The 55,420-nt window shown below is 63.8% G+C and carries 57 protein-coding genes and 3 tRNA genes (1 of these 60 cut by a window edge); 42 read left to right on the top strand and 18 right to left on the bottom strand.

Translation table 11 applies throughout. The features are described 5' to 3' along the window. Positions 1–494, bottom strand: the 5' portion of a protein-coding gene (locus AB0O52_RS19745) for a DMT family transporter (RefSeq protein ID WP_364541218.1). 415 nt of this gene lie to the left of the window's left edge; the window shows 494 of its 909 coding nt (coding positions 1–494); it begins with the start codon at positions 492–494; the stop codon falls past the left edge of the window. 252 nt (positions 495–746) lie between these two features. Between AB0O52_RS19745 and AB0O52_RS19740 the strand changes: the two genes are divergently transcribed. From AB0O52_RS19740 to AB0O52_RS19705, 8 genes are all read left to right on the top strand, one after another. Then, a tRNA-Glu gene (locus AB0O52_RS19740) sits at positions 747–819 on the top strand. A gap of 100 nt (positions 820–919) precedes the next feature. After that, positions 920–993: transfer RNA gene (locus AB0O52_RS19735), tRNA-Asp, on the top strand. Positions 994–1,043: 50 nt separating this feature from the next. Continuing rightward, positions 1,044–1,119: transfer RNA gene (locus AB0O52_RS19730), tRNA-Phe, on the top strand. A gap of 302 nt (positions 1,120–1,421) precedes the next feature. Further along, on the top strand, positions 1,422–1,895 hold the full coding sequence (locus AB0O52_RS19725; protein ID WP_364541216.1) for an Asp23/Gls24 family envelope stress response protein: 474 nt from the start codon (positions 1,422–1,424) through the stop codon (positions 1,893–1,895). After that, positions 1,892–2,083, top strand: coding sequence for a DUF2273 domain-containing protein (locus tag AB0O52_RS19720; RefSeq protein WP_059388473.1), 192 nt, complete (start codon positions 1,892–1,894; stop codon positions 2,081–2,083). The genes AB0O52_RS19725 and AB0O52_RS19720 overlap by 4 nt, the downstream gene beginning before the upstream one ends. Next, positions 2,080–2,463 carry a hypothetical protein gene (locus tag AB0O52_RS19715; protein ID WP_364541213.1) on the top strand — a complete coding sequence of 128 codons (384 nt, stop codon included), beginning with the start codon at positions 2,080–2,082 and terminating at the stop codon, positions 2,461–2,463. Before AB0O52_RS19720 ends, AB0O52_RS19715 begins: the two co-directional genes overlap by 4 nt. After that, a complete protein-coding gene (locus AB0O52_RS19710; RefSeq protein ID WP_364541210.1) occupies positions 2,460–3,179 on the top strand; it encodes a hypothetical protein in 720 nt (239 codons plus the stop codon). The genes AB0O52_RS19715 and AB0O52_RS19710 overlap by 4 nt, the downstream gene beginning before the upstream one ends. After that, on the top strand, positions 3,176–3,787 hold the full coding sequence (locus AB0O52_RS19705) for a hypothetical protein (RefSeq protein ID WP_364541207.1): 612 nt from the start codon (positions 3,176–3,178) through the stop codon (positions 3,785–3,787). The genes AB0O52_RS19710 and AB0O52_RS19705 overlap by 4 nt, the downstream gene beginning before the upstream one ends. Positions 3,788–3,842: 55 nt before the next feature. Here the strand turns inward: AB0O52_RS19705 and AB0O52_RS19700 are convergent, their stop codons facing one another. Further along, positions 3,843–5,597 carry a glycoside hydrolase family 13 protein gene (locus tag AB0O52_RS19700; RefSeq protein WP_364541258.1) on the bottom strand — a complete coding sequence of 585 codons (1,755 nt, stop codon included), beginning with the start codon at positions 5,595–5,597 and terminating at the stop codon, positions 3,843–3,845. A gap of 239 nt (positions 5,598–5,836) precedes the next feature. Here AB0O52_RS19700 and AB0O52_RS19695 point away from each other — a divergent pair, with 239 nt between their 5' ends. From AB0O52_RS19695 to AB0O52_RS19675, 5 genes are all read left to right on the top strand, one after another. After that, entirely contained in the window at positions 5,837–7,117 is a 1,281-nt protein-coding gene (locus AB0O52_RS19695; RefSeq protein ID WP_364541204.1) for an ABC transporter substrate-binding protein, read from the top strand. A gap of 87 nt (positions 7,118–7,204) precedes the next feature. Continuing rightward, positions 7,205–8,227: a sugar ABC transporter permease gene (locus AB0O52_RS19690; RefSeq protein WP_364541201.1), complete on the top strand. Its 1,023-nt coding sequence runs from the start codon at positions 7,205–7,207 to the stop codon at positions 8,225–8,227. Positions 8,228–8,232: 5 nt separating this feature from the next. Beyond that, positions 8,233–9,099 carry a carbohydrate ABC transporter permease gene (locus AB0O52_RS19685; protein ID WP_364541199.1) on the top strand — a complete coding sequence of 289 codons (867 nt, stop codon included), beginning with the start codon at positions 8,233–8,235 and terminating at the stop codon, positions 9,097–9,099. Then, positions 9,096–9,368 (top strand): hypothetical protein, encoded by a 273-nt coding sequence (locus AB0O52_RS19680; protein WP_364541197.1) that lies wholly within the window; start codon positions 9,096–9,098, stop codon positions 9,366–9,368. The genes AB0O52_RS19685 and AB0O52_RS19680 overlap by 4 nt, the downstream gene beginning before the upstream one ends. Before the next feature lie 119 nt (positions 9,369–9,487). Continuing rightward, positions 9,488–10,546: a LacI family DNA-binding transcriptional regulator gene (locus AB0O52_RS19675; protein WP_364541194.1), complete on the top strand. Its 1,059-nt coding sequence runs from the start codon at positions 9,488–9,490 to the stop codon at positions 10,544–10,546. A 56-nt stretch (positions 10,547–10,602) separates the two neighbouring features. On the opposite strand, the gene AB0O52_RS19670 is transcribed toward AB0O52_RS19675, so the two are convergent. The 6 genes from AB0O52_RS19670 to AB0O52_RS19645 all read right to left on the bottom strand — a co-directional run bounded on the left by AB0O52_RS19670 (position 10,603) and on the right by AB0O52_RS19645 (position 16,095). Then, positions 10,603–11,472 carry a hypothetical protein gene (locus tag AB0O52_RS19670; protein ID WP_364541191.1) on the bottom strand — a complete coding sequence of 290 codons (870 nt, stop codon included), beginning with the start codon at positions 11,470–11,472 and terminating at the stop codon, positions 10,603–10,605. Positions 11,473–11,504: 32 nt separating this feature from the next. Next, positions 11,505–12,311, bottom strand: a complete 807-nt coding sequence (locus AB0O52_RS19665) for an exodeoxyribonuclease III (RefSeq protein WP_364541188.1) — start codon at positions 12,309–12,311, stop codon at positions 11,505–11,507. Positions 12,312–12,333: 22 nt separating this feature from the next. After that, positions 12,334–12,900 carry a DUF308 domain-containing protein gene (locus AB0O52_RS19660; RefSeq protein WP_364541185.1) on the bottom strand — a complete coding sequence of 189 codons (567 nt, stop codon included), beginning with the start codon at positions 12,898–12,900 and terminating at the stop codon, positions 12,334–12,336. A 545-nt stretch (positions 12,901–13,445) separates the two neighbouring features. Further along, positions 13,446–14,666, bottom strand: coding sequence for an acetyl-CoA acetyltransferase (locus AB0O52_RS19655; RefSeq protein ID WP_364541182.1), 1,221 nt, complete (start codon positions 14,664–14,666; stop codon positions 13,446–13,448). Continuing rightward, entirely contained in the window at positions 14,663–15,352 is a 690-nt protein-coding gene (locus AB0O52_RS19650) for a CoA transferase subunit B (RefSeq protein WP_364541180.1), read from the bottom strand. The genes AB0O52_RS19655 and AB0O52_RS19650 overlap by 4 nt, the downstream gene beginning before the upstream one ends. A gap of 26 nt (positions 15,353–15,378) precedes the next feature. Continuing rightward, positions 15,379–16,095, bottom strand: coding sequence for a CoA transferase subunit A (locus tag AB0O52_RS19645; RefSeq protein WP_364541256.1), 717 nt, complete (start codon positions 16,093–16,095; stop codon positions 15,379–15,381). Between the two features lie 207 nt (positions 16,096–16,302). Between AB0O52_RS19645 and AB0O52_RS19640 the strand changes: the two genes are divergently transcribed. From AB0O52_RS19640 to AB0O52_RS19610, 7 genes are all read left to right on the top strand, one after another. Then, positions 16,303–17,094, top strand: coding sequence for an IclR family transcriptional regulator (locus tag AB0O52_RS19640; protein WP_364541177.1), 792 nt, complete (start codon positions 16,303–16,305; stop codon positions 17,092–17,094). Positions 17,095–17,286: 192 nt separating this feature from the next. Then, positions 17,287–17,955 (top strand): fasciclin domain-containing protein, encoded by a 669-nt coding sequence (locus AB0O52_RS19635; RefSeq protein WP_364541174.1) that lies wholly within the window; start codon positions 17,287–17,289, stop codon positions 17,953–17,955. An 85-nt stretch (positions 17,956–18,040) separates the two neighbouring features. Further along, entirely contained in the window at positions 18,041–19,471 is a 1,431-nt protein-coding gene (locus AB0O52_RS19630) for a deoxyribodipyrimidine photo-lyase (RefSeq protein ID WP_364541172.1), read from the top strand. A 239-nt stretch (positions 19,472–19,710) separates the two neighbouring features. After that, positions 19,711–21,210 (top strand): CoA-acylating methylmalonate-semialdehyde dehydrogenase, encoded by a 1,500-nt coding sequence (locus AB0O52_RS19625; protein ID WP_364541170.1) that lies wholly within the window; start codon positions 19,711–19,713, stop codon positions 21,208–21,210. Continuing rightward, on the top strand, positions 21,210–22,256 hold the full coding sequence (locus AB0O52_RS19620) for an enoyl-CoA hydratase/isomerase family protein (protein WP_364541168.1): 1,047 nt from the start codon (positions 21,210–21,212) through the stop codon (positions 22,254–22,256). Before AB0O52_RS19625 ends, AB0O52_RS19620 begins: the two co-directional genes overlap by 1 nt. Continuing rightward, positions 22,249–23,169 (top strand): 3-hydroxyisobutyrate dehydrogenase, encoded by a 921-nt coding sequence (gene mmsB / locus AB0O52_RS19615; protein WP_364541166.1) that lies wholly within the window; start codon positions 22,249–22,251, stop codon positions 23,167–23,169. The genes AB0O52_RS19620 and mmsB overlap by 8 nt, the downstream gene beginning before the upstream one ends. A gap of 39 nt (positions 23,170–23,208) precedes the next feature. After that, positions 23,209–23,988 carry an enoyl-CoA hydratase gene (locus AB0O52_RS19610; protein WP_364541163.1) on the top strand — a complete coding sequence of 260 codons (780 nt, stop codon included), beginning with the start codon at positions 23,209–23,211 and terminating at the stop codon, positions 23,986–23,988. Between the two features lie 12 nt (positions 23,989–24,000). On the opposite strand, the gene AB0O52_RS19605 is transcribed toward AB0O52_RS19610, so the two are convergent. From AB0O52_RS19605 to AB0O52_RS19585, 5 genes are all read right to left on the bottom strand, one after another. Further along, positions 24,001–24,828, bottom strand: coding sequence for a sulfurtransferase (locus AB0O52_RS19605; protein WP_364541161.1), 828 nt, complete (start codon positions 24,826–24,828; stop codon positions 24,001–24,003). A gap of 65 nt (positions 24,829–24,893) precedes the next feature. Beyond that, a complete protein-coding gene (locus AB0O52_RS19600) occupies positions 24,894–25,400 on the bottom strand; it encodes a MarR family transcriptional regulator (RefSeq protein ID WP_284981964.1) in 507 nt (168 codons plus the stop codon). Positions 25,401–25,426: 26 nt separating this feature from the next. Next, a complete protein-coding gene (locus AB0O52_RS19595) occupies positions 25,427–27,175 on the bottom strand; it encodes an AMP-binding protein (protein ID WP_364541159.1) in 1,749 nt (582 codons plus the stop codon). 254 nt (positions 27,176–27,429) lie between these two features. After that, positions 27,430–28,251, bottom strand: coding sequence for an ammonia-dependent NAD(+) synthetase (nadE, locus tag AB0O52_RS19590; RefSeq protein ID WP_364541156.1), 822 nt, complete (start codon positions 28,249–28,251; stop codon positions 27,430–27,432). Between the two features lie 160 nt (positions 28,252–28,411). Continuing rightward, positions 28,412–29,434, bottom strand: coding sequence for a LacI family DNA-binding transcriptional regulator (locus AB0O52_RS19585; RefSeq protein ID WP_364541153.1), 1,023 nt, complete (start codon positions 29,432–29,434; stop codon positions 28,412–28,414). A 186-nt stretch (positions 29,435–29,620) separates the two neighbouring features. Here AB0O52_RS19585 and AB0O52_RS19580 point away from each other — a divergent pair, with 186 nt between their 5' ends. Genes AB0O52_RS19580 through AB0O52_RS19555 form a run of 6 tightly spaced genes read left to right on the top strand, consistent with a single transcriptional unit; the run spans position 29,621 to position 35,886 of the window. After that, positions 29,621–30,976 (top strand): extracellular solute-binding protein, encoded by a 1,356-nt coding sequence (locus AB0O52_RS19580; protein ID WP_364541151.1) that lies wholly within the window; start codon positions 29,621–29,623, stop codon positions 30,974–30,976. Positions 30,977–30,988: 12 nt separating this feature from the next. Beyond that, the gene (locus AB0O52_RS19575) at positions 30,989–31,984 is read left to right on the top strand and encodes a sugar ABC transporter permease (protein ID WP_364541148.1); all 996 of its coding nucleotides are present in this window, start codon (positions 30,989–30,991) and stop codon (positions 31,982–31,984) included. Continuing rightward, positions 31,981–32,901, top strand: coding sequence for a carbohydrate ABC transporter permease (locus AB0O52_RS19570; protein WP_364541145.1), 921 nt, complete (start codon positions 31,981–31,983; stop codon positions 32,899–32,901). The genes AB0O52_RS19575 and AB0O52_RS19570 overlap by 4 nt, the downstream gene beginning before the upstream one ends. A 2-nt stretch (positions 32,902–32,903) precedes the next feature. Continuing rightward, on the top strand, positions 32,904–33,749 hold the full coding sequence (locus tag AB0O52_RS19565; RefSeq protein WP_364541142.1) for a sugar phosphate isomerase/epimerase family protein: 846 nt from the start codon (positions 32,904–32,906) through the stop codon (positions 33,747–33,749). Further along, positions 33,746–34,978: a Gfo/Idh/MocA family oxidoreductase gene (locus tag AB0O52_RS19560; RefSeq protein ID WP_364541139.1), complete on the top strand. Its 1,233-nt coding sequence runs from the start codon at positions 33,746–33,748 to the stop codon at positions 34,976–34,978. Before AB0O52_RS19565 ends, AB0O52_RS19560 begins: the two co-directional genes overlap by 4 nt. Then, on the top strand, positions 34,975–35,886 hold the full coding sequence (locus AB0O52_RS19555; protein ID WP_364541137.1) for a sugar phosphate isomerase/epimerase family protein: 912 nt from the start codon (positions 34,975–34,977) through the stop codon (positions 35,884–35,886). Before AB0O52_RS19560 ends, AB0O52_RS19555 begins: the two co-directional genes overlap by 4 nt. 81 nt (positions 35,887–35,967) lie before the next feature. Here AB0O52_RS19555 and AB0O52_RS19550 read toward each other — a convergent pair whose 3' ends face one another. Further along, the gene (locus AB0O52_RS19550; RefSeq protein ID WP_364541135.1) at positions 35,968–36,609 is read right to left on the bottom strand and encodes an NAD(P)-binding domain-containing protein; all 642 of its coding nucleotides are present in this window, start codon (positions 36,607–36,609) and stop codon (positions 35,968–35,970) included. 127 nt (positions 36,610–36,736) lie between these two features. On the opposite strand from AB0O52_RS19550, the gene pyrE reads away from it, so the two are divergent. Then, positions 36,737–37,321 (top strand): orotate phosphoribosyltransferase, encoded by a 585-nt coding sequence (gene pyrE / locus AB0O52_RS19545; protein WP_364541132.1) that lies wholly within the window; start codon positions 36,737–36,739, stop codon positions 37,319–37,321. Positions 37,322–37,388: 67 nt separating this feature from the next. Then, complete coding sequence (locus AB0O52_RS19540; RefSeq protein ID WP_364541129.1) at positions 37,389–38,441, top strand: thioesterase domain-containing protein; 1,053 nt, start codon at positions 37,389–37,391, stop codon at positions 38,439–38,441. A gap of 24 nt (positions 38,442–38,465) precedes the next feature. On the opposite strand, the gene AB0O52_RS19535 is transcribed toward AB0O52_RS19540, so the two are convergent. Together AB0O52_RS19535 and AB0O52_RS19530 are read right to left on the bottom strand one after the other, a co-directional pair. Next, positions 38,466–39,158: a tyrosine-protein phosphatase gene (locus AB0O52_RS19535; RefSeq protein WP_364541126.1), complete on the bottom strand. Its 693-nt coding sequence runs from the start codon at positions 39,156–39,158 to the stop codon at positions 38,466–38,468. Positions 39,159–39,176: 18 nt separating this feature from the next. After that, the gene (locus tag AB0O52_RS19530) at positions 39,177–40,007 is read right to left on the bottom strand and encodes an HAD-IIA family hydrolase (RefSeq protein ID WP_364541123.1); all 831 of its coding nucleotides are present in this window, start codon (positions 40,005–40,007) and stop codon (positions 39,177–39,179) included. 106 nt (positions 40,008–40,113) lie between these two features. Between AB0O52_RS19530 and AB0O52_RS19525 the strand changes: the two genes are divergently transcribed. The 4 genes from AB0O52_RS19525 (at position 40,114) to AB0O52_RS19510 (ending at position 43,088) form a co-directional block, all read left to right on the top strand. Continuing rightward, entirely contained in the window at positions 40,114–40,815 is a 702-nt protein-coding gene (locus AB0O52_RS19525) for a TrmH family RNA methyltransferase (RefSeq protein WP_364541120.1), read from the top strand. Positions 40,816–40,955: 140 nt separating this feature from the next. Continuing rightward, positions 40,956–41,465, top strand: coding sequence for a TspO/MBR family protein (locus AB0O52_RS19520; protein ID WP_364541118.1), 510 nt, complete (start codon positions 40,956–40,958; stop codon positions 41,463–41,465). 184 nt (positions 41,466–41,649) lie between these two features. Beyond that, positions 41,650–42,669 (top strand): class II fructose-bisphosphate aldolase, encoded by a 1,020-nt coding sequence (gene fbaA / locus AB0O52_RS19515; RefSeq protein ID WP_364541115.1) that lies wholly within the window; start codon positions 41,650–41,652, stop codon positions 42,667–42,669. After that, on the top strand, positions 42,669–43,088 hold the full coding sequence (locus tag AB0O52_RS19510) for a DUF3151 domain-containing protein (RefSeq protein ID WP_364541113.1): 420 nt from the start codon (positions 42,669–42,671) through the stop codon (positions 43,086–43,088). Before fbaA ends, AB0O52_RS19510 begins: the two co-directional genes overlap by 1 nt. A 144-nt stretch (positions 43,089–43,232) precedes the next feature. On the opposite strand, the gene AB0O52_RS19505 is transcribed toward AB0O52_RS19510, so the two are convergent. Together AB0O52_RS19505 and AB0O52_RS19500 are read right to left on the bottom strand one after the other, a co-directional pair. After that, complete coding sequence (locus AB0O52_RS19505; protein ID WP_364541110.1) at positions 43,233–43,865, bottom strand: uracil-DNA glycosylase; 633 nt, start codon at positions 43,863–43,865, stop codon at positions 43,233–43,235. 182 nt (positions 43,866–44,047) lie between these two features. After that, entirely contained in the window at positions 44,048–45,739 is a 1,692-nt protein-coding gene (locus AB0O52_RS19500) for an alkaline phosphatase family protein (protein WP_364541107.1), read from the bottom strand. 369 nt (positions 45,740–46,108) lie between these two features. Here AB0O52_RS19500 and AB0O52_RS19495 point away from each other — a divergent pair, with 369 nt between their 5' ends. From AB0O52_RS19495 to AB0O52_RS19450, 10 genes are all read left to right on the top strand, one after another. Continuing rightward, the gene (locus tag AB0O52_RS19495; protein ID WP_364541104.1) at positions 46,109–47,398 is read left to right on the top strand and encodes an adenylosuccinate synthase; all 1,290 of its coding nucleotides are present in this window, start codon (positions 46,109–46,111) and stop codon (positions 47,396–47,398) included. A gap of 440 nt (positions 47,399–47,838) precedes the next feature. Continuing rightward, the gene (locus AB0O52_RS19490) at positions 47,839–48,393 is read left to right on the top strand and encodes a sigma-70 family RNA polymerase sigma factor (protein WP_364541101.1); all 555 of its coding nucleotides are present in this window, start codon (positions 47,839–47,841) and stop codon (positions 48,391–48,393) included. Further along, complete coding sequence (locus AB0O52_RS19485) at positions 48,390–49,193, top strand: hypothetical protein (protein WP_364541098.1); 804 nt, start codon at positions 48,390–48,392, stop codon at positions 49,191–49,193. Before AB0O52_RS19490 ends, AB0O52_RS19485 begins: the two co-directional genes overlap by 4 nt. Positions 49,194–49,205: 12 nt before the next feature. Further along, entirely contained in the window at positions 49,206–49,631 is a 426-nt protein-coding gene (locus AB0O52_RS19480; RefSeq protein ID WP_364541096.1) for a CoA-binding protein, read from the top strand. A 70-nt stretch (positions 49,632–49,701) separates the two neighbouring features. Continuing rightward, the gene (locus tag AB0O52_RS19475) at positions 49,702–50,544 is read left to right on the top strand and encodes a polysaccharide deacetylase family protein (RefSeq protein ID WP_364541094.1); all 843 of its coding nucleotides are present in this window, start codon (positions 49,702–49,704) and stop codon (positions 50,542–50,544) included. Positions 50,545–50,587: 43 nt separating this feature from the next. Continuing rightward, positions 50,588–50,989: an MmcQ/YjbR family DNA-binding protein gene (locus tag AB0O52_RS19470; RefSeq protein WP_364541091.1), complete on the top strand. Its 402-nt coding sequence runs from the start codon at positions 50,588–50,590 to the stop codon at positions 50,987–50,989. Positions 50,990–51,070: 81 nt separating this feature from the next. After that, a complete protein-coding gene (locus tag AB0O52_RS19465) occupies positions 51,071–51,700 on the top strand; it encodes a hypothetical protein (RefSeq protein WP_364541088.1) in 630 nt (209 codons plus the stop codon). A gap of 212 nt (positions 51,701–51,912) precedes the next feature. Beyond that, positions 51,913–53,322, top strand: a complete 1,410-nt coding sequence (gene ngcE / locus AB0O52_RS19460) for an N-acetylglucosamine/diacetylchitobiose ABC transporter substrate-binding protein (RefSeq protein ID WP_364541085.1) — start codon at positions 51,913–51,915, stop codon at positions 53,320–53,322. Continuing rightward, complete coding sequence (locus tag AB0O52_RS19455; RefSeq protein WP_364541083.1) at positions 53,319–54,344, top strand: sugar ABC transporter permease; 1,026 nt, start codon at positions 53,319–53,321, stop codon at positions 54,342–54,344. Before ngcE ends, AB0O52_RS19455 begins: the two co-directional genes overlap by 4 nt. Beyond that, positions 54,344–55,237, top strand: coding sequence for a carbohydrate ABC transporter permease (locus tag AB0O52_RS19450; RefSeq protein WP_364541080.1), 894 nt, complete (start codon positions 54,344–54,346; stop codon positions 55,235–55,237). Before AB0O52_RS19455 ends, AB0O52_RS19450 begins: the two co-directional genes overlap by 1 nt. The last annotated feature ends 183 nt before the right edge of the window (positions 55,238–55,420 follow it).

Raw genomic sequence — 55,420 nt, 5'->3', positions numbered from 1 at the left:
CCGGCGACGTCCGCCGTCGAGCGCTGTCCCGAACCGAGCGCGATCAGCGCAACGCCGCCGAATGCCACGAGGCTGCCGATGATCAGCCAGCGCGGAAAGCCTTCTTTCAGGATGACGCCGGCGAGGACGGCGATCAGGATCGGCGAAACGTTGATGAGCATGGCGCTGGTTCCGGCATCGAGCATGTGTTCGGCGGCGTTCAGGGCCAGGTTGTAACCTGCGAACCACATGACCCCGTAGGCCAGGACGGGCAGCCATTCGCGGCCTTTGGGCCACCGCTTGAGCCTGGGCAGGGCGACAATGCCGAGCGCGACGGCGGCAACCACCAGCCGTCCGAGCGTCAGGGAGCCGGGGGAGAAGCTGGGTCCCACGGCCCGGATGCCCACGAAGGCGGATGCCCAGAGGACAACGGTGACGATGACGGCGGCGATGCCGAGCTTACTGATGGTCCGGGAGGTTGTGGTCGCCGGAGATGTTGGAGTGCTTGTGGCCATGATGCCAATCTAGCCCGCAGCGGGCTGGACCGACTGGCGGAATTCGGACGTCTTTCAACAAGAAACCGCCAACTCCGGCGTGGCGGATTTGAACGGCCGTTTGGGTTCCTGGTTTGAGCCTCGTTTGCGTTCCGCAGCCCGCGATTTGGGAATATCCCCGACTATGCTCTAAAGTTTTAGAGTCCAGTTCGGACGAGCGAGAAGCGGGAAACGCATAGCGTTGTTGACTGTCGCGAATTCGGATTGTTCCAGGCCCCCATCGTCTAGCGGCCTAGGACACCGCCCTTTCACGGCGGCGGCACGGGTTCGAATCCCGTTGGGGGTACGCAAGGAACTGGTCAAGCGGGACTGAAAAGTCTGGTAGGCTGGAAGCCTTGAAAAAAGCGGTAGAGATACCGCAATCGTAGTAGAGATACTGCAAGCAAGGCCCTGTAGCGCAGTTGGTTAGCGCGCCGCCCTGTCACGGCGGAGGTCGCGGGTTCAAGTCCCGTCAGGGTCGCTCTGATTGCCGGAAGAAATTCCGGCAATCATGGTGACATTGTCACCTAAGGCTCTGTAGCTCAGTTGGTAGAGCGTTCGACTGAAAATCGAAAGGTCACCGGATCGACGCCGGTCGGAGCCACCACTGGGAAGCGTCAGTTCTTCGGAACTGGCGCTTTTCTTCTTTTAACGTTCACGGGAAAAGCCCGGGGTTATTCGGTTTCTGCCTAAAAGGCGGACATTTCCGTGCACGCGTGCCATTTTCCTGCGCACGCGATCGATTCTGCTCAATCACTCGAATGGACAAACCCGGGCCCCTTGGAATCACGCGGCCGGCAAGCTAAGCGACCCCGAATGATCCAGCAGAATCCGACGGCGTCGGCCGGCTTGTCTCCGCCTTGTCTTGGCCAAGCGCTAGGGTGGTACTCAAGAGAAGGGGAGGGCTCAATGGACCAGCAGGAAAGCTACACCGCGCCTGAACCGGAAGCCGTTGGGGCTCCGGTACCAGAAGACCGGCAAACGGTGGCAGGAAGTGGCCGCACAGTGATCTCTGATTCCGCTGTCGCCAAGGTTGCAGGCATTGCCGCCAGGGCTGTCCCTGGTGTCTATTCCCTCGGATCGGCCCCCTCGCGCGCCCTCGGAGCCATTCGCGATGCCGTCGGCAGCCAGGACCACGCTGCGGGTGTCCGCGCCGAGGTCGGAGAAACCCAAGTGGCCGTGGACCTCACTCTTGTGGCTGTCTATGGATACCCTTTGCATGATGTCGCCAACCAGGTCCGCGCGGCCGTCTATCAGGCGGTCGAATCGTTGGTAGGGCTGGAAGTCATCGAGGTCAACGTTGAGATCAACGACGTCTACGTTGCTCCGCCCATCAAAGCCGGATCAAGAGTCGCATTATCGGAAAGGGAGCCACTCCAGTGAACTTGACCGTTGTCGGTATCGGGATCGGCGCCTTCGTGGCGTTCATGGCCTTCCAGTTCGGGCTGTGGGGTTTCATCATCGCCCTTCTCTTCATGGGCATCGGTGCACTTCTGGGCCGCGCCGCGGACGGAAAGCTTGACCTGCGCAGCGTGCTGGATGCCCTCACCGGCCGCCGTTCATCGTCATGAGTTCCGCGGCTGAGGCTGTGCAGCCGGCCGGTTCCCTGGCTGGCCACAACCGCATCAGCACCCAGGCCCTCACCACATTGGCCCAGGCGGCCGCCGCGGAAGCGCTCGGGGTCTCGGCGCAGGATGTTCGTGCCGAATGGTCGGACGACGACGGTCTCCTGGCACTTTCGATTGTGGCCCCGATCCGTGTGCCCTCACTTATCGAAGTCCTCAGGGATCCGTTGCTGGTAGAGCGATACGGCGGTACGGTCTGGGACCGGACCGTCGCCGCCAAGACGGCCATCCTTGAGCGTGTCAGCCACCTCAGCGGTTCCATCCTGAGCCGCGTGGATATCCGGATCAGCGGCGCGCGCATCAGCGAAGGAGCACGCGTTCAATGAGCCACGCCCAGACCCCGCACGCCCGGCGCAGCCACCCGGACATTGCGCATCCGCAGTCGACCGAAGGGGAGACACCTGGCGTCCAGGCAGACGACACCCACGGCGTCGGAACACCAGGGACCTCCGGCGCCGGCGACCGTATCGACGTCGGACTCCAGCGCATCCTCAGGCGCGAAACCCGTTCCTCGCGTGCGGCAATGGCCGGGCTCGCCGCTGCCCTTGTGATCGCGGCCTGTGTCTACGCCCTCCTCGAATCCGCTTTGCGCGCCATTGGCCAACCGCCGTGGCTCATCGACCCCCAAACGGCTGCCGAACGGCTCACGGCGCTGCCCGCAGGTATTTCGCCCTTGCTGCTTGGTTCCCTCGGCGGAGTCGTGGCCATGGTGGGCCTGATCTTCTTCTTGAACGCGGTACTGCCCGGCCGGAAGTCCCGGCACTTGCTTGAGGATCCCCGGGCCGGAGTAGTGGTGGACGACGAGGTCATCGCTTCGGCACTTGCCAGGGCTGCCCGGACCGCAGCGAACGTCACCCAGGAGCAAGTCATGGTGGTGGTCTCGCAAAGGCTGGTTGTGGTCAACGTCCGGCCCACCTCGGGCGTGCCCTTGCACCGGGAACGGGTCCTCGCCGCCGTCGAGGATGAACTCCAAAGGATGGCCCCCGTGCCCATGCCTTCTGTCCGGGTCAATGTCGCTACGTCGGGGGTGATCGGGGCATGAACGGCACTCCGCACGTCCTCAACCGCATCCTGATCGGCATCCTTGGCCTGAAGCTGCTCGCCATCGGCGTTCTCCTTATGCTGCTGGCCACCGTTCCCGCTGTGGGAAGTTGGTGGCAAGGGTGGTCTACCGGGCTCTGGGAACACGCCAAGTACCTCTCTGACCAGACCCGCATTCCAGGCCGGGAGGAAAGCTGGCTCTGGGTTGCCGCTGCAGCGGTGCTGGTTGTGCTGATCGTGCTCATGGTGGCATGGGTGTCGCAGCAGGGTAAAGGCCGCGCCAACCTCATCGTGTCGGAGTACGACGACGCCCGGACGCCCGGCGACGTCAGCATCGGCGGGAACCTGGCCGAGCAGGCGCTCAAGGCGGCGCTCGCGGAACGCACGGATCTCGCGGGCGTGACGGTGGCAACCTACGAAGTCAACGGTCGTCCCGGGCTCCGGATCAGGGTCCAGCCCCGTCAAGGTGTTTCCCCGCACCTGCTGGCCGCGGACGTCTCCCGGCTGGTGGAGGCGCTGGACGCGGTGGTGGGGCGCAGGACTCCCGTCTTGATTCATATCGGGGCCGGCGCGCGGACCCGTTTCAGCAAGGCCGAGCGCGTTCGTTGAAGGGCGGCACGTAGGCCCCACGACCGTGCCAGAGAAGGCCTGGGAAGGGAAGTCCCTACTTCGCCAAGAGGTACGCTCCGCTGTTCGGGACAATCGAAGCCGCGCCCGAGCCGCCATCGCTGGAGAGTTCCACCCGGAACCCGGCCGGCACCGGGAGAGCTGTGGTGCCCATGTTGACCACCACCAGCACGTCCCGGTTGTGGAAGGCAAGGACTCCGTTGGCGGGATCGTGCTCCTCAGCCCACTGGAACGTGCCCGAGCCCAGGAGGTGGGACCGGCGGAATGCCAGGACGGAGCGGTACAGCTCCAGGGTGGAGCCCCCGACGCCGGCCTGGACGTCCGCAGCCAGCTCGCCGAACGCCTCGGGCTGGGGCAGCCACGGTGCTGCGGGCGCCTTGCCGGCAGCACCGGCGCCGCCCGTACCAGGCGATGCCGCTTCCGAGAATCCGAAACCAGGCTCTTTGGATTTCCAGGGCAACGGTACGCGGCACCCGTCGCGGCCGCGCTCCACGCCCTTGGTCCGGAAGAATGAGGGGTCCTGGCGCGCCTCGGCCGGCAGTGACGTGTGCTCCGGAAGGCCGAGCTCCTCACCCTGGTACAAATAGGCTGACCCCGGCAGCGCGAAAGACACCATGGAAGCTGCCCGTGCCCGCGACAGGCCCAGTACGGCATCGGGCTGTTCGTCTTCCGCCGAGATTCCCTTGGGGAATGTGGTGGGATCCGCCAGCCCAAAGCGGCTCGGGTGCCGGACGGTGTCGTGGTTGCTCAAGACCCAAGTGGAGGGCGCCTCGACGGATCCCGCCGCGTCCAGCGAAGATTCGATTGCCTCCGCCATGCGCTCCGCGTCCCAGCCTGCCAGGAGGAAATCGAAGTTGAACGCTTGTTGCATTTCATCCTTGCGGACATATCGGGCCAACCGCTCCGCAGGCTCGACCCAGGCCTCGGCAACCAGCATGCGGTCGCCGTCGTACTCGGCGAGGACCCGGTGCCATTCGCGGTAGATCTCGTGGACGCCGTCCTGGTCGAAGAAGGGCGAGGGCGGGTCCAGCGGCGGCTTGACCTTGTGTTCGACGGCGGTCGCCACGGCCGCCGCCGCGGGCTCGGCTCCGGAAGCGACGTGAGCGTGAGCGTGTGCGGTGTGCGGTTCGACTGCTTCGCTGTGGGCGCCCGGCGCCGATAAACCACCTTCGACCATGGCGGCAGAACCTTCCCAGTCCGGCAGGCCGGCTTCTTTGACCAGGCCGTGGGCAACATCCACCCGGAAGCCGTCAACTCCGCGGTCCAGCCAGAAGCGCAGTACCGAACGCATCTCTTCGTGGACTTCGGGGTTGTCCCAATTGAGGTCCGGCTGCTTCGTATCGAAAAGGTGCAGGTACCACTCGCCGGGAGTGCCGTCGTCGTTCGTTACGCGCGTCCATGCGGGCCCACCGAAGATGGACTTCCAATTATTCGGGGCCAGGGTCCCGTCCCCGGAACCCGGTGTGGAGTCTTTGCCCGGGCGGAACATATAGCGCTCGCGTTCAGGGGAGCCGGGGGCGGCGGCGAGGGCTTCGCGGAACCAGGCGTGCTCATCCGAGGTGTGGTTGGGCACGAGGTCGACGATCACCTTGATACCCAGGCTGTGCGCCTTCTCCAGCATGGCGTCGAAGTCATCCAAGGTACCGAAGAGCGGATCTACGGCCCTGTAGTCCGCCACGTCATATCCGGCATCAGCCTGCGGCGATTTGTAGAACGGGGACAGCCATACGGCATCCACGCCCAACGTTTGCAGATAGGGCAGTTTCGCGGTGACCCCGGCAAGGTCGCCCATCCCATCGCCGTTGGCATCGGCGAATGAACGGGGATAAATCTGGTAGACGACGGCGCTTGCCCACCACGCGGAATTGCGGGAACCGGGGGTTGGGATCGGGGAGTGCGGCACTGGATTCCTCTCGATGACATATTTTTGTGTAAACGCTTGCATTCCTACCCGGAAGCTTACTAATGTGAGGCTCACCACATCAACCGCACAGCGGAAATACCTGGTCCACTCACTGAGGAGTTCCCAGCATGAACACACGCAAGTACCTTTTGCCGGCCGCCGTTGCCGGCGTGCTAGCCATGTCCCTGTCCGCCTGTGGTGGCGGCGGTGGCGGCGGCACAGCCTCAAGCGGCGGAGATGCCGCAGCAAACCTTGACGGGCGGGGTCCCATCACCTATGTCCAAGGCAAGGACAACAGCAACGTTGTCCGCCCGCTCGTCGATAAGTGGAATGCGGCGCACCCGGACCAGAAGGTCACCTTCAAGGAGCAGTCCGACCAGGCGGACCAGCAGCACGATGACCTGGTCCAGAACTTCCAGGCCAAGAACGTCAATTACGACGTTGTTGACGTGGACGTCATCTGGACCGCTGAGTTTGCTGCGAAGGGTTGGCTGCAGCCGCTCACGGACAAGATGAGCATCGATACCTCCAAGATGCTGCCCGCTACGGTCAAGACGGCAACCTACAACAACACGCTCTTCGCGGCACCCCAGACCTCGGACGGCGGCATTCTCTACTACCGCAAGGACTTGGTGCCTACCCCGCCCAAGACCTGGGACGAGATGATGAGCATGTGCTCCATCGCGAAGCAGCACGGCATCGACTGCTACGCAGGACAGTTCGCCAAGTATGAAGGCCTCACCGTGAATGCGGCTGAAGCCATCAACTCGGCAGGCGGCACGATCGTGGGAGACGACGGGAAGTCCACCGTGACCTCCGCGTCGGCCAAGGCTGGCCTCAACAATCTGGTTACGGCCTACAAGAATGGAAACATCCCCACACAGGGCGTGACCTACCAGGAAGAACAGGGCCGGCAGTCCTTCGAAGACGGCAAGCTCCTTTTCCTGCGCAACTGGCCTTACGTGTACAACCTCGCCAAGACGGACGGCTCGTCCAAGGTGAAAGACACCTTCGGCATGGCTCCGCTCCCGGGTAAGAGCGGCCCCGGCGCCTCTTCCCTCGGCGGACACAACCTCGCCGTCAGCGTCTACTCGGCGCACAAGGCTACGGCCAAGGACTTCCTGACCTTCATGACCAGTGAAGAGACTGAAAAGTTCTACGCCACGCAGGGCTCGCTCGCTCCGGTCCTCGGTTCCTTGTACGACGATCCGGCCCTCGTCCAGCAGCTGCCGTACCTTCCTGTGCTGAAGACCTCGATCTCGAATGCCGTGCCGCGCCCGGTCACGCCGTTCTACCCGGCGGTCACCAAGGCCATCCAGGACAATGCCTACGCTGCCATCAAGGGTGACAAGTCCGTCGATCAGGCAATGACGGATATGGACACGGCCATCAACTCGGCCAGCCAATAGCGACACCTACAGTGAACCTCGGGCGGCTGGCGCTTCAAGCGCACGGTCGCCCGAGGGGCACGCTATCAATTTCCGGAAGGAGGGGAAATGTCCACCCTTGCGCAGCCTAAGCGGGCGCCAGAGACACCAAGCCCCAAAACCAAAAAAGTTCAAAAAGAAGTAGGACAGGACCGGGCGGCGAAGTCTCAAGGCCGGTGGGCGTTCTGGTTGATTTCCCCTGCCTTGGTATTGCTTGCCGTGGTCATTGTGTACCCGGTGGTCAACGCGATTATCATGGCGTTCCAGAAGGACCAGGGCCTGGATCCGGTGACCAAGGTCTTCGTCCAGGGCGGACCCGCCGGCTTCGATAACTTTGTCCACTGGCTGGCCCAGCAATGCGGCTCTGCGGCCTGTGCACCTGGCACCCTTGGCTCCCAGTTCTGGAGCGCCGTGGGAACGACATTCTTCTTCACTGCGGTCACCGTTGTCCTGGAGACTGTCCTCGGGTTCTGGATGGCCGTAATCATGGCCCGGAGTTTCCGCGGTCGCAGTGCCCTTCGTGCTGCTGTCCTGGTTCCGTGGGCCATCCCGACTGCCGTTACGGCGAAGCTGTGGTTCTTCATTTTCGCTTTCGACGGAATTGCCAACAAGCTCTTTGGCACGGCAATCCTGTGGACAGGCAGCGAGTGGCCTGCCCGTTGGGCGATCATCATTTCAGACGTTTGGAAGACGACGCCGTTCATGGCCTTGCTGATTCTGGCTGGCCTGCAGATCATCCCGGCAGAGGTGTACGAAGCCGCCAAGGTCGACGGTGCCTCGGCTTGGCAGCGTTTCACGCAGATCACCTTGCCGCTCGTGAAGCCGGCGCTCATGGTGGCTGTCCTGTTCCGTGTCCTTGACGCACTGCGCATGTATGACCTCCCGGCCATCATGACCCAGGGCTCGAACGGGACAACAACGTTGTCCATCCTTGTGGTTGACCAGATCCGTCAGGGATTCAACTCAGCAGCGGCCTTGTCAACCATCACCTTCTTGATCATCTTCCTGGTTGCGTTCATCTTCGTTCGTTTCCTGGGAGCCAACGCAGTCGCCTCAGCCACACCCAAGACCACCAAGGGGCAGGAAAAATGACCGCTGTGAGCATTGACTCCGCGCCCAAGACAGCTGCCCGACGGCGGGAACGCTGGGCGAGCGGACGCACGTACATCAGCGCAGCGCTCATCTTCATCTGGTGCTTGATTCCCTTCTACTGGATGATCGTGACTGCGTTCCGCGACGTTGGATACACCTTCGATTCGACGCCTTTCTTCACCCACGTCACGTTGGACAACTTCAACACGGTGTTCTCGGAGAACCTGGGCAACCACTTCGGCCGGAACCTTTTGAACTCGCTCTTCGTGGCAGGGGTAACCACCGTCATTGCCCTGCTTTTCGGGGTGTTCGCGGCGTATGCCTTGTCCAGGCTTGAATTCCGCTTCAAGTTCCTGGTGCTCGGCTTTGTCCTTGGGGCATCGATGTTCCCGGGCGTCGCCTTGGTGACGCCGTTGTTCCAGCTGTTCACCAACATCGGCTGGTACGGCACCTATCAGGCGCTGATCATTCCAAACATCTCGTTCGTGCTTCCGTTGACGGTCTACACCCTGACGTCCTTCTTCCGGGAAATGCCGTGGGAGCTGGAGGAATCAGCTCGAATCGATGGCTGCACCCAGGGCCAGGCATTCCGCAAGGTGATCATGCCGCTCGCTGCGCCGGCTGTTTTCACCACGGCAATCCTGGCGTTCATCGCTTCATGGAATGAGTTCCTCATCGCGAGCCAGTTGTCCAATGACCAAACCAAGACCGTCACGGTGGCTATCGCCTACTTCGCCGGTGCCCAGGCCCACCAAGAGCCGTACACCGCCGTCATGGCAGCCGGAACGGTTGTGACGATTCCGCTTGTGATCCTCGTCCTGATCTTCCAGCGCAAGATCGTGGCGGGCCTGACAGCCGGCGCCGTCAAATGACGCATACTCCGGATTCGGCCGGGCCGTCCCTCGGCGGCCCGGCCAAGGAGCAGCACTCGCGGGTGAAATCGGCGGAAGATTTCGACCTCGTGATAGGTTTCCTCGGCTTTTGGGCCCTGGTCCTGCTGGTCATCACCGTGGCCGCAGAGCTCACGGCCCAGCCCGCACTGGGCTGGGCCCTGGGCCTGCTGGCCGTGCTGCTGGCCCTGTGGGGGATGCTTCGGCTTCGCCGGCGGCTCCCCGCGCGGACATCCAGGCGCATCAGGTGAGCGGCGAGCCGAAATAAGTAGCGCGGAATCGGCGGAGGACAACCGGGCGGAATACGCTGGTTATCTGCCGTCTGGGAAGGAACCCCCGGCTTCCGCACGGATTCTTTGAGGGGGCTTGAGTGGCAAAAACGAGTGAACGGTCCCAGCGTGGCGGCCACGCCGGAGCCAGCATTGAAGACGTCGCGCAGGCCGCAGGCGTTTCCACCGCCACCGTTTCCCGCGCAGTGCGCGGCCTTCCCCGGGTCTCTCCTGCCACCCGGGAAAAGATCCTCCGGGTTGCCGGGGAACTTGGGTATGTGGCGTCGTCGTCCGCTTCGGGCCTGGCCACAGGCCGCACCAGGACGATCGGTGTCCTGGCCCCCTACGTGGACCGTTGGTTCTTCTTCAAGGCGATCGAGGGCGTAGACCGCGAACTCCACGCCCGCGGCTACAACCTTTCCCTCTTCAACTTGGGCGGGCAGCGCGGAGCGCGGGAACGGCTCTTCAGCAAGACGATGGTCTATAAGCAGATCGACGCACTCCTGGTCCTCTGCATGTCCCTGACGCCCGAGGAAATCGCCGATCTCCAAAGGATCGAAATCCCCTTGGTGATTGTCGGCGGTCCGGTGGAGGACTGCCCCAGCATCGGCATCGACGATTACGCTGCCTCGGTGGAAGCCACCATGCATCTGTTGAACCTCGGCCATCGGGAGATCGCGCTGCTCCACGGCCAGGACGATTCCGACCTGAACTTCACTGTGCCGCGACTGCGCGTTGACGGCTTCACGGACGCCATGACGAGCGCGGGCTTTTCCATGCCTCCGGAATGGGACATTTTCGGAAACTTCACGGTGGGCAGCGGCCAGGAAGCCTTCGATGAGCTATGGAGCAAACCCGGGCCCAAACCGACGGCGATCTTCTGCGCTTCCGATGAAATGGCCATGGGAGCCATGTTGCAGGCGCGGCGCCGTGGTGTCCGTGTACCGGAAGAATTGTCCATCATCGGGATCGACAACCATGAATTCGCCGAGGCCATGGGCCTGACAACCGTGGCCCAGGACCCTGTGGAACAAGGCCAGTTGGGGACGCGCATGCTGTTGGACGAATTGGCGGGGGCTGCAGGTTCCGTGCGGTCCATGAAAGCACCCCACCAGCTCATCGTGCGGGAAACCACCGCACCGCCCCGCCCCAGAAGCTGAGGGCCCCAAGGACCAACTCCCCGGAAGCCAGGGTCCCGGCGGCCGGTAAAGCGGAGTCAGGAAGCCCGGGCCAACTGCCTGATGGGGATCCAGCGGGAAGCCAGCCTGCGGTAAGCCGCGGCCGCTCCTGTCATGTCGCCCTCGGCCAGGCATTCGATGCCGAGCCTGACGTCCATGGGCGAATCGTCCGGGTACACCTTGTCCGCCACGGCGCCGTAGTCCAGCTCGACCATTGACTGAACATGGAATAGTTCGAGCCATTCGGTGAGCTGCGTGAGGTCGTCCAGCATGTCCAAGTCCGGGGCGGCAAGGGCGAGGTTGGCTACGGCAAAGCGTGCCCGGTCCAAGGCATCCGTCAGCGAGGCCCAGACCCTGACCGTCAGGATGCGTCCGCCGGATTCCACGACATCCTTGCGGTCCGACTCCTGGAAAAGCGAGAACCAGCTGAAGGGAATCCCCCAGGTGGAGGCCCGTGTGTGCACCCGCTTCGCGTCGTGGCTGGCGTTGATACGGTCGATGCGTGCCTGGTGCCGGTCGCGCTGGTCCACGGGGATGAGCAAGTCCGCGAGCGGTCCATGGATACCTTCCATGAGGGCGTTGGCCGCCAATCCTGCCCGGATGACCAGCTGGCTGGGGCAGTAAAGCAGCCGCCCGGCGTCGGGATCGTTCGGGTCTCCGGACGGAATCCTGGTAATGCGGACCAGATCCGTGCTGCCCGTCGGGAAAGGATCACCGCCCTTGCGTGTGACCCGTCCGAGGGAAGCGAGCAGCTCGGCATTTTCGACGGCGGCCCGCGAACCGCTACGGCTACCACTCGCCACGAGCTGCTGCCGCTGGTCCTCGGGGAATGCTTCGAGCGGCTCGTACACGCGCAACGCTGAAGAGAAGGGCAGCCCTGCCTGGCTTCCGAATAGCTTTCCGCTCATCGCGGGCCCGCCTCCTCCGTCATTGTCGCTGCTCAGTCCGTAAGCTCCACGATCACGGGAGCGTGGTCCGAAGCGCCCTTGCCCTTGCGTTCCTCTCGGTCGATTGAGGCTCCGATGACGCGGGCGGCCAGCGCGGGGGAGGCCAGGACGAAGTCGATTCGCATGCCCTCCTTCTTGGGGAACCGCAGCTGCGTGTAGTCCCAGTAGGTGTACACGCCCGGACCCGGGGTGTAAGCGCGGGCGACGTCGGTGAATCCGGCGGCTTCGAACGCCCGGAAGGCCTCACGCTCGGGTTCGCTGACGTGGGTCATGGCGTTTGCCCGGAAGAAGTCGATGTCCCAGACATCCTCGTCCAGCGGCGCGATGTTCCAGTCGCCCATGAGGGCCACCTGCGTCTCGGGGTTTTGAGTGATCCAACCGGCGGCGTGGCCCTTCAGGGTGTCCAGCCACTTGAGCTTGTACGGCATGTGTTCGTCGTCCAGGGAACGGCCGTTGGGAACGTACAGGCTCCACACCCGGACCCCGCCGCACGTTGCGGCAATGGCACGGGCTTCCTGGACAGGATCCTTGCCGGCTTTTCCGAAGGCGGGCTGGTCAACAAAGGTCCGCTCGACGTCGTCGAGCCCTACACGCGAGGCGATCGCCACGCCGTTCCATTGGCTCACACCGAAGTGGGCAACCTCGTAGCCCATGCGCTCGAAGAGCTCCCATGGGAAGTTGTCGTCCCTGCACTTGGTTTCCTGCATGGCGAGGACGTCGCAGTCACTTCGCTGCAGCCAAGCCTCGACGCGGTCGGCGCGTGCGCGGAGCGAATTCACATTCCAGGTAGCTATCTTCACAGCCACTAACTTACCGCGGGGACTAGTGGGCGAGCATCACCGAAGAAGAGGCGCGCCTGCGGAGCTTGATGCCGGAGGCGATCAACAACACACCGCTGACCGCGGCGTATGTCGCCAGGAGCGCCACCACACTCAGGAATCCAGCGCCTGGATTGACGAGCACAAAAAGTCCGAACAACGTGGTGACCAAGGCTGTCAGCATCCAGATCCACCAAGCCCGGACCGTCGTCCTGGTGTCCATGGCAAGGATGATCTGCGAAATGCCGAGGACCAGGGCCCATGCTCCTATGAGGACGCCCAGTGCCGCAGCGGTGATGCCCGGCCACGAAACGGCCACAAGGCCGGTCGCGACGGAGATGAAGCCGCCGATCAAGCTCCAGCGGGAATGGCGCGCCGGATCGTAGAAGTAGTGGGCCATATTGGTGAGCCCGTCGGTGATGGCGAAGACGCCGAACACGTAGACGAGGGCAAACACCGTGGCGACCGGCAGGGAAGCGACAAGGAAGGCCAGGAGAAGGGCCAAGGCTCCCCGGAAGATGAGCGCCGTTCCTGAATGCTGGAACAACTTGCGTCCTGCGGTGTCGGACATAGGGTCAGTTTAGACCCGGGCCGGAAGCTGGTGAAGGGGGCCGCTGGAACTCCCCGGCGCAACGCGGGGTCACTTACGGCCCAAGTTGCTGCCCGGCATGGGCCGTAAGTGACCCCGCGTTGGGGAGTTTCCGCGGGGCCAACGACGTCGTTTGCGTCGCAGTCAGTATTGGCGCGGGAACTGGGAGAGGCTAAGAGCCTGATGCCGCGAACGGGGCGTGCGCCGCTGGGACTCTCGAGCGCCCATTGCAAGTGCCGCGCGATTTTGCGACCAGCCCAGCCCTTGTTGAGGGTCAGGACGGGGAGAAGCGCAGAGAGGAAGGTCCGGGCGTCCAAGTCCTTCACAGCGGTACCACCGTTGTGACGGAGTTCCCGGGTGACGTGCTGGACCGCCTCGACAGCGGGCTCAGGGATGACCTCCACTTTGTAGCTGGTGATGCGCGGCGAAAGCGCTGAACCCACAAACTCGCCGCAACGCGGGGTCACTTACGGCCCAAGTTGCTGCCCGGCATGGGCCGTAAGTGACCCGGCGTTGGGGAGTCTCCGCTAGACAGACTCCAGGATGCTCACATAGTTCGCGATGCCCACGCCGCCCATGTTCTGCACGGCTCCGCGGCGGGCGTTGGGCAGTTGCATGGCTCCCGCGGTGCCCGTCAGCTGCATGGCCGCGATGACGTGCTGCGACACACCTGTTGCGCCAACGGGGTGGCCCTTGGCCTTGAGTCCGCCCGACACATTGACGGGCAGCCTGCCGTCCTTGTAGACCCACCCTTCCTGCACCGCCCGGGATCCTTCACCGCGCGGCGTCAGCCCCATGGCTTCGTACATGATCAATTCGGCGATCGTGAAGCAATCGTGCACCTCGGCGAAGTCCAGTCCTTCGATCCTGACGCCGGCCATCCCCAGCGCGCGTTCCCAGGACACTCTCGTGGCGGCGAACTCCGTGGGGTCGCGGCGCTCTGCCGGGAAGAAGTCGTTCGCGTGCCCGAAGCCCGCCAACCGTACGGGTTCGGTAGCAGCGCCCGACGCCGGGCCCAGGGAAAGCACGACGGCGGCGGCGCCGTCGGACACGGGGGAGCAGTCGGTGCGGCGAAGCGGTTCGGCAACCATGGGATTCTTCTCGGAAACCGTCCGGCAGAACTCCTCGCCGAAGTCCCTGTGCATCTGCGCGTAGGGGTTGTCCATGCCGTTGTGGTGGTTCTTGGCGGCGATGGAACCCAGGACGTCGCTTAGGCCGGACCCGGCAAAACCAGGGCGTTCGATGCCCGCGCCGTAGCGCTTTTCGTAGTGCCGGGCCACCTCGGCGAACAGCCCCGTGAAACCGGTAGTGGAGGCCTTGCCCGCCATTTCGTAGGAGGCTCCGAGCAAAGCTGCTCCTACGACATCGGCTCCGGCGTCCGTCATCTTTTCGGCCCCGATCACCAGGACGTTGCGGGCAGTCCCGGCCAAGACAGCCTTCACGCCCTGCTGGAATGCTGCGGAACCGGAGGCGCAGGCGTTTTCGGTTCTCGTTGCGGGCACATTGGCAAGGTCCTCGGACAACTGGAGGGCCAGCGAGGACGTGAAGCCCAACGGCTGCATGCCCGAGTTGAACTGGCCGAGGTAGATCTCGTCGATGTCCCGTGGCTCAAGGCCCGAGTTCCCGATGGCCTCCGCGGACACCTGGACGATCAGGGACTCGAGCGTCTCGTCCGTGAGTTTGCCGAACTTGCTGTGTCCCCATCCGGTGAGGAGGACGTCTTTGCCGAACTGGTCCTTCAGGCTCATGCCACACTTCCTTCCAATGCAGGGGTGGTTACCAATGCGACGTCGAATGCCGCCTCCGTCTTTTCCCGGAGCTCCTCCACGGTGACTCCGGGGGCGAGGCGGGTCAGCGTGAGCTGCCGCCCGCCGTCGTCGTTCGCGGATGGCAAGATGTCGAACACCGCGAGGTCGCTGACAATGCGGTCCACCACGCCCAGGCCGGTCAGCGGCAGGGTGCATTCCCGGACGATCTTGGCGCTCCCGTCCTTGGCGTTGTGCTCGGTGAGGACCACGACACGCGGGGTGCCGGCCACGAGGTCCATGGCGCCGCCCATGCCCTTGACCATCTTTCCCGGAATGGTCCAGTTGGCGAGGTCCCCGTTGCCGGAAACCTGCATGGCGCCGAGGATGGCAACTTTGACATGTCCGCCGCGGATCATGCCGAAGGACGTCGCGGAGTCGAAGATGCTGCCGCCGGGCAGGACCGTGACGGTCTGCTTACCGGCGTTGATGAGGTCGGCGTCTTCCTCGCCCTCGTAGGGGAAAGGCCCCATGCCGAGAAGGCCGTTCTCGCTTTGCAGGACAACCCGTACGCCGTCGGGCAGGTTGTTGGCAACGAGGGTGGGAATGCCGATGCCGAGGTTGACGTAATCGCCGTCGTTGAGTTCCTGGGCCGCAATGGCGGCCATTTCGTCGCGGGTCCATGCCATGGTGGTGCTCCTTCGCTGGTGGGTGCTTAGACGGCCAGGGCTTCAGTGCGGGGCCGGACGGTGCGCTGCTCGATGTCCTTGGTGCGGCTGCGGGCCTGGACCAGTCGCTGGACGTAGACGCCGGGGGTCACGATATGGTTCGGATCCAGCTCGCCCCGATGCACGATCACTTCGGCCTCGGCGATGGTCACGATTCCCGCCGTGGCCACCACAGGGTTGAAATTCCGGGCCGTGTAGCGGTAGATCAGGTTGCCGTCCGTGTCCGCGGTGTGCGCGTGGACCAGCGCGATGTCGGCCACGATCCCGCGCTCGCGGACGTACGTGACGCCGTCGAACTCTTCGAGCGGCTTGCCCTCGGCAACCAGGGTTCCGACGCCGGTCCGCGTGTAGAAGGCGGGGATGCCGGCACCACCGGCGCGGAGGCGTTCGGCCAGGGTGCCCTGGGGAGCGAATTCGACCTCGAGCTGCCCGGAAAGGTACTGCTCGGCGAAGAGCTTGTTCTCGCCCACGTAGGAAGCGATGACCTTGCAGACCTGGCCCGTTTCGATGAGGATGCCAAGCCCCTTGCCATCAATGCCCATGTTGTTGGAGACCACTGTCAGGTCCTTGACGCCGGAATCGCGGACGGCCTCGATCAGGTCTGCGGGGATGCCGCTGAGTCCGAAACCGCCGACGGCGATCGTCTGGCCGTCGCGCAGGACGTCCTCTAGTGCAACGGCTGCGCTGGGCTGGATTTTGGCCATGGCGTTGTCCTCGTCTTTGAGTAGGGTCACTCAGTGATATCCACTTTGTGGACACTGGTCTGAGCTAGCGGTCTGAAAAGGAGCTTAGGGTTGCCCAGTGCGGAGGGTCAACGGCCTCGCATGGCCAGCAGGGTTGGACTCGCATAGTGTGGACGCTAGTCTTTGAAGTGTCCACATTGTGGAGGATATCTTTGAGAGGAGATCGGATTGTCGACTCGTCAGCCGCAAACCAAGCCGGTCCAGGGGGCCCAGGTCGTCGCCCGGGTTGCCGCGCTCCTCCGGCTCGTGGGACGCAAACCGGAGGGCATGTCCATCGCTGGCCTGGTCCGCGAGTCCGGGCTGACCCGCCCGACCGTGCACCGCTTGCTCGCGTCCCTCGCCGCCGAAGGCCTGCTGGACCACGACCAGCGGACCGGGAACTGGATCCTGGGGCCCGAGATTTTCCTGCTGGGCTCCGTGGCGGCGGCGCGGTTCCCGTTTGAGGACTTGGCCCGGCCCAGCCTGCGCCGCCTGGCCGAGGAGAGCGGGGAAAGCGCCTTCTATTCGATCCGTCGTGGCAACGAAACCGTGTGCGTGCTCCGCGAGGAAGGCAGCTTTCCGGTGCGTTCATTCGTCTTGCACGAGGGAGTCAGGTTCCCGCTCGGCGTAGCGTCGGCCGGCACGGCAATCATGGCGTTCCTGCCGGATGAAGAACAGGAAATGATCCTGTCCGGCTGGGAACAGCACGCCGGGGACTTTGCCACTGGCCACACCGAGAGGGTGGTGCGCCGGAACCTTGAGCAGACCCGGATGGCCGGGTACTCGGTGAATCCCGGGCTGATCCTCGAAGGCAGTTGGGGGATGGCGGCTGCCGTCTTCGACCAGCTGGGCCGGCCAGTCGGCGCTTTATCCCTCACAGGCATCGAGCCGCGATTCCGTCCTGAACGCCAGGAATTCCTCGGCAAGTTGCTCATGGAAGAAGCCCACCGCATGAGCTCCGCAAGAACCGACCACCTTTGAGCCGCAACCTTGGCGCGAATGCCGCCATCCGGCGTCGGAGGCTCCCAAAAGTGGTCAGTTCTGGAGGCGCGCCCAAAATTAAGTTTTGAAACTCACCCATCCACCCGGCTCCCACCTCCGAATAGCTGGCATAAGGACTTCACGCCGGAATCAACCGGCACCGAATGTCAGTCCGTTTGAAGGAGAAATGTCATGCTTTCTACAAAGCGCACGTCTTTTGCGATCGCCGGCCTCGCCGCTTCCGCCCTGTTGGGCCTCACTGCTTGTGGCGGCTCGGCTTCCACGGCTTCACCGTCGTCGGCCGCTCCCGCTGCGACCACCATGGCAGCCACACCCTCCGCCTCGGCAAGCGCCGCGATGGACCCGACTAAAGACCTCGTTGGCCCGGGCTGCGCAGGTTACGCTTCCCAGGTTCCCAGCGGTGCAGGTTCGGTTGCCGGCATGGCTCTGGACCCCGTAGCCGTGGCCGCTTCCAACAACCCGTTGCTCAAGACCCTCACGGCCGCTGTGTCCGGCAAGCTGAACCCCAAGGTGAACCTGGTGGACACGCTGAACAGCAGCCAGTTCACTGTCTTCGCTCCTGTGGACAGCGCCTTCGCCAAGATCCCCGCCGCCACCATCGACGGCCTCAAGACCGACGACGCCCTCCTGAGCAAGATCCTCACCTACCACGTCATCCCCGGCCAGCTGACTCCGGACCAGATCGTGGGCACCCACAAGACTGTTGAAGGCGACTCGGTGACCGTCACGGGAACCAAGGACGCGCTCAAGGTTGACGGCGGCTCCGCCGTGATCTGCGGTGGCGTCCACACCGCCAACGCGACGGTCTACTTGGTTGACAGCGTCCTGATGCCGAAATAGATCTCGGCAGATGAGGTACAGGCCATGCCCCTTAGGATTCGTCTTAAGGGGCATGTCCGTTGCGCAAAAGATCCAAGGGAGATGAGTGAAGCCGTCAATCGTGTGGTTCCGGGACGACCTCCGGACCACGGACAACCCGGCGCTGCGCGCGGCAGCCGACGACGGTGCAGCCGTCGCGCTTTATGTCATCGATGAGGAATCGCCCGGAATCAGGCCGCTCGGCGGCGCGTCCCGCTGGTGGTTGCATCATTCCTTGCTCACCCTTCGCGAAGACCTTGCCGCCCTCGGCGTACCACTCGTGCTGCGTCGCGGACCGGCGGCGGAGATTGTCCGGGAAACCGCGACGGCGATGGGTTCCGGATCGCTGTACTGGAACCGCCGTTACGGCGAGGCAGAGCGAATGCTCGACGCCGGCATCAAGGCCTGGGCGGGCGGGTCCGGGATGCACGCGGAGAGTTTCCAGGCCTCTTTGCTGCACGAACCGTGGGCCGTCACCACGAAGCAAGGCGGACCCTTCAAGGTTTTCACGCCATTTTGGCGGACCGTGTCCGGGCTGGATTTCCGTGAACCGCTGGAAGCTCCGGAACCGGGCCGGGGATACTCGGGCCGGCTCCCTCAGTCCGAGGAATTGGACACGTGGGGATTGCTGCCGCGGAACCCCGATTGGTCTGCCGGATTATCCGAGGTTTGGGAGCCGGGTTCGGCCCAGGCCCATGAGCTCCTCGATGCCTTCGTGGAGCACGGGCTGGTGGACTATCCGGTGAACCGGGATCGTCCGGACCTGCCGGGCAGCAGCCGGTTGTCGCCCTTTTTGCGCTGGGGGCAACTCAGCCCGTTCGAGGTATGGCATGCCCAGCAGCGCCGGCGTCGGGAACTGGGCGAGGGCGCTGCAGTCTTCGCCTCGGAACTCGGGTGGCGTGAATTCTGCTGGCACCAATACTTCCACCACCCGGACCTGGCAACGGCCAATTTGCGTCCGGGGTTCGACCACTATCCGTGGGCTTGGCCGGGTGCTCAGGGTGCAGGCTCGCATGACTCGGCCAGCAGCGCAGGGGCCCGGGAGGCCGAGTCACAGGAGGCCGGCTCACAAGAGGCTGCCAACCTCCTTCGCGCATGGCAGGAAGGCCGCACCGGTTTCCCCTTAGTGGATGCGGGCCAGCGGCAATTGTGGCATACAGGATGGATGCACAACCGGGTCCGCATGGTTTCCGCCAGCCTCTTGGTCAAGAACCTCGGCATCCATTGGCAAGTGGGCGAGCAATGGTTCTGGGACACATTGGTGGATGCCGATCCGGCGTCCAATCCCGCGAACTGGCAGTGGGTAGCCGGTTCCGGCGCCTCGCCCTTCTTCAGGATCTTCAATCCGGAGACCCAGGCAGCGAAATTCGATCCCCACGGCAGCTACGTCGGCCAGTGGATCCCGGAACTGGCCACGGCGGACTATCCGGAGCCGGTGGTGGACCTCAAAGCCTCGCGTCGGGAGGCGCTGGATGCCTACGGCTCGCTGCCTCGTTGAACCGGGCCACCACTTCCTACCATTTTTGGCCCCGCCGCAGAGCGGCACCTCCCCGCCTGCGGCGGGTTCCGGCGTCGGGCATTCCCAAATGTGGTCGGGTGTGGAGGGCCGCAGCAGAAGTCCTCTAGAAATTAGTAGGAAGTCCGAGTATATTCGGGATCAAAGACGTCCCGGAGCGCAGTTGGACATGTGCCTTCGAGGCCGATGGCGGGCATTCCCCCTATGCAAAGGAGCATTCCATGGTGCGCGAACTTTCCCACTACATCGACGGCCAAAGGGTCGACGGGACCTCTACACGATTCAGCGACGTCTACAATCCCTGCACCGGCGAGGTTCAGGCACGGCTTCCCCTCGCCAGTGCTGACGAGGTCAGGAACGCCATTGCGAGCGCGGAGAAGGGCCAGCTCGAATGGGGCGCCATGAACCCGCAGCGCCGCGGCAGGATCCTGCTGAAGTTCGTGGACCTGGTCAACGAACATATGGACGAACTCGCTACGCTCCTATCCTCCGAGCACGGCAAGACCTTCCTCGATTCCAAAGGCGACATCCAGCGTGGCATCGAGGTGGTGGAGTTCGCCGCCGGTGCCCCGCACCTGCTCAAGGGTGAATTCACGGACAGCGCCGGCACGGGCATCGACGTCCACTCACTGCGCCAGCCCCTTGGGGTGGTCGCGGGCATTACGCCCTTCAACTTCCCGGCCATGATTCCACTCTGGAAGTCCGGCCCCGCACTGGCTGCCGGCAATGCCTTCATCCTCAAGCCTTCGGAGCGCGATCCGTCCGTGCCGCTGCGCCTGGCGGAACTTTTCACCGAAGCGGGATTGCCGGACGGCGTCTTCAACGTCATCAACGGCGACAAAGAAGCCGTGGACACCCTCCTTGAAGATCCGCGGGTGAAGGCCATCGGCTTCGTCGGAAGCACGCCGATTGCCAAGTACATCTACGCCACGGCCGCGGCCCACGGGAAGCGCGCCCAGTGCTTTGGCGGTGCCAAGAACCACATGGTGATCATGCCCGACGCCGATCTCGACATGGCCGCGGATGCCCTCATCGGTGCCGGGTTCGGCTCCGCCGGAGAGCGTTGCATGGCCATCTCGGTTGCTGTGCCTGTTGGCCAGGAGACAGCGGACCAGCTCGTCTCCAAGCTGCAGGACCGCATCAAGGGCCTGAAGGTGGGTCCCAGCCTGGCCGCGGATTCGGACTTCGGGCCTGTAGTGGCCGCCTCGGCGAAGCACCGTATTGAGGGGTACATCCAAGCGGGCGTCGATCAGGGCGCCACCCTCGTCACCGATGGACGCGACCTGAAGGTGGACGGTTACGCCGGAGGCTTCTGGGTTGGCCCGACCCTCTTCGACAACGTCACAAAGGACATGTCCATCTACAAGGAGGAGATCTTCGGCCCGGTCCTGAGCGTCCTCCGCGCGGCCGACTACGAAGAGGCACTGCGGCTCTGCTCCGAGCACGAGTTCGGCAACGGCGTCGCGATCTTCACCCGCGACGGCGACGCTGCCCGCGACTTCGCGAGCCGAGTCGAAGTGGGCATGGTGGGCATCAACGTTCCCATCCCGGTCCCGATTGCCTACTACACCTTCGGCGGCTGGAAGGCCTCGGGCTTCGGCGACCTCAACCAGCACGGCCCAGACGCCTTCCGCTTCTACACCAAGACCAAGACGGTCACCACCCGCTGGCCCTCGGGCATCCGCCAGGGCGCCAGCTTCGTGATGCCGGCCGGCAGCTAATGGCCGAGGTCCTGTTCGAAAAGCGCGGCCACCTCGGCGTCATCACGCTGAACCGACCGAAGGCCGTCAACGCACTCACCGCCGGCATGGTGCACGCCATGCTGGAGCAACTCACCGCCTGGGCGGACGACGACGCCGTCAGAACGGTTTTGGTGCACGGCGCGGGGGACCGCGGACTCTGCGCGGGTGGGGACATCGTGGCGATCTACGACGACATGCTGCGCGGCGGGGACCGGACCGCGGATTTCTGGGCAGCGGAGTATCGGTTGAACTCGCTCATTGCCCGGTACCCGAAGCCGTATGTGGCCTTCATGGACGGGCTGGTCCTCGGTGGCGGGGTCGGGATCTCAGCCCACGGCTCTGTCCGCGTGGTCACCGAGCGGACCCGTACCGGCATGCCGGAAACCACCATTGGTTTTGTGCCCGACGTCGGCGGGACCCTTCTGCTGTCCCGCTCACCGGGCGAGTCCGGTACACACGCAGCCCTCACGGGCGCCCACTTGAGCGGGGCCGACGCCTTGTTCCTGGGGCTCGCGGACCACTTCGTGCCGTCCGAGAGCCTGCCCGCGCTCGCGGAAGCGCTGGAAAGCTCGACGGCGGAGGCCGCCGTCGGGCGCTTTGTTCAGGAGCCGCCCGCCTCGACGCTGTCCGGCCAGCGCGGGTGGATCGATGACGCCTATACTTCCGGCGACGCCGAGGAAATCGTCGCCAGGCTGCACGCCGCCGGCGGCGACGCCGCTGCAGCCGCGGTCACGATCGAGGCGAAATCGCCTACAGCCGTGAAAGTCACCCTGGAATCGTTGCGGCGAGTCCGGGGGCTTTCCCTCGAGGAGGCCTTGGAGCAGGAATACCGTGTTGGCGTGCGGTGCCTGGCCGGGCCGGATTTCCGGGAGGGCATCCGCGCCCAAGTGGTGGACAAGGACCGCAACCCACAATGGAAGCCAGCTTCCCTGGCGGAGGTGTCGCCGGCCGCCGTCGAGGGCTTCTTCGCGCCTCTCGGCGACCGTGAACTCAAACTTCATTCAAAGGAGTCCGACCATGTCTGACGCAGTTTCCGGTACCATCGCTTTCCTCGGCCTTGGCCACATGGGCGGTCCTATGGCCGTGAACCTTATCAAGGCAGGGCATCAAGTGGTCGCGTACGATCCCGTGCCGGCAGCGCTCGAGGCAGCCCGTGAACACGGCATTGCCACGGTGGATTCCGCTCCGGAGGCCGTTGTCGGTGCTTCCGTTGTCCTGACCATGCTGCCCAGCGGCAAGCACGTCCTGGAGGCCTACCGGGGAGTGGACGGAGCGCCGGGCCTGCTCTCGGTGGCTGCGCCGAACACACTGTTCCTGGACTGCTCCACCATCAACGTCGACGAGGCCCGCGAGGCCGCTGCCATTGCCTTGGAAGCCGGCCACCGCTCCGTAGACGCGCCCGTTTCCGGAGGCGTGGTGGGTGCCGAAGCCGGGACCCTGACCTTCATGGTGGGGGCGCTGACCGAGGACTTCGAAACAGTGAAGCCGATCCTGGAACACATGGGCCGGAGGATCGTGCACTGCGGTGACCACGGAGCCGGGCAAGCCGCAAAGGTCTGCAACAACATGATCCTTGGCGTCTCCATGATTGCCGTCAGCGAGGCGTTCGTCCTGGGCGAGAAACTGGGACTGACGCACCAAGCGTTGTTCGATGTCGCGTCCAACGCCTCTGGGCAGTGCTGGGCGCTGACCACCAACTGCCCAGTTCCCGGACCGGTTCCCACGAGTCCGGCCAACCGCGACTACAAGCCCGGATTCGCCGGAGCGCTCATGGCGAAGGACCTCCGGCTAGCGGTCAACGCGCTCGAGAGCACCGGAGTGGACGGGAAAATGGGGCACTTGGCATCGCAGATCTACGATGCTTTCGCGGCCGAAGGCGGAGCCGAGCGCGACTTCTCCGGCATCATCACGGACATCCGGGACAAGTCCGCCAAGTAGCCTTGGCGGGTGGGTCAGTTACGACAAAAGGGGCACGGCTTGGCGCAGCAGCACGAAAACATCCTGGTGGAACTCCGTGGACGGGTGGGCTTGGTGACCCTGAACCGGCCCAAGGCGCTCAATGCGTTGAACCAGGCCACCATGAACGAGATCGTGGCCGCCGTGTCGGACATGGATGCGGATCCCGCAGTGGGTGCCGTGGTGATCACCGGCTCGGAAAAGGCCTTCGCGGCCGGCGCCGACATCAAGGAAATGGCATCCAAGGGGTACATGGAAATGTACGCCGCCGACTGGTTCCGCGCCTGGGAAAACCTCACGCGCCTGCGCATCCCTGTCATTGCCGCGGTGTCCGGCTTTGCCCTGGGCGGGGGCTGCGAACTTGCCATGATGTGCGATTTCATCATTGCCGGGGACAACGCCAAGTTCGGCCAACCGGAAATCAACCTCGGTGTCATTCCCGGCATGGGCGGCTCCCAGCGGCTGACCCATGCCGTGGGCAAGGCCAAAGCGATGGACATGGTCCTCACCGGGCGGTTCATGGACGCCGAGGAAGCCGAGCGTGCGGGACTTGTTTCCCGCGTCGTGCCGGCAGATTCCGTGGTGGAGGAGGCTCTGAAGGCCGCCGAAGTGATCGCGTCGAAGTCCAAGCCGGTTGCCATGGTGGCCAAAGAAGCCGTCAACGCGGCCTTCGAAACCGGCCTGTCCCAGGGCGTTTTGTTTGAGCGCCGGATCTTCCACTCATTGTTCGCCACCGAGGACCAAAAGGAAGGCATGGCAGCGTTCACCGAGAAGCGCCAGCCGGAGTTCAAGCACCGTTGACCACCGGGTCCGCTACGCGGGGCCGAGCTCGACAGGGTATTCGAGCGCGTGGCCGTATTGGGACCACCCTCCGGTGAAAAGCCTGCCGTGTCCGAGGCCGGCATGCTCCAGTGCCAAGAGGTTGTGGCAGGCCGTCACTCCGGAGCCGCAATAGCTGATCACGTTCTCGGCCGTTGTGATGCCTGCCGAGGCGAAGATGCGCAGCAACTCTGCCTTGCTGCGCAGCTTCCCGGCGGGGTCCAGGTTCTCCCTGCAGGGGACGTTCCTCGCGCCGGGCACATGCCCGGGCCTTGGATCGATGGGGTCCTGCTTGCCCTCGAAGCGGTCGCGGTTGCGTGCGTCCACCACGAGGTTCGCTTCGATGGAGAGTTCATGGATCTCCGCCAGGCGGTTCCTGGGCCACGTTTGTGCGGTGAAATCGCCGGCGGGCCTCGAACGAGATTCGGTTTCAAGTGGCCCTTCGTAGCCGGCCATCCCGCCATCCAGAATGGCTGAGCAATGGCCTGTAGCGCGTAGCATCCAGACCAAGCGTGCAGCGATTACCCCGCCTGCGTCGTCGTACGCCACCACGATGTCGCCGTCGCTGATTCCCGATTCCCGCATCCCAACGGCAAAATCATGGGCCGCCGGCAACGGGTTTCTTCCTTCGAGCGGCGATCCCTTGGCTGATAGCCATCGATCCAGGTCGACGAAAACGGCGCCGGGGATGTGCCCGCGGTCGTACGCCGCCCGGCCCGAGCGCCCGTCGAGGTACCAGCGCACATCCGCCAGCACCAGGCGGCCACGATTTTGGGACAACCATTCGAGGTCGACAAAAGGTTCCACGTCTGAACTCTGCATGGACACAATGCTACGTGCGAGTCTCATTATTTGATATGCAAATCTCGCAATGTGGTCACCGGGGATCAGTCCGTAAAGTCCCCCGCCGCCTTGCGGAAGTCTCCCAGCACGCGGATCAGGTGCTCGACGTCGTCGTCCCCGAAACCGGACTGGCCGAACACCTCGTTGTTGAGTGCCGTCGTCGCGCGCTTCGCGAGGGTACGGCCTTCCGCGGTGAGCTCGATCAGCGTGGTGCGCCCGTCAGTGGGGTGCGGGGAGCGGACCACGAGGGCTGCCTTCTCGAGGCGGTCGACGGCGTTGGTCACGGACGTCGGATGCACCTGGAGCAGCGCACTGGCTTTGTTCATCGGCAACGCGCCGCTGCGGGCGAAACTCAGCAGCGCCAGGAGCTCGTAACGCGCGAAGGTCAGGCCGAACGGCTTCAACACGCCCTCGATCCGCGCCAACAGGATCTGCTGCGTGCGCATGATGGCGGTGATGGCCGCCATGGGCGCGGCGACTTCGCCCCAGCCGTGGCGTTCCCAGTTTCGCTGGGCGTCGGCGATGGGGTCGCGGGGGAGCGGGCTGCCCACGGTGCCTCCTGACATTGATTGGCTGTCTATTCTTTCAGACTCGGGAACTCGTCCTCGGTGTACTCGACGCCCAGGCCGGCAGGCAGCGGGCCGTCTCCGTGACGGGCCACCTCCATGCCCCGAAGTTCGACACGGCGGATCTTGCCGGAAATCGTCTTGGGCAACTCGCCGAATTCGAGCCGACGGATGCGCTTGAACGGCGCCAGGTGCTGCCGGCAGTACCTGAGGATGTCTTCAGCCACGGCCGGACCGGGCTCGTACCCCGCGGCGAGCACCACGAAAGCCTTAGGCACCGAAAGCTTGACCGGATCCGGAGAGGGCACGACGGCGGCCTCCGCCACAGCGGGATGTTCGATCAGGACGCTTTCGAGTTCGAAAGGCGACAAACGGTAGTCGGAGGACTTGAAGACGTCGTCGCCGCGGCCCACATAGGTAATGACGCCGTTCCCGTCCCGGCTGGCCATGTCGCCCGTGTGGTAATAGCCGTCACGGAAAGCCTCGGCCGTCTTCTCCGGGTCGCCGAAGTAGGACTTCATGAGCCCCACGGGGCGGGGGTCCAAGCGCAAGCACAGCTCGCCGTCGTCGGCCTCTTCGCCGGTGGCAGGATCAACAAGAACGACGTCGTAGCCCGGCAGCGGCCGTCCCATCGAGCCGGTCTTGACCGGCTGGCCGGGGGTGTTGGCAATCTGGACCGTTGACTCCGTCTGGCCAAAACCGTCACGGATGGTCTGGCCCCAGGCCCTCTCCACTTGCCCGATCACCTCGGCGTTGAGGGGTTCGCCCGCCGAAACGACCTTGGTGGGCGGCGTCTTGAGCAGGGTCAGGTCCGCCTGGATGAGCATGCGCCATACGGTGGGCGGGGCGCAGAAACTCGTGACGCCTTCACGCCCCATCTGTTCCATGAGTGCCTTGGCATCGAAACGGTCGTAGTTGTAGACGAAAACGCAGGCCTCGGCGATCCACGGCGTGAAAACGTTGGACCACGCGTGCTTGGCCCAGCCGGGGGAAGCCACGTTGAGGTGGACGTCGCCAGGTTCCAGCCCGATCCAATACATCGTGGAGAGGTGCCCCACGGGATACGACGTGTGGGTGTGCTCCACCAGCTTCGCCCGCGACGTGGTGCCCGAAGTGAAGTAGAGGAGCATGGTTTCGTCGGCGGCGGTGGGGGCATCCGGCACGAACACGGTCTCCGCGGAATCCGCTTCGGCATATTGGAGGGCATTGGCGGTCTGGCTACCGGCCGGGCTCTGGCTACCGGCCGGGCCGCCGTCGCCCACTTCAATGAGGGTGTAGTCGCCCGGCACCGCGGCGAACTTGGCAATATTGGCGCTCCCGACGGCGGCCCAGCGGGCGCCCCCGCGCTCGACGCGATCCGTGATGTCGCGCGGACCCATGAGCGTGGTGGTGGGAATCAAGACCACGCCGAGTTTGATCCCGGCGAGCATGAGTTCCCACAGTTCCACTTGGTTGCCAAGCATGATGATCATGCGGTCGCCACGGTGGACGCCCTTGCCGCGGAGCCAGTTGGCAAGCTGCGAGGACCGAGCGGAGAGTTCGGCGAAGCTGCGGCGGGTGGAGCTCCCGTCTTGCTCGACGATGACGAGCGCCGGGTTGTTGGCCTTGGCGGGATCCGCTGCGATCTGGTCGAACCAGTCGAGGGCGAAGTTGAACTCGCTGAAGCGGGGCCACTGGAAGTCGCTGTAAGCCTTGGCGTAATCGGTGCGTAGCTCAAGGAGCCGGTCGCGGGCTGCGCGGAAGTCGTCGGTGACTGTCATTGTCTGCCTTTCGCCCTGCGTGGAATCGGTAGGCGCGGACCGGAAACGAGCTGGCCGTGTGATCCGCCTCACCTGCAATATACTAGGACATCCAAGGGTTTGGAAGAGGCAGTGTGGCGTGGATGCGTCCCGTCACGCCGGGCAGACTTTTGCGGGATTACGACGGCGGCGCCCCCGCCACGGCGCGGCAGGCCGCCGTCGTGCGCTGCAAAAAGTTGCCCAGCGTGACGGAGGCCCCCGGGTTCAGGCGAGTGCTACTTCCACCATGTGTCGAAAATCGTGACCGGAACAGTGCGCTTGTGGCGCGTCCGCGTGTACTTCTGCTCGATCAGCATCGCCGCGGCCTCGGGGATGTCACGGCCCTCAAGGTAGTCGTCGATCTGGTCGTAGCTGACTCCGAGTTCATCCTCGTCCGTACGTCCGGGAGTGCCGTCCAGGAGGTCCGCCGTCGGAATCTTTTCCCAGACCCTGGACGGGGCGCCCAGCTCGGCGAGGAGTGCGCGGTTCTGCCGCTTGTTCAGGCCGAAAAGCGGCAGGATGTCCGCGCCGCCGTCGCCGAACTTGGTGAAGAATCCGGTGACGGATTCGGCTCCGTGGTCGGTGCCGATCACCAGGTAGTTGTATTCGCCGGCGAGGGCGTACTGGGCGGTCATGCGGGCCCGGGCCTTGGTGTTGCCCTTGTGGAAATCGGAGATGCGTGCGCCGGTGGTCTTTTCGAACTCGTCCTCGAAGCCGTCGACAGCCCGGGAAATGTTGAATGTCCACTCCGTCTTGGCCTGGATGAAGTCCAGTGCGGCCCGGGCGTCGTCCTCATCGTGCTGGGTGCCGTAGGGGAGCCGGACCGCCACGAAGTTTGCTTCGACGCCTTCGGCCGCGAGCTCTTCGACGGCCAGCTGGGCGAGCCGCCCGGCGAGGGAGGAATCCAGTCCGCCGGAAATACCCAGGACAAAGCCCTTGGTTTGCGTGGCCTTGAGATATTCCTTCAGGAACGTGACGCGTTTACGAACCTCCTCGGCAGGGTCGATCCGGGGCTGGACGCCCATTTCCGCAATGATCGTGGCCTGGAGTGTGCGCATGTCCCCAACACTAGTAACCAGCACTTGAAACACTCAACTGTGTCACCCCATGTGTTTTACCCCGGAACGCTGGTCCCACCCAACTAGCACGCAGTTGTTGTCGTTTTGAGCGCCCATAACGACAACAACTGCGAGCTAGTTGGGCGGGCACGCCGCCCGTTCAGCGCACAGGGGCGGCGCCCGTCGACGCCCGGACCGTCAGGTGGGTGGGCATGACTGCCAAGCGCCGGCTCGTGCCGCCGTACTGGGGATTCAGCCTGGACAGGAGCATGGAGACGGCCACACGACCGGCTTGTTCAATGGGAGACGCCATGGTGGTGAGGGGAGGGTTGCAGAAATCGGCTCCGAAGATGTCGTCGCAACCGACGATGCTCATGTCCTCGGGCACCCGGATACCGCGTTCGCGCAGCCGCTGCAGCATCCCGATGGCCAACAGGTCATTGAAGACGATGCAGGCCGTGGCCCCCGTGTGTGCCGCGGCGTCCGCTGCGGCCGCGCCCGAGGTGGTCTTGGGTGCGAACGGTCCCACACTGAATGTGGTCAGCTTCCGTTCCGTGGTTTCTTCCTGGAATGCTTGCCACCGCTTGGCGTTGGACCAGGAGGTGGCCGGGCCTCCGACGAAGCAAATCCGTGTGTGCCCCAGCGAGACCAGGTGCTCCAGCGCCTGGATGATGGCCGACGGCGTATCGATCACCACCGTGGGTGCAATTGCGGGGGCCCGGTTGATGGTGACCAGTGGCTGCTGCGCCGCCGCTTCGGCCAGCTGCGCATCCGTCAATCGGGATGCGGCAAGGATGAATCCGTCGGCCGAACGGCGCATCTTCTGCAGGGCATCTGCCTCCATCTCCGCTGATTCCTCGGTGTCTACGAGCAACTGCGTGTAGCCGGCGGCCTTCAACTGGTGCTGCGCCCCGCGGATGATGTCGAAGTAGAACGGATTGGTGATGTCCGGAACCAGGACGGCAACAGTCTGGGTGCGTCCGGAGCTGAGCCCGCGGGCCTGGGAGCTGGGAATGTAATTCAATTGCGCGGCCGCTTCTTCGATCCGCTCGCGCGTCACGTGGTTCACCCTCCCCGGATTGCTCAGGGCTCTCGAGACCGTTGACGTCGCCACTCCCGCGAGCTCCGCGACGTCGCGGATCGTGGGCTGCTTGCCCGGTGACTGGAGCTGAAGTTCTGCCATCGTCTAGGTGTTCCTCATCTGCCGCAGCCGCTCCACAACGAGTGACTTGTCCCACAATTGCAGCACCGATGACAATTTTTGGCAATCGCTTGTCATCGTTGTTGCGCGTGCCTAGACTCGGAGCAATCACCCCGATGTGACGCGCACCACGCCAATGAGGCCCATCGGGCTCCAGGGAGGAAAACAATGAAGTTTGCATCGTCCGCCAAATTTGCCGCTGTTGCCGTAACAGCCGCACTAGCCTTGACCGCCTGTGGAGGCGGCAGCACCAGCTCCGGGGGGAGCGTCGGGCCTGTTGACGGCAAGGGCAAGAAGCTGAGCGTCCTGGTCAACTCCAGCGCCGCCTATCCAGCCCAGCAGAAGCAATGGTTCACCGACATTGCGGCCAAGTTCAAGGCCCAGACCGGTGCCGACGTCCAATTCGAAACCTTCGCTTCGGCCAACGATGAACTGACCCGCATCCAGACGTCCGTCGTCTCCGGACAGGGACCTGACGTCTACAGCCTCGGTACCACCTTCACGCCCACCGCGTATGCAACCAAGGCCTTCGTGACTTTGTCCGACGACGACTGGAAGAAGGTAGGCGGGAAAGACAAGTTCAACCAGGCCGCCCTTGGAATTTCCGGCCCGGACGCCCAGCACCAGGCGGGCATTCCCTTTGTCAGCCGGCCGTTCGTGATGGCGTACAACAAGGACATCCTGAAAGCGGCCGGGATCGACAAGCCCGCCACCAGCTGGGACGAGCTTGCAGCCCAGGCCAAGAAGATGACCGATCCGTCCACGGGCACCTTCGGCCTGGCCACCGGGTACAAGGACAGCTTTGACCCCTGGAAGTTCATCTGGGCAATGTCCGTCCAGGCAGGTAACCCGCTCGTGGACGGAAAAACGCTCAAGCTTGATGACCCGGCCGTCAAGAAAGCCTACGAAACCTACTTCGGCTGGCTTACCAAGGACAAGGTAGTCGATCCGGCTTCCATCGGGTGGAGCAACAGCAATGCCGTTGCCGCCTTTGCCTCGGGCAAGGCCGGATACCTCATGATGACGACGTCGAGTTCCCTCCCGACTCTGGACAAGTCGGCTGTCGCGGGAAAGTACGCCTACACAGCCATGCCGACGACGGCGCCGGGCCAGTCGTCTCCGCAGGGCGATGGCGCGAAGGCGGCCAGCATCCTGTCCGGTGACAACGTGGTTGTTGCCGACTACTCGAAGCAGAAGGACCTTGCCTTCGCTTATATCAACCTGATCACGTCCAAAGATGAGCAGTTGAACTACCAGAAGATCTTCGGGGACCTGCCGGCCAACGCCGAAGCCCTGAAGGCTTTGGACAACCCTGTCCTCCAACCGGTTGCCGACACTGCCGCGAAGTCCAAGGCCACCCCGTTCACCGGGGCTTGGGGCGACATCCAGCTCGCCCTCCTCAACGTCGTGGTCCAGTCGATCCCCGACCTCTCCAAGGGTTCAGTGGACGACGCCAGCCTCCAGGCGCGCCTCAAGGACGCACAATCCAAGGGCCAGGCCTCACTTGACCGGGCATCGAAGTAAGTAGGAACTGACATGTCCACCGATTCATTGACTGCGGGAAAGTCCACGCGCCGCAAATCGTCCCGCGCTGCAAAGCCGGACCCGCAGTCGCCGGACAACACGCCCCGGCGCCGCAAGGGGCTGAGCGAACGCAACCGCCCCTTGTGGATGCTGATTCCAGGCGGGCTGCTCATGGTGATCATCATCGTGGTGCCACTCGTCCTCGGCATCTTCATGTCGGGGCTGGACCTGGACCAGTATTCGCTGCGCCAGTGGGTCAGCGCTCCGTTCATCGGAGTCCAGAACTTCATCGAAGCGCTGACCGCATCGCCTTTGCTCCACGCCATCTGGCTCAGCGTCAGCTACTCCTTGCTCGCTATGGTGGTCACTATCCCGCTCGGCATCGCCGGCGCCGTCGCGACCCAGAACGCGTTCAAGGGCCGGGCTGTGATCCGTTCCATCTTCCTGGTCCCGTACGTCCTTCCCTCCTTCGTGGTGGCCACGGTGTGGCGCACGATGTTCCAGCCGGGCAGCGTGATCGATTCGGCACTGCACTCGGTAGGCATCGACCCCGGCCTGTGGCTCAACGGTCCCCAGTCTTATTGGACCCTGATCCTGGTCCAGATCTGGGCATCGTGGCCGTTCGTCTACCTGCTGGCATTGTCCGGGCTCCAGTCCGTGGACCATGAGGTCCACGAGGCCTCGGCCCTTGACGGTGCGCTGTGGTGGAACAAGCTGCGCTACGTGGTCTTCCCGTACCTGAAGGGACCGCTCTCCTTGGCGTTCCTGATCGGCATGCTGCACCACATCAACAACTTCACCTTGCCGTTCGTCCTGTTCGGAGTACCTGCCCCGTCCGATGTGGAGCTGCTCCCGATCCTCACCTACGTCACGAGCTTCCAGAGCTTCAGGTTCGGACTCAGCGCAGCCATGGCGTTCGTTTCGCTGATCCTGATCGCGATTCCCCTGTTCGTCTATCTACGGGCCGTCAAACTCGATGACGCCGAAACTCCCGGAGGCAAAAAGTGAGCACCGCAACTACCGCCGTCGGACGCCAATCGAGCGAAGACTTCCGCCCGGGCTCCAAACGCCAGCACGAGGTCACCAAACTCTTGCCGGGGCCTATGCTCGCCATCATCCTGACGGTGTTGTGTGCCCTGGTGCTCATTCCGGTGGCGTACATCTTCCTGGCGTCCGTGAACTCGGACATCGGCGTGGCCCGGGGCGAGTTCTTCCCGTCCAGCGTCTCCTTTGAGAACTACTCCACCATCTGGTCGAGTGTTGGACTGGCCACGGGCCTGGCCAACAGCGTCCTCGTGGCCGGTTCCACCGCCGTGGTCTCCGCGCTGATGTCGATCGCAACCGCCTACGTCCTGGTCCGCTACCAATTCCGTGGCCGCTTGACGATCCTTCGCGGGCTCCTCGGACTGCAGTCGGTTCCAGGCACCCTCATGGTGCTTCCGGTCTTCGTGCTGTTCTCCTCGTCCGCCAGCTACCTGGGCATCCAGGTCATCGGCACGCAATGGGGCCTGTTCGTGACGTACCTGACGTTCGCGATGCCGTTCTCCACCTGGGTGATGGTCACCTACCTGCGCGGCCTGCCGCGGGAACTCGAAGAGGCGGCAAGGATCGACGGCGCCAGCAACCTGGGCGTGCTGGTGCGGATCATCCTCCCGCTGAGCTGGCCCGGCGTCGTCGTTTCCGGGATTTTCGCCTTCCTGCTCGGCTGGAACGATGTCCTGTTCGCCTCGGTCATGACGCGGCCCGAAAGCCAGACGGCCGCCGTCGCGCTCCAGGTCTTCGGCGCCTCGCAAGAAGGCGGCGCCATTCCCTACTACGGCCAGATGATGGCGGCTTCCCTTGTGTGTGCCGCCCCGGTGGTCATCCTGTACCTGATTTTCCAGCGTTACCTAGTGGGCGGCCTGACCGCCGGAGGAGTCAAGTAACTATGAGCACGCCAGCTGTTGAATGGGAGCTCTCGGGCTTCGGCGACGAGATCGACGACGACCCCAAGATCCAGATTGCCGTGATGCAGGCATTGGGAGCCAAGCACATCGAGGTCCGCAGTGCCTGGGGCACCAACATCGTGGATCTGGATGATGCACAGCTCCGTGAACTGAAGTCCTTGCTGGATGCCGCGGACATGAAGGTTTCCGCGATCGCCTCGCCAATCGGGAAAGTGGACATTTCCCTTCCCGTGGAGCACGAGGTGGAACGGCTTCGCCGGGCAATCAACGCCGCCCAGGTCCTGGAATCCCGCTACATCCGGATCTTCTCCTTCTACTACGGCGAGGACGTCGCGGTGGAGAGCATCCGGGATGCGGTCATCGAACGCATGCGTGCGCTCGCGGACGTGGCGGAAGAGGCCGGCGTCGTGCTTCTGCACGAAAACGAGAAAGACATCTACGGCGATATCCCCGAACGAGTCTTGGACATCGTCGAAACCGTGGCGTCTCCCGCGCTCAAAGTGGCTTGGGACGCGGCGAATTTCGTCCAGGTGGGCGTCAAGCCTTTCGACGACGGCTACGCCAAGCTCCGCCCGCACCTTGAATACCTGCAGGTGAAGGATGCCTTGTTCTCGGACGCCACCGTGGTGCCGGCGGGCGAAGGCGACGGCGATGTCCTCCGCACGGTTCAGGCCCTGAAGGCCGACGGGTACACCGGCTTCGCGAGCCTCGAGCCACACCTGGCCGGCGCCCATGGACTGGGCGGATTCTCCGGCCCGACCGCGTTCGGCATTGCAGCGAGGGCGTTCGCGAAAGTCCTCCACGAAGCAGGGGTGGGGACGAAGTGAGCGAGGCCTCAAAAGCTCCCGGCGCTTCGGAGATCCGGGCCGCGATCGTAGGGTGCGGGGTCATCGGCCGCACCCACTCGGCGGCGATCCGCGAATTCCCGGAGGTGGCCATCACGGCGCTTGTGGATGTGGTTGCCGAGGCTTCCGAGGCGCTTGCCGCGAAGATCGAAGCCCAGGGCGACCCTAGGCCTGCGGTCTTCCCGACGCTGGCCGAGGCGATCGCCGCCGCACCGGTTGACGTGGTCATCATCGCGACGCCCAGCGGGCTGCATATCGAGCAAGCGCTCGAAGCGCTCGACGCCGGCAAGCACGTGGTGATCGAAAAGCCGCTTGACGTTGACTTGGGCAAGGCGGACGAAATCCTGGCTGCGGCCAAGGCTGCCGAGGCCAAGGGCCTGGTGGCCACCGTGATCAGCCAGCACCGCTTCGATCCGGCCAGCCGGGTAGTGGACGAGGCCCGTCGAGCCGGGCGCTTCGGCACACTGACCTCGGCCGTCGCCTCCGTCAGTTGGTGGCGGAGCCAGGGCTACTACGATTCGGGGGCCTGGCGCGGAACCTGGACCATGGACGGCGGCGGGGCCATCATGAACCAGGGCGTCCACACCGTAGACCTGCTTTTGTGGTTCCTCGGCCGGCCCCTCGAGATCAGCGCCAAAACCGCGCTTCTCGCACACGAAGGCGTTGAGGTGGAAGACACCGCCGTAGCTACTGTCACCTTCGAGTCGGGCGCCCTTGCCGTGTTGCACGCGACGACGGCGGCGTACCCGGGCTTGACGGTGCGCCTCCAGGTGATGGGCAGCAAGGGTTCCGCAGTGATCGACAACGACGACCTCGCGTACTTCCACGCCTCCGACGCCGCAGATCCTTCGGAAAGCAGCGCCATGGGCATCCTCGGCGGCGGGAACCAGGCCGCCGTCGAACTCGCCAAATACCCGGACGACACTGTCGAAGCACTGGATCCCACGGTGTACCCGGCCGGACATGTCCGGCAATACCGCGACATCATCGCGGCGATCCGGGCAGGACGCCCCGCGGGCGTTACCGTCCGGGACGCCGTGACTGCTCTGGCTACCGTGCGTGCCCTGTATGTCTCGGCCACCTTGGGCCAGCCCGTGCTGATCGCCGACGTCATTGCCGGCAAGTACAACAATGTGGAGGTCCGCACCGGCGGGGCCCCTTCCCACCCGGAAGCCCCCACTGGCTCGCACCGCGAAGAGGTATCGGCATGAAGTTCTCCGTCTTCACCGCATCCACGCCGGAATGGTCGCCGCAGGAAGCCGCCACCAAGCTTGCTGCACAGGGGTGGGACGGCATCGAATGGCGCGTCACCGACCAGGCGGAGGCAGCGGAACCAGGCTTCTGGGCAGGGAACCGTGCCACCTGGCCCATGACGGGTTTGGAGGATTCGATCCCCGAGATTGCCCGTGTCACCGCGGAATCAGGGCTGGAATTCTCCGGACTCGGCGGTTACGCCCGCTGCGACAACCACGACGACGTCGATCGGGTCCTCGCCGCGACCGCAGCCTTGGGTGCAAAGCAGGTCCGCGTGAACGTGTTGCCGCTGGGCAACTCGAACATGGGCGGCCAGGAACCAAGCGGCCTGTCCTACCCGGAACTCTTTGCCGCCACCCGGGAACACTACGAGTGGGTCGCTTCCCGCGCGGCACACCACGGCGTCAAAGCGCTCGTGGAACTGCACCATGGAACCGTGACCGCGTCGGCCTCCTCGGCCCGGCGATTGCTGGAAGGGCTGGACCCCAAGCATGTCGGCGTTATCCATGACCTCGGCAACCTGCTGATCGAGGGCTGGGAATCGCCGTTGCCCGCACTCCAGCTCCTCGGGCCCTATCTGGCACATGTCCACGTGAAGAACGCCCGCTGGGTCCGCACCGAGGGGAAGGACGAATCGGGTGCGGCCGTGTGGGTCAACGAATGGGCCCCCCTGGCCGAGGGACAGGGCAGCGTCCTGGGCTACTTCCGGGCGCTCGCAGAGGTCGGCTACGACTCCTGGGTCACGCTGGAAGACTTTTCCACCGTGCTTCCGTTGGAGGAACGGACCGCGTCGAACCTGGCGTACGTCCGCAAGGCGGCCGCGTTGGCGGGGTTCGCCGTCGTCGATCCCGCTTCGGCATCTTGACCGGGCCGCTCCTCAACACTTAACACAGCAGCAGCCGCTTGCCTTTCCGAGGCACGCGGCTGCTGTGTTGTTTGGAGGTTCCTAGATGGTGCGCGTTGCCTTGGCCAGGTTCTCCTTGAGTTCGGCGGCGTTCTGCCGGACCACGTAGGCCGGGCGGTCACGCTCCACGCGCCAGCTCTCATCGAGCGGTCCGATGTTGACAGTGTCGAAGCCGAACTCGTCGTAGAGCTTCGCTACGAGTTCGGCGGCCTCGGGGTAGTCGCTGGCGGTGGCCAGCGCGCGGCGGTTCTCGGAGCCCGCCGGGGTGCCGTCGGTGCCGATCTCCTTCGCCATGATGTGGTTGAAACCCTTGGCCACCTTGGACGTGGGCAAGTGCTTCTGCAGCATGCCCGACGTGGTGGCCTCGCCCTTGTCGAGCTCCGGGATGCGGCCGTCCCGCTCCCAGTAGTAGTTGTTCGTGTCGATCACAATCTTGCCGCCGAGCGGCTCCACGGGAATGTCCTGGTAGCTCTTGAGGGGAACGGTCACGACGACGAAATCGCCTGCCGCCGCTGCCTCGGCCGGCGTTGCGGCCCGGGCACGAGTGCCAAGCTCCGCCACTAGTCCCGCCAGGGTCTCCGGTCCCCGCGAGTTGCTTATCACTACGTCATAGCCGAGTTCGACCGCCTTGCGGGCGATTTGGCTGCCAATGTGTCCTGCACCGATGATTCCGATTGTTGTCATATGTGCGGGAACACGGTATGCGACGCGGATATTTCACAGGTTACGGCGAGTGACGCGGACGCACCGTGGACTTTCCGTGACGCCGCCCATTCCCTCGCGTCCAACGGCTTTACGTAGAATAGGCACCATGACTGTCGCCTCTGATGCTGCCACCGCCACTGCCGCTGCCCGTGCCCGCCTCCTTGAATTGATCAAAGAACTGGCGGTCGTCCGCGGCAAAGTGATCCTTTCCAGCGGTGCCGAGGCGGACTACTACATCGACCTGCGACGCATCACCCTCCACCACGAGGCTTCGAAGCTGGTCGGCCAGGTCATGCTGTCCATGATCGACGACGCCGGAATCGCCGTTGAGTGCGCCGGTGGCCTGACCATGGGTGCGGACCCGGTCGCTACCGCTGTGATGCACGCCGCCGCCGACGCCGGCCGCGCCGTCGATGCCTTCGTCGTGCGCAAGGCGCAGAAGTCCTACGGCATGGGCCGCCAGGTGGAAGGTCCCTCGGTGGAGGGCCGCAACGTCGTGGTTCTCGAGGACACCTCCACCACCGGCGGCTCGGCACTGACCGCCGTCGAAGGCGTCCGCAAGGCCGGCGGCAACGTGGTGGCCGTGGCCGTCATCGTGGACCGCAACACTGGCGCCAAGGAAAAGATCGAAGCCGAAACCGGCGTGCCGTACCTCTTCGCCTTCGGCAAGGACGAGCTGGGACTCGACTAAGCTTCCCGCGCTAGGCGGGGCTGAACGGGCCCGTGTGCCCGGCGGCCGAAAAGCCTAAGCTGGCTGCGTGAACTATCGGGCGGGAAAATTTCCCCGGAAGCAGCAACGCTGGCAGGACCCGGGCTCCCCCGCCCGGGTGCTCCGCCAAGCCGCCGAGCTGAAGAGTTTCTCCCGTCGCTCCTTCCTGATTGGAGCGGGTGCTTCCACGGCCCTCGCAGCGGACATGCTGTTCACCCGCCAGGTCCAGGCTGAACGTCGCACCACCAAGATCCTTCCGGTGGGGGACGATTTCGCAGAGTCGTACTACCCCAACTCGAGTTGGATTCTCTTTCCCGGCTACAAGACCAGCTGGGAAGAGGCCCAATGGATCCTCAACTCGATACGCGGTTCGCTGCGGCAGCGGGCCCAGATGGCCGCCGTCGGATACTCCAATCTGGGGTTGGAAGTCACCGAGGTTGTGGACGCCGTGCTCGCCTACATCAATGCGCGGAAGCTGAACACCCTGTATTTCTACGGCCACAGTTTCGGCGGGATGTTGGCCACCGAAGTGGCCGCGCTCCTGCGCGAAAGGAACGGCGTCAGCGTCAAGCTGATCCTGTTGGATTCCTCGCCGTTCAGTAAGTACGACATCCTCGATCAAAGCTGGTTCGACGGCGTGGTGTTCTTGTACGAGAGCGGCTTCCAGGTTCCGTCGGTCCTCCGCGGCGGTTACGAGCTTGGGGAGCGCGTGGTGAACAAGCATGAACGCACGTGGGGGCAGATCTGGAACCAGACCCTGGAGCAGCTCTCGCCGATCGCGCCGTCGAGCGTGTTGATCCAAAGCGAGTCGGACTACATCTACCATTTCGACGGCACGCGCTTTGTCGACAGGCTGGGGGACGCCCGCATGGCCTTTATCGGAAACCCGAATGACGACACCGTGAACTACGGAACGGCCCGGGCAGCGTGGGCCAAGACATTTCCCCTCAACATCGCGTCCACGGGCCGCAGGACCGACGGCGCCCGACCCGCCCATGCGAGCCCCCAGTGGAATCCCTTTATCTACAATCCGATCATCCAGGACCTGGAGAACGAGCTTTTTCCGCTGCCCCGCGCCGGCTCGCGGGTGGTGTTCTACTGAGCGGTTCCTCAAGAAAGAACGCCGCTACCTGAGCCGCAATCCAGCCAGCTCGGAACCACTGAGGCCGGCGTCGCGCAAGTAATCCCCCGCGCTGCCGAACTCCTGCCCGAAACGGTCCAGGAAGTACTCCATCGCAGCTTCGGGGGATTGAAGCAGCATGAGCGAGGGACTGAATGCCTCCTCCGGAACCTCGGGGACAGCCAGCCGCCATGCTGCTGACATGGTTTCGAGCATCGCGGGGAGGGCAGCGGTGCTTGCCGCGTAGTCCGCCACGACAGCCGCGTGGTCAGCGCCCGTCGCGAGGAGAGCCACAGCGGCCACGACGCCGGTGCGGTCCTTTCCAAGCGAGCAGTGGATGAGGGTCCGCTTGCCTTGGGCCGCGGGACGCAGCGATTCGGCCACCCAATCCGGGCGGGCTCGCACCCAGCCGAGATAGAGCTCCCCAAGGTCTTCGGCTGTGTGGATCGACTGAAGCCCCTCGGAAGCGGTACGCGGATCGAGGGGGTTCTCCACGAGCTCCACTGGAGCCTTGGACATCGAGCCGTTGGCCAGTTGCCAAGGCACAATGGCGCGTTCAAATTCGCTTCGAAGGTCCACAACCGCCTGGATGCCATGACGTTCCAGGAAGGCGCCCGTCGCCGCGATGTCCATGCCAAACGGCTGGCTGCCCCTCAGAATACGGCCACCGGCCAGGGAACGGAGGTTCAGCACAGCCATGGCAGCAGCCCCTTCTTCTTAGATCTGGCTTTTGAGATCAGCTACCGAGTTCAGGACCTGGTTCGGCCGGAACGGGAAGGCCGCGATGTCCTCGCGCTGGGTGATGCCGCTGAGCACCAGGACGGTGTGCAGCCCGGCTTCCATGCCCGCGATGATGTCGGTATCCATGCGGTCACCGATCATGGCCGTGGTCTCGGAGTGGGCGTCGATCTGGTTCATCGCGGAACGGAACATCATGGGGTTCGGCTTGCCCACAATGTATGGTTCGCGGCCGGTCGCCTTCGAGATGAGCGCGGCGATGGCGCCGGTGGCGGGCATCGGCCCGTCCTTCGAGGGGCCGGTGGCATCCGGGTTGGTGGCGATGAAGCGCGCCCCGGCGAGGATCAGCCGGATGGCCATGGTGATCGCTTCGAAGGAGTAGGTGCGGGTTTCGCCGAGCACAACGAAGTCCGGGTTCTGGTCGGTGAGGATGAAGCCGGCCTCGTGCAGCGCCGTCGTGAGGCCTGCCTCGCCGATGGTGTAGGCCCGGTTCCCGGACTCCGAGCCCCGCACCTGGTCCTTGAGGAACTGGGCCGTAGCCAGGGCTGATGTCCAGATGTTCTCCTCCGGGATTTCCAGGCCGGAAGAGCTCAGCCGGGCCGCCAGGTCCCGCGGGGTGAAGATGGAGTTGTTGGTGAGGACGAGGAATCGCTTGGAGGTGTCCACCCAGCGCTGGATCAGTTCAGCCGCACCGGGAACCGCCTGGTTTTCGTGGACGAGGACGCCGTCCATATCCGTGAGCCAGCATTCGATTTCGTGTCCGTTGCGGTAAATGGCTGAGCTTGTCGGGGCCTCGGTTGCGTTCTCCATGCTTTTCCTCCGCGTATTGGCTGCTTCTCGTCCCAAGTCTTTCATCTTTCGGTCCGGGAGACACCCGGGTGTCCTGCGTTACGGCGGCCCGGGCTAGTGTTGAAGAGTGACTGACCGGCCCCAGAACCCTGCCCCTACCGACGCCACTGCTGACTCGTCGTTCGTCTCCGCCACCGAGGGGGAGTCCGAAGCGAAACCGGAGGTCGGCGTCGGGCCTTGGGAAGGCGACTGGCCGGAAGGCGGGCATTGGGATCCGGACCTGCTGGCGGATGGCGACCGCCGCAACGTCGTGGACAAGTACCGGTACTGGAAGCACGAGGCGATCGTCGCGGACCTGGATGCGCACCGGCACGATTTCCACATCGCCATTGAGAACTGGCAGCACGACTTGAACATCGGCACGGTGGTTCGCACGGCCAATGCGTTCCTCGCCAAAGAGGTCCACATCATCGGACGACGCCGGTGGAACCGTCGCGGGGCCATGGTCACCGACCGCTACCAGCACGTCCGCCACCACCCCACCGTGGAGGATTTCGTGGAGTGGGCGCAGGGGGAAGGGCTGGCCATCATCGGCATCGACATCTTCCCCGATTCCGTGCCGCTGGAAACCTACGACCTTCCGCGCAACTGTGTGCTCGTGTTCGGGCAGGAGGGCCCCGGCCTGACTCCCGAAGTGCACGACGCCGCCGTCGCCACGCTGTCGATCGAGCAGTACGGTTCCACCCGGTCCATGAACGCGGCGTCGGCTGCGGCAATCGCGATGCACGCCTGGATCCGCAGGCACAACTTCGGCCAGCGCGTCTGCTGACGCGGGGTTCCTTCTTTTCGGATCGGCAGGGTCCTGCCGGCCGCTCGGTAGCCCGAGCCGTTGGCAGCGCTTCGCCGTACAATCGGCATATGGGTCTGCTCGCGTGCGGCAGGGACTTCAGCGGAGCCAAAGGAGCCTTGATGAAACTCATCCCACTGGCGTTGACCGCTGCGTCCACTGTAGCCACGGCTGCGGCCGGCTCGGTGGCGGCCGATCCGGAAGGCAGCTGGTACCGGCAGTTGCGCAAACCAAGCTGGCAGCCCCCGGCCATCGCCTTTCCCTTGGTGTGGACGGCGCTCTACGCCGATCTCGCAGTGAGTTCCGCGGGGGCGTTAGCCAGCGGCGACGCGCCCGGCGCCCCGGGCAGCAAAGCCCGGCGCCAGGAGTCAACCGCCTACCGAGGGGCCTTTGCGGTGAACCTCGTGCTCAATGCCTCCTGGAGTTGGCTCTTCTGGCGTGCCCGACGGCCCTGGCTGGCTGCCGCGGAGTGTGCCCTGCTGACGGCGAGCAGCGCCGACTTGGTGCGGCGAACGTACAAGCTGAACCGCAGCGCCGGTGTGGCTCTTGCCCCTTACGCACTCTGGTGCGGATTCGCCACGGCCTTGTCGACCGCAATCGCAAGACTCAACCACGAAGAAAACATTGGCTGATCCCGCACCTGAAGTTCCAAAGGCGTAGCGCCGAATGCCTTCTGAACTCAACGTCCGCAAGTGTTACCCGTCTCCGTGACCGGAAACACGGTGCCGGATTCGAAGTCGCTAGGATGGTGCCTAGCCGTATAGGTCTACTCCAGGGTCAACAAAACCCACAGACGAAATCAGCATAGGAGTCAGCATGCCCATCGCAACCCCAGAGATTTACTCCGAGATGATCGACCGCGCGAAGGCCGGTGGATACGCGTTCCCGGCAGTGAACGTCACCTCGTCGCAGACCCTGAACGCCGCCATCCGCGGCTTTGCCGAGGCCGAGTCGGACGGCATCATCCAGGTCTCCACCGGTGGTGCGGCTTACTGGTCCGGCGCATCCGTCAAGGACATGGTTGCCGGCTCCCTGGGCTTCGCGGCGTTCGCCCGCGAGGTCGCGAAGAACTACAACGTGAACATCGCCCTGCACACGGACCACTGCCCGCAGGACAAGCTGGCTGATTTCGTCCTGCCGCTGCTGGCTGCTTCCGAGGAAGCCGTGAAGGCCGGCAAGGACCCGATCTTCAACTCGCACATGTGGGACGGCTCGCACGAGACGTTGGAAGACAACCTGCGCATCGGCCGCGAACTCCTGGAACGCGCAGCCGCAGCCAAGATCATCCTCGAAGTTGAAATCGGCACGGTCGGCGGCGAGGAAGACGGCGTCGAGAACGAGATCAACGAGAAGCTCTACACCACCACCGAAGACGCCCTCGCCACCATCGAGGCCCTCGGCGCCGGCGAGAACGGCCGCTACCTGACCGCCCTGACCTTCGGCAACGTCCACGGCGTGTACAAGCCGGGCAACGTCAAGCTGCGCCCCGAACTGCTCAAGCAGATCCAGGCCGAGGTCGGCGCCAAGATCGGCAAGACCAACCCGTTCGACCTTGTCTTCCACGGCGGCTCCGGCTCCACCGAGCAGGAAATCGCGGATGCCGTTTCCTACGGCGTCATCAAGATGAACATCGACACCGACACCCAGTACGCGTTCACCCGCCCGGTTGCCGGACACATGTTCTCGAACTACGACGGCGTCCTGAAGGTCGACGGCGAAATGGGCAACAAGAAGGCCTACGACCCCCGCGTCTGGGGAGCCTCCGCAGAGGCCGGCATGGCTGCCCGCGTCGTGGAAGCCGCAAAGCAGCTCGGCTCGGTAGGCAAGACCTTCTAATGTCCGACGAATTCCGCAAGAACCTGATGGGCCCGGAGCCGACGCTCCTGCCCGCCGAGACCGAGGTGTACCAGCACCTTGCCTTGGGGCAGGAAGCCCTGGACCTCGTGGCCAAATACCCCACGTCTTCGTTGCTGTGGGCGATCCTGGCCGAGGAAGCCTGGGCCGAGGGCCGGACCATCGACTCCTACGCGTATTCCCGCGTGGGTTACCACCGGGGACTGGATTCGCTGCGCCGCAACGGTTGGCGCGGCGTCGGGCCCATCCCCTGGGAGCACGAGCCCAACAGGGGATTCCTGCGCGCTCTGTACTCACTCGGCCGGGCATCGGCCGCCATCGGCGAAGCTGAGGAGCCGGAGCGGATCGAGAAGTTCCTGAACGACTCCGATCCCGCCGCGAAGGCAGCGATCGAAGGCTAGGACAACTGGGTTAAGCGCCGACGGCGGCCGGACCACTCAGGTGGGCGGCCGCCGTCGCGCTTTCCCACCCAACTGGCTCGCAGTTGTTGTCGTTATGAGGCGTCAGAAAGACAACAAATGCGAGTCAGTTGGGCTTGCTGGGTCCTAGGAGACCGGGGTGAGCCCGGTCCGGGCCATGGCCTCGGCGTAAGCGCCATGGATGAGGTCCAGGTACTCCTGCTGGCGAGTGGGGGAGCCGGCGAATGAGCGTCCACCCAGCGAGCGGACCTTGAACGTCTTGAAGCCGCGGCGGTGGATGCTCTGTGGCGCGGATTTCATGAGCTGGTCCGCCAAACGATGGGCTTCATTGCCGTGGGCTACCAGCACGGAGGTGCGCGGCACGATCGCGAGGAGGCGCAGAAGCGGCTTGAGGCCTTCGGTGATGTTGGCGGGAGTCAGCTTGCCCGGCTCACCGTCGGGCTCGATCCACGGGTAAACGTTCCACGGCATCATGAGTTCCGGACGCAGGCCCAACTGCCACTGCATGCCTACCATGCGGGCGGTGGCATCCGCGTCGCCCGCGACGATGAAGCCCGAGCCCTCAGTGGTGCGGGTGTTGGAGAAAAGGCTGATGATGCGGCACTCGTCAACGCTGTGGGCAGGGTCTACGTAGAGGACTTCGCTACCAGGCTTCTGTTCTTTGAGGGAATCGCAATGCCCCGTGACCTCGGCGATGTGGGGTTCGAAACGTCGGTTCCAGAGCTGCACTTCGGGTGTTTCAGTCGCCAGGTCTTGCATATGGGCTTGGGTCTCCTACGTGTAGCGAGGCGCACTTATCCGGCCGGGAGCGGTTTGCCGCGACCGGTCGGATTGGGTGCAGTGTTGGGGGCTGGTTAACTCTACCGGAACGGCGGTGAGCCTTTAACGGAAACGGCACCGTCCCGATGGATTCGGGACGGTGCCGTTTCGACAAGCGCCTGCTACTGCTGGTTCTCGGTCTGGTCGTCGCTTTCCTTGGTCTTGGAAACCACGGTGCCGTTCGATTCGTTGAGGATGAGCTTCACGTCCCGCCCGTTGTCGAAGTTGAACATCGCGTTGATGGAGCCGGCCTTGGCGTCCGCCGAGGAGTCACCGATCTGGCCGGTGTGCCAGTTGTCCTCGATGAAGCGGAGGATGGATGACTGGTCCGTCTGGGCGTGGTCCACGAAGTTCTTCTTGGCGAAGGGGGAGATCACGACGAGCGGCTGGCGGGGGCCGGGGCCGCAACGGTCGGCATAGCCTCCGGCCATCGGCACACCCTTGTTGTAGGCGTTGAGGCACCATGCGGCGTCGTCAGTGGTGTTCGAGGAGTTCTTCACACCGGCAGCGACGTGGTCGTACCAGCCGTCCGAGTCATCGTAGGCGAGGACAATGGCAGTGTTTTCCCAGTTCTTCGAGTTCTGGATGGCGTTCACCTGCTGGGTGATGAACTTCTGCTCGTCAAGGGGATCGGAGTAGCCCGCGTGGCCGTCCTGGTAGTTTCCGGCCTTCAGGAAGGAGACGGCAGGCATGTTGTCCGAGTTGACCACCTTGGCGAAGTCCGTGGTGTCGTACTGGTGGTTGGCCTGACCGTTGTGTCCGATCTCGTCCACGCTGGCCGGAGCAAGGTGGTGCGGGTTGGACGTTGACTTGTAGTACTGGAACGGCTGGTGGTGCGGGTTGTAGTCCGTTACCGTGGCACCGGCAATGTTGGTGTGGGTGGTCAGGCACGCTGCCGGAGTGGTGTCCGTGGCCGACGTCGTCGGGGCGAAGCCGCCCTGGAACCAGCCCCAGCTGACGCCCTTGTCGTTGAGCAGGTCGCCGATGTTCTTCCCCTGCATGCCGGCGAGGTTGTAGTTGGTCGTGTGGCTCTTGTTGGAGCAGTCGTCGTAGACCGGATCGGGGTCTTCCGTCATGGTGCCGACGCCGTTGGCGTCAGGGAACTTGACCGTGTAGTCGCTGGTTGCCGGCTTGACCGGCTGTCCGGTTGCCGTGAATTCGGTGACGCCGTGGGTCTGGCCGGAGACGAGGTTGAGCGCACCGGGGCTGGACGGACCGAAAACGGTGCTGAAGTGTGAGTCGCTCATGGCGAAGTTCTGGGCGTAGTTCCAGATCCCGGTGACGGTGTTGCCGTCGTAATAGTCCATGGTGAGCCCGGGACGCCCGAACTGGCCACCCGAACACTTGTCCATGCTCGTGTTTTCGACGAACTTGTTCATCAGGCCACCGTTGTAGGCCTTCTGCTCCGCGGTGTATTCGTGGTCCTGGTCGCACGTGATTGCCTGGCCGGGCGTCAGCCGCTGGGGCTGGACCGAGTTGGGATTGTTCGGTGCCAACAGCTTGTCGTTGGCGAGCGTGGCGATGTTCTTGGGGGTGTTCTTGGCTGCCGTGAACGCGGGAGCCGCTGCGCCGCTGCCTTGCTGGGTTTCGCCGGCCGTGTTGGCGGCCTGCGGGTACGTCGCGAAGTAGTGGTCGAAGGAGACGTTCTCGCCGAAAATTACGACGACGTGCTTGATGGGCGTGCTTGTCCCGCCGTCGTGGCCCTTGGCCGAGGCCGGCGTCATGCCGAACCCGATCATGCCGGCAGCGATCGTGGACGCCGCGAGTGCGCTCACTCCTGCCGTTGACAAAAGACGCTTGTTGCGAAAATTCATGGATTTCCCTTCAAATTCACGGAAAGGTGTGGGTGGGGATTCACAAAGAATGTAGCCGGTCGTCCGGGGCCCGGCGGGCGATTTGGCGGCACAATGCAGACTGTTTGGGAAGAGTTCACATTCTGCTAACAGGGAACTTCGAGTGCTCCCTCCTCGTTTTCATTTCGCCCTCCGGCCGTGTGGCAACAGGTCCAAGAGCCGCATCGGCTAAACTTGGCTGGTAAGAGCCCCGGAACTCTTGCTGATCCCGCCGGTGAACTTTTGCGAAAGTCTGCGGGCAGGACCGAAAAGATTCGGGGCGTTCTCATGTACGGCGCTGAGCCTTGGTGATCCCGCCAGGACCGGCCCGAAAGAATGGGGGAGGATCCCATGCCAGCTATCGTGATCGTCGGAGCCCAATGGGGCGACGAAGGCAAAGGCAAAGCAACCGACCTGCTCGGTGGCCGCGTTGACTACGTGGTCAAGCCCAACGGCGGCAACAACGCCGGGCACACCGTTGTGGTGGGCGGTGAGAAGTATGAGCTCAAGCTCCTTCCTGCCGGCATTCTGAGCCCCAACGCGATTCCGATCATCGGCAACGGCTGCGTGGTGAACCTTGAGGCGCTGTTCCAGGAGATCGACGGCCTGGAAGCCCGCGGCGCGGACACGTCCCGTTTGCGCGTCTCGGCCAATGCCCACCTCGTAGCGCCGTACCACCAGGTGTTGGACAAGGTCACGGAGCGCTTCCTCGGCAGCCGCGCCATTGGCACCACAGGCCGGGGCATCGGACCGGCCTACATGGACAAGGTGGCCCGCCTGGGTATCCGCGTTCAGGATGTCTTTGACGAATCGATCCTCCGCCAGAAGGTGGAAGGCTCGCTGCGCCAAAAGAACGAGCTCCTGGTCAAGGTCTACAACCGCCGCAATGTGGTGGTGGACGAGATCGTGGAGTACTTCCTGTCCTACGCCGAACGCCTGCGGCCGCTGGTCATTGACAGCACCTTGGTCCTCAACAACGCATTGGACGAGGGCAAGGTGGTCCTCATGGAAGGCGGCCAGGCCACGTTCCTGGACGTCGACCACGGCACCTACCCGTTCGTGACATCTTCCAACCCGACCGCCGGGGGCGCGTCCGTCGGCTCGGGCATCGGACCCACGCGGATCTCGCGTTCTATCGGCATCATCAAGGCCTACACCACCCGCGTCGGCGCAGGTCCGTTCCCCACGGAGCTCTTCGACGAGATGGGCATGTACCTGCAGAAGACGGGCGGCGAGTTTGGCGTCAACACCGGCCGCCCGCGTCGCTGCGGTTGGTACGACGCTGTCCTGGCCCGCCACGCATCCCGCGTCAACGGCTTCACGGACTACTTCGTCACGAAGCTGGACGTTCTGACCGGCATCGAGCAGATCCCGGTCTGTGTGGCCTACGACGTCGACGGCGTTCGCCATGACGAAATGCCCATGACCCAGACCGAGTTCCACCACGCCGTGCCGATCTTCGAGTACTTCGATGGCTGGACCGAGGACATCACCGCCGCCAAGACGTTGGAAGACCTCCCCGAGAACGCCCGCAGATATGTGCTGGCCCTCGAGAAGCTCTCCGGCACGCGCTTCTCCGCGATCGGCGTCGGCCCGGACCGGGATCAGACGATCGTGGTGCACGACCTCATCGAGGACTAGTCACCAAAGCCGAATAACGACGACGGCGGGCGGCCCTTTCAGGGGCGGCCCGCCGTCGTGCGTTCCGTACACCCGATTTTCTGCATCATCGATTCGATTCTTAGTATTCCCTAGGCCTCGATCAGCATCGCGAGCGCCTTCGGAAAAAACTTTGGAATCCGCGTAACCCTTTGGAGTGCCCCGACGATTACCTCTTTGAAAGGCCGAGCTGAAATTTGTCCCCCATCATGTTTCAGCTCGGCCCTTTTCATGTCTGAAGGGGTTTCGTGGGTGTGCAGAAAGTCCGGGAGAGGCAAGCCTCCGGAACCGAAGGCTGGTCCTTGGGCATAGCTGGAGCTGCGGTTAGGCTAGGTGAGGTTGCCCGGCCCTGCGGCGTTTGGGCAGCACCGAGGATCTCGCGCGGATCCGGACATTCGCTCCCCGACGAAAGCCACGTTTCAGTGACCGACGCCTTGACCGATGCAGCATTGCTTGCCCTCCGCGGCCGGGAGGCTGAGCTGTTCAGCGCCGTGTACCAGGCCTTCGCGGGCCAGGTGCTCGGCTACCTGACAGCAAAGGGCGTCTCGGATCCGGAAGCTGTCACCCAGGACGTCTTTCTTGCCGTCCTGCCGCGCGTTGAGACGATTACGGGTGGCGTCAGCGGCCTGCGGACCTTCGTATTCTCGGTGGCCCATGCCCGGATGGTGGATGACCACCGTCGGCAAAGCAGGGCGCCGGAGCACCACGAGTTTGAACCTGAGCGTGACACGCGCCAATCGAGTTCGGCGGAAGCCGAAGCGATGGGCCGTGTGGCGCCGGGCGAAGTGATGGCGCTGCTGGATCTCCTTCGGGAAGATCAGCGGGAAGTCCTGACGCTTCGCATTGTTGCCGGTCTGACTGTGGACCAGGCAGCCGAAGTCATGGGGAAAAGCCAAGGCGCAGTCAAGCAACTGCAGCGCCGGGCGTTGAATGCACTCCGCGAGCACTCGGTAGTAAAGGAATACGTGGCCCCATGATGCGTTGGGATTGCAAGGACATCGACCGCGAGGCGATCATCCTCGAGCTCATGCTTGAAGCTGGCCTCACGGACGCCCCCGAACTCACGGATTCGTTGAAAGCACTGGAATCGTTTTCGTCCATGCCGGCGCCGGTCCCAGGGCCCGCACTCGCGGCGATGCTGTCCGGCGCGGCCGTGGGTGAGACCCTTCCCCACGACGAACTGGGCAAGCGGCGTCAGTTGCGCAAGCATCGCCCCGTCGTCGTTGGTGCCGCCGTCCTGACCGCCATGGGCCTGGGCGTTGGTGGCGTAGCGGCCGCGAGCGGCGGATTCAGCAAGGGAACCCCGGAATTCATGCAGACACTGCTCTCCGGCTGGGCGCCCGCTTGGACCACTGCTCCGCCTTCGCTTGTTCCTCCAGCCCCCGCCCAGGACTCCCCGAAGGTTATGACGCACCCGGCTCCCGTCGATCTGCCGCCGGCCGCGCCTCCAATGGCAGGTCCTTCGGCGGACCCAGTGGCGCCCGCTCCGGCCAGCACCGGTAGTGCGGCGCACGAGCCTTCAGCGCCGGCCGCCCCGGCACGCCAACCAAGCCCGGCACGCCAACCAAGCGGAATGCCCGAAGTTCCGAAGGCAGTGCACACCGAGCCAAAGACCGACTCGCGGGGTATTCCGCAGCCCAAAACTGCTATCCCATCCAACCCGACGGCGAAGGACCTCCAGAACGGCGTTCAGCCAACCGAATACGCCAAAGACGGCGTGTCCCTGAAGCCTGCCGGGACATCGCTGCGTTGGCTCTTTGGACTGCTGTCCCGCTAGTAGGCTGGGGTTATGACACACGTCAACGATCCGGCAGTCATTGACCGGCTTATGCGAACAAAGGGTCGCTGGGCAATCGTGGGACTCAGCACGAATGAGTGGCGCTCGGCGTTCGAGGTAGCTCTCTACATCCGTGACACGATGGGCATGGAGATCATCCCGATCAACCAGAAAGGTGATGACGTCCACGGCGAAACCGGCTACAAATTCCTTGCCGATGTCCCCTTCGAGAAGCAGCCCATCGACGTCGTCGATTGCTTCGTGAACTCCTCGCGCGTCGGCGCGGTAGTGGACGAAGCGATTGCCGTGGGAGCGAAAGCCGTGTGGCTCCAGCTCGGAGTCATTGACGAGGACGCAGCGGAGCGGGCCAAGGCTGCGGGCCTGGACGTGGTGATGAACGCTTGTCCCGCACAGGTGGGCTGGCGGAGCGGCATCTAGCGTCGCTTTCTGTTAACCGGCCGCTGGTATGTTCCGGGGGACAATCACCCTTTCGACACCAAGGAACCCCATGTGTGACGAACACCCCTCCACCGCCAGCCGACGCGCCGCGCTCGGTTTACTCGGGGCTTCCCTCGTGGCCGGCCTCGGGGCATGCGCGCTCCCGGGAAACCCGTCCGCAGAGAGCCCGACGGCGGCTCCCGGCACTGCGGGCCCATCGCCGTCGTCGTCAGCAAGCACCGCGATGAGCACCCCACCAAGCCCCGCGGGTCCCGGGCGGCTCCGGAACCCCTTCGAGCCGGACTTCACGCTGCCGCCGATCCAAGGCGGGCTGGCTCCGGTGATCACCCGGATCCCCACCAAACATCCCGTGGTGTTCCTCACGATCGACGACGGGCTGGTCAAGTCACCGGAAAGCGTCCGGCTCCTCAAGGAGAACGGCTATCCGGCCACCCTGTTCCTGACGAGCAACACGGTCCGCGACAACCCTGCATTCTTCAAGGCCTTCATGGCGCAGGGGAGTCTGGTTGAAAACCACACGGTCAGCCACAACGTCAACATGACGACCCAATGGGGCTACCAGCGGCAGCTTGAGGACATCGCGGGCATGCAGGATTTCGCCGTCCAGCAGTACGGCCGCAAGCCGACCCTGTTCAGGCCTCCTGGAGGTGCCTATTCGACGGCCATGCGGCAGGCCGTGGCAGCCGCCGGTTTGAAGGCCATCATCACGTGGGAGGCCAAGGCGAATGCCGGGCGCATGGATTACCAGTATGGCAATTCCCTCCGGCCCGGCGACATTGTCCTGATGCACTTCCGCGCTGAATTCGCGGCGGACTTCGAAGCCTTCCGTTCGGCGCAGGTCGCTGCCGGCCTGGAAGTGGTGCTCCTCGAGGACTTCCTGGACGTTGCGTGAGGCGGTCGGTCCACTGATCCTCGCACTCCGCTAGTCTCGCTACATGGACGCTGCCACCCTCCGCCAAATCTGCCTCGGCTTCCCCGGGACCTACGAAGACTTCCCGTTCGGTCCGGAAACGTCGGTTTTCAAAGTCCGGTCCGCCGTGTCCGGTGGATCCAAGCAGGAAGGCAAGATGTTCGCCGCCTCTGCCATGGACGACCACAACCTGGCGGTAAGCCTCAAATGCGATCCCACATTGGCCGTGCAACTTCGCTCGGCCCACCCGGAAATCACCGGGGCCTGGCACATGAACAAGACGCACTGGAACGGTGTTCGCCTGGACGGCGCCCTCCCTGACTCCATGGTCCGGGACATGGTGGAGGACTCCTATGACCTGGTGGTTTCCTCGCTGAGCCGCAAGCAGAAGGAGCAACTGGGCTGGGCCCGGCTCGCCAAGGACTGACACGCCGACCCTGTCGACTGCTTCGGCTAGATTGTGAGTGGACCGCACCTTCCCAGCCGCAAAGCAATCAGGAGGAGCCAGATGCTGGAACAAAAGACCCTCGATGAGCTGTGGAACTTTGAGGACCCCGCGTTGTCGGAAGCCCGCTTCCGCGAAGCTATGACTGATCCCGCCTACGATGCCTTCGAACGGGCCGAACTCGCCACCCAATTGGGCCGGGCCATCGGCCTGCAGGGCCGGTTCGAGGAAGCGGATGCGCTCCTGGACGGGATCGACGCCGAAGAGGAACCGACCGTTGCGGTGCGGATCCTCCTGGAGCGGGGCCGCCTGCTCAACTCCGCCGGCCACCCGGCCATGGCCGTTCCGCTCTTTGAACAGGCCGCCGAGATGGGAGACCTCCTGGGCGAAGATTTCCTCGCCGTGGACGCACTTCATATGCTGGCCATCGCGGACTCCGACCACCAGGAATCATGGACGCGCAGCGCGCTTGAATACGCCTCCGCCGTCGAGGATCCCCGCACCAAACGGTGGATGGTTTCCCTGCACAACAACCTCGGTTGGGCGATGTACGACGACGGGCGGCGCACCGAGGCGATGGTCGAGTTCCAGCTCGCTGAACAATGGGCTGAGCGGGTAGGAACCGAGCAACAGCAGCGATGGGCGCGCGAGGCCATCGCTCAGTGCGCAAAATCCTTGAATTTACAGGGCTAAACCACCCAAACAACCCCTCCGCACGGGCAAGGTCGTCAAATCACATTTTGACAAAAGTTGATTGAAACTGCCCCCAAATATTGCTTTTCAATCACTCGTGGTGAAGTATGTCACACGAGGGGCACGCGTCGCAGCGGCGGTGCCCGGACCGATCGACTGCCGGCCGAGGCGCCGTCAACGTGAGGTACTACGAGTCTCTGGAGGGTTTTAGGATGAATGTTCAGCAGCAGTCCTTTGCACGGCGCGGTTTCCTTCGCGGCGCGCTTGCCGCGGCCGTGCTTGTGCCGTTGGCCGGCTCAATGGCCTCCTGCGCAGCCGGTGGCGGCGGAGGAAGCACGGGTCCTACGGGCGCCGTTTCAGATACCAATCCGTTCGGCATGGCAGACAAGTCCACCGTTGACGCCGTGATCTTCAAGGGCGGCTACGGAATCGACTACGTCGACTTCGCGGGCAAGGCCTTCGAGAACGCACATTCAGGTTCCACTGCCAAGATTTCCCCGTCCACGGACATTGCGCAGGAACTCCAGCCGCGATTCGTCGGCGGCAACCCGCCGGACCTGATCGACAACTCCGGTGCCAAGGCAATCGGCTTCAGCACCATCCTGGCCCAGCTTGAAGATCTTACCAGCGTGGTCAACGCCAAGAACCTTGAGGGCAAGGTCATCAAGGACACCCTCTACGCCGGAGTGCTCGCTCCGGGCACTTTCAATGGCAAGCTGGCGGCCCTGAACTACGTGCTGACCGTGTACGCCATGTGGTACTCGGATTCATTCCTGAAGGAGAACGGTTGGACCGTGCCGAAGACCTGGGATGAGATGTACGCCCTTGGCGAGCAGGCAAAGGCCAAAGGCAAATACCTGTTCGTCTGGGGCAAGGAAGCCGCCACGTACTACCAGGAAATGGCGATCGCTTCCGCCATCAAGGAAGGCGGCAACGACGTTCGCCTCGGCCTTGAAAACCTGAAACCGGACGCTTGGTCCCACCCGGCCATCCAGAGCGTCTTTACCGCGCTGAACAAGATCGTCAAGGCGGGCCACTTCAAGCCAGGTGGCTCGGGTACGCAGTTCACCGCAGCGCAGGCGCAGTGGAGCAACGCCCAGGAGGCGGTGTTCTACCCGTCCGGCTCGTGGATAGAGAACGAGATGAAGGACCAGACCAAGGCCGGATTCAAGATGACCGGCGTCCCCGTTCCTACCGTGACCTCGGGATCCAAACTTCCTTGGGAGGCTATGCACAGCGCTTCCGGCGAGCCATTCGTTGTTCCGTCCCAGGGCAAAAACGTTGCTGGCGGCAAGGAATTGCTGCGTGTCATGCTGTCCAAGGATGCTGCCACCAACTTTGCCAAGACCAAGCTGGCCCCCACCATCGTCAAGGACACCGTTCCCGCCGATGGATTCGGGTCCACCGCCCTGGTTTCCCAGACCAAGCTGCTCAGCGATGCTGGCTCGAACATCTTCACGTGGAATTTTGTTGACCTCTACGGGATGAACAAGGACCAGTTGGTTGTGTGGAACACCTTCCTCGATGGAAAGTCCGACGTCGCCACCCTGACATCGGACCTGCAGAAGATTACCGACAAGGTCCGCAACGACAGCTCGGTGACGAAGATTGAAGTGAAGTGACTTCAGTGAAAGCAAAAACACTCCGGGTCGGCGACGGTGCGTCCGCCGTCGTCGTTCCGGATACCGCACCGCCCGTCTACAAGAGGCGGCGCAAGCCCCTGACGTTCGACAAGGTCAGTTTTTTCGTGGTCTTCCTGGGCCTGCCCCTGGCGATCTATCTCCTGTTTGTGATTTGGCCTTTCATCCAGGCGTTCGGCTACTCCCTGACCGACTGGAGCGGTTTCTCACCCGACCAGAACTTCATTGGACTTGAGAACTACCGGAAGCTCTTCACGGATGACATCTTCATGAAGGCCATGGGGAACAACATCCTGCTGGTCATTTTCCTGCCCATCATTACCATCATCCTCAGCCTCGTGCTGGCAACCTTGGTGACCGTGGGCGGCAGCAGCAAGGGCCAGATCAAGGGCTTGCGCAACTCCAGCTTCTACCGGGTTGTCTCCTTCTTTCCCTACACGATTCCGGCGATTGCCATCGGCATCATGTGGGGCCAGATCTACGATCCTTCTGGAGGCCTGCTGAACGGCATCTTGACCTCCCTGGGGCTCGACCAGTTCAAGTCCTACGCCTGGCTTGGGGACAAGAACACCGCCATGATCGCCACGATGTTCGTGATCGTGTGGGGCTTCATCGGCTTCTACATGGTGTTGTTCGTGGCGGGCATCAAGGGCATCCCCGCGGAGCTGTTTGAGGCGGCGCGGATCGACGGAGCCGGACGCTTCCGCACTGCCGTGTCCATCACTATCCCGCTGATCCGGGACAACATCCAGACGGCCTACATCTATATGGGCATCCTGGCACTGGACGCCTTCGTCTACATGGCCGCACTGAACTCCGGCGGCGGCCCGGACAACTCCACCCTGGTGATGTCCCAGCAGCTCTTCTTCACCGCTTTCACCAAGGGCCAGTTCGGCCTGGCCAGCGCCATGGGTGTCGTCCTCGCCGTAGCCACCCTGATTTTCTCCGGCCTCGTGTTCCTGGTCAACCGGCTCACTGGCGGCGACAAGGATGTGTCCCTCTAATGTCTACCAAAATTGCCAGCCAGGAAATGAAGGCGCTGCATTTCAACTCGCGCAAACCGGCCATGACCACGGGAGACAAGGTGGTAGGCGCCGTTTCGCACACGGCCCTGACCATCTGGTCGCTCATCGTGATCCTGCCCTTGTTGTGGACTTTCATGTCCTCCTTCAAGACTTCCAGCGAGATCTTCGCCTCGCCGTTTGCCCTGCCCTCGCAGTGGCGCTTCGATAACTACGTCCGGGCCTGGACCGAGGCCGGAATCGGGAGCTACTTCCTGAACTCTGTGATCGTCGTAGGGTCCGCCTTGGTGATCGTCATGGTCCTCGGAGCCATGTGCGCCTATGTCCTGGCGCGCTATGTCTTCTTCGGCAGCAAAGCGATTTACTACCTCATGCTGGCCGGGCTCACGTTCCCGATCTTCCTGGCCATGGTGCCGTTGTTCTTCGTCATGAAGAGGATCGGCCTCCTGAACACACTGCCGGGCCTCATCCTGGTGTACGTCGGCTTCGCGCTGCCGTTCACCGTCTTCTTCCTGTTCTCCTTCTTCAAGTCGCTTCCCCACGAAATCACCGAGGCTGCTGCTTTGGACGGGGCCGGGGAGTGGCGGACGTTCTTCCAGGTCATGTTGCCGATGGCCAAGCCGGGACTCGCCTCCGTTGCCATTTTCAACTTCCTGGGCCTGTGGAACCAGTTCCTGATTCCGGTGGCCATCAACGCGGCCGGGCCGCGTGTGCTGTCCCAAGGACTGGCCGCCTTCGCCGGCCAGATGGGTTATGCCGTGGACTTCGGCGCCTTGTTCGCAGCCGTCACCGTCACCGTGGTTCCGGTGCTGATCGTCTACATCATCTTCCAGCGCCAGCTTCAAGGATCCGTGTCGCAAGGCACGTCCAAGTAGCACGACTAAGCTAAATAAACGCCCGACGGGGGTTCCCACCCTAGGTGGGGGCCGCCGTCGGGCGCTTCTGCCGGCCGGCCCGCCGGCTCTAGGAGACTGCTGAATTAATCGGGCGGTGGGCGCGTCGGCTGGACTGGTGAGCTGGGTGGTTAAGACTGGGCTTATGCAGGGACGCGAAGACGC

This window comes from Arthrobacter sp. NPDC080073 (assembly GCF_040686575.1).
Lineage (GTDB): Bacteria > Actinomycetota > Actinomycetes > Actinomycetales > Micrococcaceae > Arthrobacter.
Note: the sequence above shows the minus strand (reverse complement) of the source record. Positions and strands in the feature narration are given on the sequence as shown.

Coding starts and splice junctions, on each gene's coding strand:
- AB0O52_RS19725 (WP_364541216.1), top strand. CDS start 1,422: ATGGACCAGCAGGAAAGCTACACCGCGCCTGAACCGGAAGCCGTTGGG.
- AB0O52_RS19715 (WP_364541213.1), top strand. CDS start 2,080: ATGAGTTCCGCGGCTGAGGCTGTGCAGCCGGCCGGTTCCCTGGCTGGC.
- AB0O52_RS19710 (WP_364541210.1), top strand. CDS start 2,460: ATGAGCCACGCCCAGACCCCGCACGCCCGGCGCAGCCACCCGGACATT.
- AB0O52_RS19705 (WP_364541207.1), top strand. CDS start 3,176: ATGAACGGCACTCCGCACGTCCTCAACCGCATCCTGATCGGCATCCTT.
- AB0O52_RS19700 (WP_364541258.1), bottom strand. CDS start 5,597: ATGGGCGACCTTGCCGGGGTCACCGCGAAACTGCCCTATCTGCAAACG.
- AB0O52_RS19695 (WP_364541204.1), top strand. CDS start 5,837: ATGAACACACGCAAGTACCTTTTGCCGGCCGCCGTTGCCGGCGTGCTA.
- AB0O52_RS19690 (WP_364541201.1), top strand. CDS start 7,205: ATGTCCACCCTTGCGCAGCCTAAGCGGGCGCCAGAGACACCAAGCCCC.
- AB0O52_RS19680 (WP_364541197.1), top strand. CDS start 9,096: ATGACGCATACTCCGGATTCGGCCGGGCCGTCCCTCGGCGGCCCGGCC.
- AB0O52_RS19670 (WP_364541191.1), bottom strand. CDS start 11,472: ATGAGCGGAAAGCTATTCGGAAGCCAGGCAGGGCTGCCCTTCTCTTCA.
- AB0O52_RS19660 (WP_364541185.1), bottom strand. CDS start 12,900: ATGTCCGACACCGCAGGACGCAAGTTGTTCCAGCATTCAGGAACGGCG.
- AB0O52_RS19655 (WP_364541182.1), bottom strand. CDS start 14,666: ATGAGCCTGAAGGACCAGTTCGGCAAAGACGTCCTCCTCACCGGATGG.
- AB0O52_RS19650 (WP_364541180.1), bottom strand. CDS start 15,352: ATGGCATGGACCCGCGACGAAATGGCCGCCATTGCGGCCCAGGAACTC.
- AB0O52_RS19645 (WP_364541256.1), bottom strand. CDS start 16,095: ATGGCCAAAATCCAGCCCAGCGCAGCCGTTGCACTAGAGGACGTCCTG.
- AB0O52_RS19635 (WP_364541174.1), top strand. CDS start 17,287: ATGCTTTCTACAAAGCGCACGTCTTTTGCGATCGCCGGCCTCGCCGCT.
- AB0O52_RS19625 (WP_364541170.1), top strand. CDS start 19,711: ATGGTGCGCGAACTTTCCCACTACATCGACGGCCAAAGGGTCGACGGG.
- AB0O52_RS19620 (WP_364541168.1), top strand. CDS start 21,210: ATGGCCGAGGTCCTGTTCGAAAAGCGCGGCCACCTCGGCGTCATCACG.
- mmsB (WP_364541166.1), top strand. CDS start 22,249: ATGTCTGACGCAGTTTCCGGTACCATCGCTTTCCTCGGCCTTGGCCAC.
- AB0O52_RS19605 (WP_364541161.1), bottom strand. CDS start 24,828: ATGCAGAGTTCAGACGTGGAACCTTTTGTCGACCTCGAATGGTTGTCC.
- AB0O52_RS19595 (WP_364541159.1), bottom strand. CDS start 27,175: ATGACAGTCACCGACGACTTCCGCGCAGCCCGCGACCGGCTCCTTGAG.
- nadE (WP_364541156.1), bottom strand. CDS start 28,251: ATGCGCACACTCCAGGCCACGATCATTGCGGAAATGGGCGTCCAGCCC.
- AB0O52_RS19585 (WP_364541153.1), bottom strand. CDS start 29,434: ATGGCAGAACTTCAGCTCCAGTCACCGGGCAAGCAGCCCACGATCCGC.
- AB0O52_RS19580 (WP_364541151.1), top strand. CDS start 29,621: ATGAAGTTTGCATCGTCCGCCAAATTTGCCGCTGTTGCCGTAACAGCC.
- AB0O52_RS19575 (WP_364541148.1), top strand. CDS start 30,989: ATGTCCACCGATTCATTGACTGCGGGAAAGTCCACGCGCCGCAAATCG.
- AB0O52_RS19565 (WP_364541142.1), top strand. CDS start 32,904: ATGAGCACGCCAGCTGTTGAATGGGAGCTCTCGGGCTTCGGCGACGAG.
- AB0O52_RS19555 (WP_364541137.1), top strand. CDS start 34,975: ATGAAGTTCTCCGTCTTCACCGCATCCACGCCGGAATGGTCGCCGCAG.
- AB0O52_RS19550 (WP_364541135.1), bottom strand. CDS start 36,609: ATGACAACAATCGGAATCATCGGTGCAGGACACATTGGCAGCCAAATC.
- pyrE (WP_364541132.1), top strand. CDS start 36,737: ATGACTGTCGCCTCTGATGCTGCCACCGCCACTGCCGCTGCCCGTGCC.
- AB0O52_RS19535 (WP_364541126.1), bottom strand. CDS start 39,158: ATGGCTGTGCTGAACCTCCGTTCCCTGGCCGGTGGCCGTATTCTGAGG.
- AB0O52_RS19530 (WP_364541123.1), bottom strand. CDS start 40,007: ATGGAGAACGCAACCGAGGCCCCGACAAGCTCAGCCATTTACCGCAAC.
- AB0O52_RS19520 (WP_364541118.1), top strand. CDS start 40,956: ATGAAACTCATCCCACTGGCGTTGACCGCTGCGTCCACTGTAGCCACG.
- fbaA (WP_364541115.1), top strand. CDS start 41,650: ATGCCCATCGCAACCCCAGAGATTTACTCCGAGATGATCGACCGCGCG.
- AB0O52_RS19510 (WP_364541113.1), top strand. CDS start 42,669: ATGTCCGACGAATTCCGCAAGAACCTGATGGGCCCGGAGCCGACGCTC.
- AB0O52_RS19505 (WP_364541110.1), bottom strand. CDS start 43,865: ATGCAAGACCTGGCGACTGAAACACCCGAAGTGCAGCTCTGGAACCGA.
- AB0O52_RS19500 (WP_364541107.1), bottom strand. CDS start 45,739: ATGAATTTTCGCAACAAGCGTCTTTTGTCAACGGCAGGAGTGAGCGCA.
- AB0O52_RS19495 (WP_364541104.1), top strand. CDS start 46,109: ATGCCAGCTATCGTGATCGTCGGAGCCCAATGGGGCGACGAAGGCAAA.
- AB0O52_RS19485 (WP_364541098.1), top strand. CDS start 48,390: ATGATGCGTTGGGATTGCAAGGACATCGACCGCGAGGCGATCATCCTC.
- AB0O52_RS19480 (WP_364541096.1), top strand. CDS start 49,206: ATGACACACGTCAACGATCCGGCAGTCATTGACCGGCTTATGCGAACA.
- AB0O52_RS19475 (WP_364541094.1), top strand. CDS start 49,702: ATGTGTGACGAACACCCCTCCACCGCCAGCCGACGCGCCGCGCTCGGT.
- AB0O52_RS19470 (WP_364541091.1), top strand. CDS start 50,588: ATGGACGCTGCCACCCTCCGCCAAATCTGCCTCGGCTTCCCCGGGACC.
- AB0O52_RS19465 (WP_364541088.1), top strand. CDS start 51,071: ATGCTGGAACAAAAGACCCTCGATGAGCTGTGGAACTTTGAGGACCCC.
- ngcE (WP_364541085.1), top strand. CDS start 51,913: ATGAATGTTCAGCAGCAGTCCTTTGCACGGCGCGGTTTCCTTCGCGGC.
- AB0O52_RS19450 (WP_364541080.1), top strand. CDS start 54,344: ATGTCTACCAAAATTGCCAGCCAGGAAATGAAGGCGCTGCATTTCAAC.